The sequence below is a fragment of the Sporosarcina sp. Y838 genome (assembly GCF_056786515.1).
In genome coordinates this window covers 173014-230684 of record NZ_JBXCJD010000006.1, presented here as the reverse complement: position 1 = coordinate 230684, position 57671 = coordinate 173014, and the positions used below count along the sequence as shown (strand labels likewise).

Below are 57671 nucleotides of genomic sequence, written 5' to 3'. Positions count from 1 at the left end.
GCAGGCTCCATTATGGGCATAGAAATGCTCGATCACGTCATCATCGGAGACCACCAGTTTTTAAGTTTAAAAGAGAAGGGGTATATGTGAATATATTCTGAAATTATCGGTCGAATGGCACGATATTCAAATGAGGATACATGTTACGCTGTGAATTTGTTCTTCTATCCGTTATACTATGGTGTATGATTTCATGAATGCCGTAATACACGGTTTAGCAGAAAGGAAGAACACAATTGTTTGGATTTGGATCAAGAGATGTCGGGATTGACCTCGGCACAGCAAATACATTAGTTTTCATTAAAGGAAAAGGTATTGTCCTTAGAGAGCCTTCAGTAGTAGCGAAAAATACACATACAGGTGAAATTGTCGCAGTCGGTAGCGCCGCAAGAAACATGATCGGTCGTACGCCTGGATCTATCGTGGCAACGCGTCCTATGAAAGACGGCGTCATCGCTGATTTTGAAATAACGACAGCGATGATTGAACATTATATGAAAGAAGCAACGAAGACAGCAGGCGGAGCATGGAAGAAGCCTAATGTCCTAATTTGTGTGCCTTACGGGATTACTTCCGTTGAACAACGCGCAGTTATAGATGCTTCACGTCAAGCTGGTGCAAAAGAAGCATTCACAATTGAAGAACCATTTGCAGCTGCAATCGGTGCAAATCTTCCGGTTTGGGAACCTACTGGTAGTATGGTCGTCGATATAGGTGGCGGAACAACTGAAGTCGCTGTAATTTCTCTTGGCGGCATCGTAACGAGCGAATCAATTCGTGTCGGTGGCGACACTATGGATGGCGCGATCATTAGCTATATTCGCAAAATATATAATCTTACAATCGGTGAACGTACTGCGGAAGCCATTAAAATTGAAATCGGCTCTGCAAAAGTAACAGAAGAAACACAAAAGATGGAAATACGCGGACGTGACCTACTGACGGGTCTTCCGAAAACGATTGATATCTCTTCAGATGAAATCGCAGAAGCACTGCGTGAATCAATTTCACAAATCATTGATGGTGTGAAGAAAACGCTTGAAACGACGCCTCCAGAATTATCTTCCGATGTTATGGAACGTGGAATTGTCTTAACAGGTGGTGGTGCGTTGCTTCAGAATCTTGATAAAGTCATTTCTGATGAAACACAAATGCCTGTATTCATAGCTGAAGATCCACTTGATTGTGTTGCAATCGGGACGGGTAAAGCACTCGATAATTTTGAACTGATCAAAAAAATGCAAGGAAGATAAGTGAGGGAGGACATCGGCAATGCCGCGATTTTTTTCAAATAAACGATTGATTTTATTGCTCGTGGGCATTATCGTCCTAGTTGCATTAATTTCATTCTCCCTCAAAGACCGGCAGAACGCCTCCCTTCCAGAACAAGTTGTGAAAGACGTCGTCGGTTTTGGGCAATCTTTATTCTCCAAACCGGCGCACTACATAACGAACGTAATTGGGAATATTGATGGGATTTTGAATACATATGAAGAAAACAAGCATTTAAAAGTTAGATTGAGTGAATACGCTTCTGAACAAGCAGGTCTTATGGATATTAAGACTGAAAACAAACGCCTGCTCGATATTATTGATCAAAAAGATGATTTGCATGACTTTGAATCGATACATGCAACAGTCATTTCCCGGAATCCTGATCAGTGGGAAGAAAAAATTATCATTGATAAAGGCGAAAGAAACGGCATTGAAAAGAATATGGCTGTCATTACAGCTGACGGTCTGATCGGCAAAGTTATTCTAGTAACAGATTTCACTTCAACGGTGGAACTATTGTCGACAGAAAATCGCAATTTTCGTGTTGCTGCTGTCATTTCAGGCGAAAGTATTTTTGGACTTATCGAAGGGTATGACCGGGAACGAAGTGAACTCATCATGAAACGAATTGACTCGAGTATTGAAGTTAAAATCGGACAAAAAGTCATCTCCTCAGGACTTGGCGGTATTTTTCCGAAAGGTCTTTTAATTGGGGAAGTTACGGAAGTATCGACAGATGATTATGGATTAACGAAGTTGGCATATATCCGACCTGCGGCAGACTTTTCAATGTTGGATCACGTAATCATTGCGAAGCGTTCTTCAATTACGGTTGAGGGAACGGATGGCGATGGCACTGCAGATATTGAGGGGGAGGAAGGATCATGATCCGGTCCGTCATCCCTCTAATTGCCGTGCTGTTGTTTTTTCTTGAGCCTGTATTTACGCTGTTTTCCCCAGTTGAAATTGGAGGGGAAACATACACGCTTGTCCCGCGATTTGTCATCGTTTATCTAGTCTTTATAGCAGTCTATTACGGCCGTAAGCGTGGGCTGATTTACGGATTTATACTTGGACTCTTGTATGATATGTACCATATTGATATTATTGGACTATACGCATTTTTATATCCATTAATTTGTTACATCGCAAGCTTGATTATTCGTCAAATCCACCGTCATATTGTTACGGTGATGTTCCTCTCTTTATTCCTAATTATGATTCTCGAACTATTATCATACTTTTATGCCAGTCTACTTTCACTAACAACTATTGGACTGGATGAATTCATATCAGGCAGGCTTATACCGACAATTATCGCTAATTCATTTTTCGTTGGTATGTTTGGTTGGTTATTCAAAAACCTTATTTACAAAAGGGTAGTTTAGCTACGTGGCGAAACTTTGTAAAAGAAAATGCGGGGTGACGCAATTGACGAAACAGCAATATGTAACGATAAAAGGGACAAAAGACGGTCTTGTTCTTCGGCTAGACGACAAATGTGCTTATTCGGACATGATTGCCGAGCTCCGTAGAAAAGTAGATGAAGACGGATTGGAAGGGCTTGCTGAAGTTCAGGTCCATACAGGCAGGCGCTATTGCGATGAAGAAGAATTGAAAGAAATCATGAACACCATTCATGGCTCACCGAATTTACGTGTATCGAAAATCCAAAGTGATGTTATTACGATGGATGAATGTAACAGAAAAGTGCTTGAAAACCAATCCGAAACCTATGTCGGCATTGTACGGTCAGGTCAGGTCGTTACAGCTGAAGGGGATTTAGTTGTCATTGGTGATGTGAATCCCAATGGTCGAGTTGTTGCTGCTGGCAGTATTTATATTCTAGGCAGGTTGAAAGGAATCGCTCACGCAGGTTCAACTGGCAATTCAAATGCTGTCATCGCGGCATCATGGCTCGAGGCGACGCATCTCATGATTGCGGACAAAATGGAAACGATGACTGATGAATTGACGATATTGTCGGAACAGCCCGAAATGGAATGTGCTTATTTGCATCCGAACGGCTTCATCGCCATTGATCGTCTGCAGGAACTCCGAATTCTTCGGCCTGGTCTGTCATCATTCAAAGGAGGAAGCTAGTGTGGGAGAAGCAATCGTAATAACATCTGGTAAAGGCGGCGTCGGTAAAACGACCACATCGGCAAACCTTGGAACCGCATTGGCCCTTCAAGGAAAAAAAGTATGTCTCATTGACACCGACATCGGTCTCCGAAACCTTGACGTCATTCTTGGCCTTGAAAATCGTATAATCTATGATCTTGTGGATGTCATCGAAGGCCGTTGTAAAGTACAACAGGCACTTGTGAAAGACAAACGCTTTGAAAACGGACTCTTTTTATTACCGGCTGCACAGACTGTTGATAAAAATGCGGTCAACCCCGAACAGATGAAAACACTAATCACCGAACTAAAACGAGATTATGATTATATATTAATAGATTGCCCGGCTGGGATTGAACAAGGGTTCAAAAATGCCATCGCCGGTGCTGACCGTGCTATCGTCGTAACAACACCTGAAATCTCAGCTGTACGGGACGCTGATCGTATCATCGGCCTGCTTGAGCAGGAGGACATCGAACCCCCGAAACTGATCATCAATCGTATCAAAAGACATCTTATGAACAACGGAGATGCGCTTGACGTCAATGATATTACGACACACTTGTCGATTGATTTGCTCGGTATTATCCTGGATGACGAAAGTGTTATCTCCTCTTCGAACAAAGGAGAACCTGTCGTGATGGATCCATCGAACCCGGCCTCCGTCGGCTATCGCAACATTGCACGCCGTATTCTCGGAGAATCTGTTCCGCTCATGTCAATCGACACCGGAAAACCTGGATTCTTTGGAAAACTGAAAGCTCTATTTTCAAAATAACACATGAAACCCCCAACACGCTTTGAGTGTTGGGGGTTTCATGTGTTATTAAGGTTAATTATGAGGGGGGGCTGTGGTCACATATATTTACCCGAAATCATGGAAATCTTACCACACCCAAAATATTCACAGCGCAGGCGTCATATACTAAAAAAAACGGGTGGTGTGACCTTTTGAAATGGAAAACGAAATGGATGGTAGCAATTGTCCTGACGCTAGGCATTTTGGGTGTGGCGAAGCTTGAAGATACTGGTGTTATCAAACAACCTGTAACGCAATATGTCACGTCAGGGAAAGATTTTGTGGCGATGAAGAAATGGGTGGCAACGATCATTAAAGATTCGGGGCCAGACAAAATTGCTGTTATGGGAGATCCGCAACAGCTAGACCCTTTATCTGCTTACGAATCAATGCAGCCCTATAAAGATGGAGTGATTGTGTCCTATACACAACCAATGGCGATTGACGCAATTGATAATGGACTTGTCATATTCACTGGCTTCACCCGCGAATCAGGTAAGACCGTCACAGTGCTGTATGAAGGTGGAGATGAAGTGACGTATGGGTTTGTCGGGGAATTTTTTAAACTGCCGTATACTGCCGTGAAAAAAGGGGACACGCTGGCTCGGATGGATGAGGGAGCAATTTACCTCAAGGTGAAGCAAGATGGTGTGAGAATCGAAGCTTCCCTCTTACCTGCATATCTTTCGGGCGGGAAAAAATGAAACTCAGGCTTCATCCAGTTCTCCTGCCTTTTTTCTTGTTTTTAATAATAACAGGTAATATTTCCGTATATGCAATTATCTTTATATCACTGCTTATTCATGAGGCGGGGCATCTGGTCGCGGCGTATTTTACAGGCATGCGAATTCGATCTTGTACGATCATGCCTTATGGCGGTGAGATCGTTTTCTTGAACCGTCATGAAGCTTCTAAAAATGATCGTATTATCGTCGCGCTCAGTGGTCCACTCGCAACTCTGGTAGTTTTTTTAGTGGCTATATGGATTCCGTTTCCCGGTGACGACCTGGTCATACAGGTTCAGGTAGCACTTCTTTTACTCAATCTACTTCCTGTTCTTCCTCTTGACGGTGGACAGGCAATCTGCGCACTGCTTGAGACTGAAGGATCAATTTATCGTACTAGGTCAATCTTTCTTCTACATTCCATTCTATTCATTTCCGCGGGAATCATCCTGTTAACTTCAGGATTACCTAAAACGTTGCCTTACATTCTTCTCGCGCTATTTCTTCTAATTCAGAACATCTCCGTTTTTCGTTTCCGAAAATATGAAAAAGCATTTGCAGAAATTAAATTAAATAGATTGACATAAAAAAAAATACGTGGTAATATTCAAATGTTAATGTTTGTAGCACCCGTGCTACAACCGCACTGATAAGGTACAAGTATCCGTAGGATCACCTTTGAAGGCGAGTCTGTATTTATAAGAGGAGGTGCAAGTATGTACGCAATTATTGAAACTGGTGGAAAACAAATCAAAGTTGAAAAAGGCCAGGAAATCTACATTGAAAAAGTAGCTGGTGAAGCTGACGAAGTCGTCACTTTCGACAAAGTTCTTTTCGTAGGTGGAGAAGACGTGAAAGTAGGCATTCCATTCGTGGAAGGTGCTACAGTTACAGGAACTGTTGTTAAACAGGGCCGTGCTAAAAAAATCACTGTTTTCAAATACAAGAAAAGAAAGAACTACCACAGAAAACAAGGTCATCGTCAGCCATACACGAAAATCGTCATTGACGGTATCAACCTGTAAGCCGGCATGATTAAAATCATCATAAACAAGAACCAATCTACTGGTCGTATAAACTCTTTTGAGATGACGGGCCACGCTGATTTCGCGGAACATGGAAAAGACCTTGTCTGTGCCGGAGCATCTGCAGTATCGTTTGGTGCTGTTAATGCCATCATTGCACTAACAGGCAATACCCCTGAGATTCTACAAGGATCGGACGGCGGTTATTTGAAAGTCATTTTTCCGGAAAGTGAAAAAAACGATCACGATACACAGTTGATTGTAAAGGCGATGATTGTTTCATTGCAGACGATTGAGAATGACTATGGGCAACATATAAAAATTATCCTTAAATAGTAGGAGGTGGCATACATGCTACGTTTAGATCTCCAGTTTTTCGCATCGAAAAAAGGGGTAGGTTCTACACGGAACGGTCGTGACTCTCACTCGAAACGTCTTGGCGCAAAACGCGCGGACGGACAGTTTGTTTCTGGCGGCTCAATCCTTTATCGTCAGCGCGGAACGAAAATTCATCCAGGTGAAAACGTCGGTCGCGGTGGTGACGATACTCTTTTCGCAAAAGTTGACGGCGTCGTTCGTTTCGAACGTTATGGTCGTGACAAAAAGAAAGTTAGCGTATACCCTGAAGTTCAGGAAGCATAATATACGTACGACAGAAAGGACTGCATACAAATGTGCAGTCCTTTTTCTCTTTTCAAACGCTAAAAAAGTGTTCATCTCTAATGCCTGTTGCGTATAAGCGAACGCCTAGCGCATTTCTAGGTAACAGATGCTATACTATATACATGAAAATTGTTGGCGGTGAATGAAAATGGGGAACAAAGAGCTAACCACGGCGCAAGCGCTAAAATTTGCAAGACATGATTTTTTAAATGAACTCCAATTAATCTTGCTCTATATCGACCTCGATAAACTACCCGAAGCAAGACAGAAAATTATGGATACAACAGAACAGATGCGTCAGATAGCGATGTTGGAAAGGCTTGGAATGCCTGCTGTTGAAAGGTGGCTAGCTGAATTCAATTGGCTCTACGTTTCCTATTCCACTACATTGACGTCCACCATTATTTCTGGCAGACGTGAAGCAGAGGATGAATCAGTTGTAGCCTATTTGGAAAACGTATTCAGTGTAGGAGAGAAAACACTGGACCCGACCTCCGAGTATAAGACGGAAATTGATGTCCAAGCCAATTTAACAAGCTGGTCAATTACAATCAATGTCCAGGGGAATATGGAACACAAAGTTCCAGCACCAAAAGCGACTGGAAACTTTACTGTTCACGAAACACTTTTACACAATCAATGGACGTTCACAATCAGTGGACAATAGGAGGAAAATACATGTTTGTCGATCACGTTAAGATTTATGTTAAAGGCGGTGACGGTGGTGATGGAATGGTTGCCTTTCGTCGCGAGAAATACATCGCCTATGGTGGACCCGCAGGTGGTGATGGAGGAAAAGGGGCTAACGTCGTTTTCATCGTAGATGAAGGATTGCGTACACTGATGGATTTCCGTTACCAACGTCATTTCAAGGCGCCACGCGGTGAGCATGGTGGTAGTAAAAACATGCATGGCAAAAATGCAGAAGACATAGTTGTCAAAGTTCCGCCTGGCACGATTGTGACGGATGCTGAAGACGGTACAATTATCGCTGACCTTGTTGAACACGGCCAGACAGCAGTCATTGCTAAAGGTGGTCGTGGAGGACGCGGTAACAGCCGATTTGCTACATCTTCAAATCCTGCACCAGAACTGTCTGAAAAAGGAGAACCTGGTGTCAATCGCGAAATTAATCTAGAGCTGAAAGTTCTTGCGGACGCGGGTCTTGTTGGGTTCCCGAGTGTAGGGAAATCGACGTTATTGTCTGTCGTTTCAGCGGCGAAACCTAAAATTGCGGATTATCATTTTACTACACTTGTTCCGAATTTAGGAATGGTTGAAACAGATGATCACCGTGGATTCGTATTGGCTGATCTTCCGGGCTTAATTGAGGGGGCACACCAAGGTGTTGGTCTAGGTCATCAGTTCCTTCGTCATATTGAACGGACACGAGTTATTATCCATGTTATCGATATGTCCGGGCTTGAAGGACGCGACCCATATGAGGACTTCTTAACAATCAATGAAGAACTAGAGCAGTATAACTTGCGATTAACAGAACGCCCACAAATTATTGTTGCAAATAAAATGGACATGCCTGAATCGGAAGATAATCTCAAAGCATTCAAGCAAAAATTGAACGATGAAGATGCAATGATTTTCCCGATTTCTGCACTCACTCGAAGCGGTCTGGACGAACTTCTTCATGCTGTTGTCGATTTACTTGAAGTTACTTCAGAATTCCCGATGCATGAAATTGAAGATGAAGATAAAGAAACATCTGTTCTTTATAAACATGAAGCGGAAGCACCTGAGTTTGAAATTTCACGTGATGACGATGGAGCATTCATCTTGTCTGGTTATACAATTGAACGCCTGTTTGTAATGACGGACTTTAACTTTGACCAATCGGTCCGTAAATTCTCAAGACAATTGCGTGGAATGGGTGTAGATGATGCACTTCGTGAACGCGGTGCGAAAGACGGAGATACCGTACGACTTCTTGATTTTGAATTTGAATTCATGGATTAACTACTTGGTTTATGATTCGATGCAATTACAAAATGTGTGGTGCACACGGAGGGGGACATCCTATGAAGCGGTTGGGGGAAGGTCAGTTTTACCTTGTACGGGAAGACGTACTGACAGAATCGATGCTGAAAATGCTTGAAGCGAAAAGGCTTTTGGCAAGCGGAGAGGAATCAACGATACAAGATGCTACAAAAAAGGTAGGCCTGTCCCGAAGTGCATTTTACAAATACCGTGATACTGTGTACCCGTTTGAATCAATTGCACGCGAGCGTATCCTGACGATTTTCATTCAGCTCGAAGATCGGAAGGGGTCGCTTTCGACATTATTGCAAATTGTCTCGGAGGCGAAATGTAACGTCTTGACAATTCACCAGACAATACCGGTCCAGGCTCGGGCTAATATTACCTTGTCGCTGGACGTGACAGAAATGACTATAAAAATGGAAGAGTTCCTGCAACGGTTGAAATCACCTGACTTTGTTGATTCAGTTATTTTAATCAGTTCAGGTGCACTCTGATGGGGGAATCATAGGATGGAAAATGGAAAATATACACCAAGTGTTGCCTATTTAGGACCAGAAGCATCATTCACACATGTTGCAGCAAACAATCTATTTGGATCGTCGGGACTGATTCCGTTTCCGACGATACCGGATTGCATTGAAGCAGTGGTGGAAGGGCGTGTTGCCTATGCGCTTGTCCCGCTTGAAAACGCATTGGAAGGGTCCGTACCGATGACGATTGACTATTTGTTTCATGGCAAAGATCTCTTCATCAATGCCGAAACATCAATTGCAGTTAAACAGCATCTCATGGTTAATAAAGCTCAAATTCCATTTATTAATGAACTGGAATCCATTAATTCTCATCCTCATGCTCTTGCTCAATGTCATAAGTACTTACAATATCATTACCGCCGTGTCCCGTTGATCCAGACAACGTCAACAGCAGCTGCCGCCAAATATATTTCCGAGAACCCGGGAGAAAAAATCGCTGCAATCGGAAACGAGTTATCAGCCGAAAAATACGGTCTACATATCGCAGAAGAAAATATACATGATTTTCATTTTAATCATACACGGTTTGTCATAGTATCATTGCGAAAAGGTTTATTGGAAATGGAAGGCCATTCCGAAAAAATTAAAACAACATTAATGGTGAAACTGCCTGAAGATGATCGTTCAGGGGTACTACATCAGGTACTATCCGTTTTTGCATGGCGCAGGCTCAATTTGAGTAAAATTGAATCAAGGCCGATGAAGACAGGGCTTGGAAACTATTTCTTTATCATTGATGTAATGGAATCTGATGAACATCCAATGATGAAGGGCGCATTGGAAGAACTTGCTGCACTAAACTGTTCTGTCAATTCGTTCGGATCTTATTATACATACGACCAACTGCCGACACGTCATTTAAAATGACAGTGCCGGTTTTTTTGTTTTCAAGCCTTATGCCTGTCGCATCTACCCAGGACGTTTCCGCTTTTCATGATGTCTAGCTTCAACGTCCAGATGCTCGGGTCATAAGTCGGTCTGACATTGCGGAAAAGACACCGCTCCGCCATTCCGCCTTATGCCTGTCGCATCTACCGGAACGTTTCAGCTTTTCATTTGAATAAACAACCCATTCCAGCATATACATGGTTAGAGAGGACATCTCGTCAAAAATGAGCGTCACACAGACGGGCGTCCGTTCATACGATGAGTTGATGGAAGGGGGAATTTTTTAAGTGGAAGTCCATATTGTGGTAAAAGGGGATACGCTGTGGAAGATAGCGCGTCAATACGGTATCCCGTTCGAAGATTTAAAGCGGGTGAATGCGCATCTCGCCAATCCGGATTATATTGTGCCTGGGATGAAAATATTCCTACCCAAAAAACACCATAATGCAGGACAGCAAGGAACTAAAGGTGATAAAAAAGAACATGTTAAGCAACCTGAAAAAGGGAAGGGGCAAGTGCCTCCGCCACCAAAAAAAGAAGTAAAGCCGGCGCCGCCAGCACCCGTACCGTTGCCGAAAGCACCAACTCCGGTACCCATACCGATAACATTACCTCCAACGCAAATGGAATCGCCGTTAATAGCGCCACCAGCGCCGCCAGCTCAAATGCCGGCACCTACTCCAGTACCGATGCCAATGCCGACGCAAACGCAGACGCAGACGCAAATGCAAATGCAGATGCCAATGCCAATGCCAATGCCAATGCCAATGCCGGAGCAAATGCCGATGCCGATGCCAGCACCAACGCAAACGCAAACGCAAATGCAAACGCAAACGCAAACGCAAATGCCGATGCCGATGCCAATGCCAATGCCAATGCCAATGCCAATGCCAATGCCTGTACAGCCGTGTCAGATGCCTACATTCGTACAGCCAATTATAGGGATTCCGTGTGGCTGGATGCCAATCCATGATGCGGATTGTTATCCGTTCATGCATTCAGGTCAAATTCAAGCGATGCAATGTCCGGAGGTACCAATGCACCATGCTACTCCGCCAATGCAAATGCCATTACCATCAACACAGTTTCCGATGCCTGAACTGGAATCACCAATCCTCCCCGTTCAGCAACCTATAATGGAGTTAGAAGAAAGTCCTCTTATTGAGGGATGGGAATTAATTGAATCACCAGAGTTTATGACCACAGAATCACCTGGTTTTGTCATGCCGCACGCTGCTATGTGCCCAGATGAGCAGCCAGTTGCACCCGCATTAATGTTTGACGAATCACCAGAATTTGACCTACAGCCACCTGTTCCGTGTCCTCCTGAGCAAAGCTATATACCGCAGTTAATTTCACCAGCGGCTGAAACACAATGGAATCCTGCACAATTCGGTTATCCCATGCAACAGCCGAGTCCACCGCCTGGATGCGGATGTGGGTGCCCAGGATGTAACGAACAGCAACAGCACCATCATCACCACCAACAACTACCATGTCACCAGCCAATGATGCTTCCGCTTTATTACGGGCAGCCATGTGGATGTCCTACATGCATGCAACAAGCACCGCATAGCGGAATGGCTCAGCCTTATAACGGACCGAACTGGTATGGAGCGTATTGAAAGGCCTGTGGGGCCGGACGGGAAATTAGAAAAAATAAAAGATAATGTGTGGAAGTTGGAAAAAGACGGTAATCGATTTTCGGTGAAACGTTACCATTCCAGCTCCACTGCCATGAAAGTACATCGTATACATCAGGCACTCCGATCTGTATCGTTTCCACATGTTGTAGATGTTATTAAGCAAGAAAATCAGCTGACGTTTGTTCAACCTTGGTTGGATGGCGCAAAAGCAGTTAATTTTAAGAAAAGAGCAGATCGTACAGATTCGCTTGCTGCTCTTCATGCTCTTCATGAAACGAATGCACAACTCGACTGGCATGCCTCACCTTATTTACATCCGTACCCCCTCATCGCGAAGTGGGAAGATCGGATAAGTCGATTCCGCGAAATTGGCGGAGCATGTGAGGCATATATTGGAAAAGGCTTTGTCGATGAAATCTTGTTTTATGCTTTAAACGCGATTAGCGCTGTAAAGAAAACCTATAAAGACAACTTGGATGGAACGTTGCTTCATGGGGATGTCGTCCATCATAATATTCTTCGTGATAGAAAAGGGAGTATTCGTTTTATCGATTTCGATTTGGCAAGCACTGGTCCAGCGGGTACTGAAATTGCCCTTTGGATACATCGTGTGCTTCCCCAAATCGGATATGATATTGATTTTTTATTTGATGAACAACCTTCACTGCAAAAGCTCGATCATGCATCAAAGACGTTGCTTCTTTTTCCAAATGAACTGCTCCGCGAATGGCTGCACTTCTTTTCCCTGACACCGTCAGCTAGGGAGAGGCAAGCGAAACAGCTAATCCCTTTTACAAAATCCGCACTCTCTCATTGGCCGAAATTATGGTATGATATAGAGCGGATTAACATATAGGGGGTAATGTCAGGTGGCAGGGCATTCGAAGTGGAAAAACATACAAAATCGTAAAGGTGCACAAGATGCAAAACGCGGTAAGGTGTTTCAAAAGATGTCGAAAGAGATTTTTGTGGCGGCAAAAACAGGTGGTCCGGATGTGGATTCGAACGCAGCTCTTCGCCTGGCTATTGAAAAAGCAAAAAGCGTCAATGTTCCGAATGATGTCATTAAACGTGCGGTGGATAAAGCAAGTGGGTCGGGTGCAGATGAAAACTATGAAGAAGTCATCTATGAGGGATACGGCCCCGGTGGAGTGGCTGTTCTCGTTTACTGTTTAACAGAAAATCGTAATCGGACTGCTCCGAATGTTCGGGTAGGTTTCAGTAAAAATGGCGGTAATCTTGGTGAAGCGGGTTCAGTAGGTTACCTGTTTGTTCGCAAGGGACGTCTTTTCATTGAACGGACGAACAGCACTGATGAAGATGCCGTCATGATGGCTGCGCTTGAAGCTGGGGCTGATGATATCGATTCAACGGAAGATGGCTTTGAGATCATCACACAACCATCAGATTTTTTAACAGTAAAAGAAACACTTGAATCGGAAGGAATCAATTTTATTTCTGCAGAAATTGAGATGATTCCTTCTATGTATACCGCTTTAAGCGGAGAAGATGAAGAACAGTTTGAAAAAATGCTAGAAGTCCTTGAAGATAACGACGACGTTCAAGACGTTTACCATAATGCAGAATTGAAAGATTAATTTTGATTCATAGTAATATCCATCCACTAAGCAAGATTGGTGGATGGATATTTTTTTTAGAGTGATTGAATTATATACACTAGCGTCGTTCCATAGTGTACAATTTCAATGAAGAATGTAAATTGATGAAAGTCAGGAAGGAAGTTTGGCTTGATAGAAACAATATTATTAAATTTCTTGTTTTTACTATTTCCGGTTTTAACGGCCTTAATTTTCTTTGAAGATAAGTTAACGAATTCCAATAAATACATACTCGTTTCGCTTTCGGCTGTTTCCCTCATATTTTGCATGGCATTCCCTATTAAATTAGATCAAGGATACATCATAGATTTGAGATATATTCCGTTTATAATTGTAGCTCTTTACGGTGGGTATAAGATGGTTTTTCCACTATACCTCGTTTTAAATGCTTACCGGTTTATCATCGGTGGAGAGGGAATTTATCAATCACTCATTTTCTCCACTCTCATTTTTCTAGTGATTCCTTTATTGCATAGTTATTTCATACGTCAGTCCTCACATAAAAGAGTTTTTTGTGCAACAGTTACCGGTGTATCAGTATTTTCTTTTTATTTTTTTACATTAAGTTTTGTTTTCCCAAAGCTAACCGTTGAGTATTGGACATTAGTGCTCTTTTATATAACCACTCACCTCGTTGTGGTATTCATTATCGTGTCTATTGTCGAAAAAATTATTACTAATATTAAAAAGCGGGAATTGTATTTGCGTTCAGAAAGACTGAATGACATAAGTGATTTATCGGCTAGCATAGCCCACGAAATTAGAAATCCTTTAACTGTTACGAATGGCTTCCTGCAGCTGTTAAACGAATCGAAAACAATTACATCCAATGAAAGAGCATATATAGATTTTTCTATAAAAGAATTGAATCGGGCAGAACAGATAGTTAGTGATTTTCTAATGTTTTCGAAACCACAAGGAGAAAGTATGGTTTTATCTGATTTTAGAAAAGAAGTTGAATACGTGGAAAACATTATGCATCCTTACGCCAAGATGAACCAAGTAGATATCCAAGTACATTTTACCAATACATTAAAAAGGAATTATGATTCAAATCAAATTCAACAATGCCTCATTAATTTATTCAAAAACGGGATTGAGTCGATGCAACAAAATGGGGGAACGCTTCAAGTCGATATATCGGAATACAAAAAGAATATACTGATCACTGTTAAAGACAGCGGAATTGGTATGTCGAAACAAGGAATTTCTCAATTGGGAATACCCTATTATTCTACAAAAGAAAAGGGGACAGGCCTAGGAATGCTAATGGTTTATAGTACAATTAGGCATTTGAATGGGGAAATCAAGGTGGAAAGCAGTGTCGGAAAAGGAACCACTTTTCTGATTACCATACCCGTATAACTTCATTGATTAAAAACGAGGTACTTGCTATGATATATGTAATCTGCTAAAAACGACTGTACAACCGGTGGCCGCCGACAAAGCGGCCATCTTTTCTTTTGCAAAACGACTCCTGTTAAAGGTAGAAGGTGCGTTCGTATGGTATAATTGGTTAATATATATAGGGGGAGAGAAGTTTGTACGACTACATAAAAGGGCAGGTCACACGTGTGACTCCTGAACATATCACACTTGAACAAGGTGGAATTGGTTGGCTTATTGCAACGCCGAATCCATACGCTTTTCATAAAACTGAAGATATTCAGCAAGTGTTCACTTATTTGCATGTTCGTGAAGACATCCAACTGCTCCTTGGCTTCAAAACACTTGAACAGCGGGAGTTATTTAAAAAGCTAATTACCGTTTCGGGTATCGGACCTAAAGGGGCCCTTGCAATACTCGCAAGCGGTATTCCATCACAAGTTATTGGTGCCATCGAACGTGAAGACGAGACTTTCCTAATTCAATTTCCCGGAGTGGGGAAAAAGACTGCTCGACAGATGATTCTAGATCTGAAAGGTAAATTGTATGATTTATTTAATGCAATGGACATGCCCGAGGATGATGTCACACTACTGACGATGGCGGAGAATGGAGCACTTGATGAAGCGTTACTCGCATTGGAAGCACTGGGTTACTCACAGCGCGAACTGACAAAAATAAAATCAAAATTAGAACAAGAAGAGCATGATACTGAGGGTTATATGAAGTTGGCACTTCGGTTACTTCTGAAACAGACTTAAATTTTTATCAATGAGAGAAAGGAGGGTGGACAATGGAGGAACGTGTTATTTCGGGAGAAGTATCGGATTTCGATGAGCGCTTTGAACAATCGCTCAGACCACAATTTCTAAGTCAGTATATCGGACAGGAAAAAGTGAAGGAAAATCTCAGTATTTTCATTGAAGCGGCAAGAGGCCGAAGCGAAAGTTTAGACCATGTCTTATTATATGGACCGCCTGGTTTAGGGAAAACGACGCTCGCAACCGTTATTGCCAATGAAATGGGCGTCAATATTCGAATGACTAGCGGACCTGCTATTGAACGCCCTGGTGATCTAGCGGCAGTCGTTTCATCCCTTGAGCCAGGGGATGTGCTATTCATCGATGAAATACATAGGTTGAATCGCGCGATTGAAGAGGTGCTATATCCCGCAATGGAAGACTTTTGTCTAGATATCGTTGTTGGGAAAGGGCCATCTGCACGGTCAATTAGGCTTGATTTGCCGCCATTCACTCTGATTGGTGCAACAACACGTGCCGGAGCATTGTCTGCGCCTTTGCGCGACAGATTTGGTGTTCCGCTCCGACTTGAGTATTATGATGTTGAACCACTTAAAGAAATCGTCATTCGTAGTGCAGGTCTATTTGAAGTTTCAATAGACGGTCTGGCAGCTGTCGAAATCGCCCGCAGGTCTCGCGGTACCCCGAGAATTGCGAATCGACTGTTGCGTCGTGTACGCGATTACGCACAAGTCAGGGGTAACGGCAGCATTACTTTAGATATGGCGAATGAAGCACTCGAAATGCTTCAGGTCGATTCCAGGGGGCTTGACCACATCGATCATAAGTTACTGGCAGGAATGATTGAGCGCTTCAGAGGGGGACCCGTAGGCATCGACACGATATCAGCAAGTATTGGTGAAGAATCCGTGACGATAGAGGATGTCTATGAACCGTATCTGCTGCAAATAGGTTTTATTCAGCGTACACCACGCGGACGTGTTGCAACTCGTCTTGCTTATGAACATTTCGGATATTCGATTCCGGAGCATCATGAATTTTAACTTACTTATAAAGGGAGAATATATGTAGATGGATGTAAATGAATTCGATTTCGAACTACCAGATAACTTGATAGCGCAAACACCGCTACTAGACCGCACAGCAAGCCGCCTGATGGTTCTCGACAGTGAAACTGGGGAAGTGGAGCATCGTCATTTCCGGGACCTTCTTGATGAACTCGAAGCTGGAGACATGCTCGTTCTGAATGACACGCGCGTACTGCCTGCAAGGTTAATGGGTGTTAAAGAAGAAACTGGAGCCATGATTGAAGTTTTACTCCTGAAACAAACAGGAGATGATGAGTGGGAAACACTTGTAAAACCCGCGAAACGTGTGAAGCTTGGAACAATTGTCACATTTGGTGACGGACGTTTAACTGCAACATGCACCGGCGTTATGGAAACGGGCGGACGGGCATTTAAATTCCGTTACGAAGGTATTTTTTATGAAATTCTAGATGCCCTTGGCGAAATGCCTTTACCTCCTTATATTACTGAAAAGCTTGATGATCAGGCACGCTATCAAACGGTGTTTGCGAAAGAACGGGGATCCGCCGCGGCACCGACGGCAGGACTTCATTTCACGGATGAAATTCTGGATAGCATTAGGAATAAAGGAGTGAACATTGCATTTATCACGCTGCATGTTGGTTTAGGCACATTCCGTCCCGTCAGTGCAGATACGATTGAGGAACATACAATGCATTCCGAATATTATCATGTGACCGAACAAGCAGCGGATGCCATTAACCAGGTAAAAGAGTCTGGAGGACGTGTCATAGCGGTCGGTACGACATCTGCTAGAACTTTGGAGACCATAGCATCAGCTAATCATGGTAAAATCGTATCTTCAAGCGGGTGGACATCTATTTTTATATTCCCGGGATATCAATTCAGTATTTTAGATGGCCTTGTAACTAATTTCCATTTACCTAAGTCTACATTAATCATGCTAATTTCAGCTTTATCAACGAAGGACCATATACTTGCAGCATACAAACGAGCGGTTGCGGAGAAATATCGCTTCTTTAGCTTTGGAGATGCAATGTTCATCAAACCGTCACAAAGGAAGGAACTATAAAATGCCAGCAGTCACATATGAACATATAAAAACATGTAAACAGACCGGGGCTCGTCTTGGAATCGTCCATACACCGCACGGATCATTTGAAACACCAGCATTCATGCCTGTGGGTACGCAGGCAACCGTTAAGACAATGTCTCCTGAAGAACTGAAGGAAGTCGGAGCGGGTATTATTTTGAGTAACACATACCATCTATGGCTACGTCCAGGGCAGGATATCGTCGAAGAAGCAGGGGGTCTCCATAAGTTCATGAATTGGGATAGACCGATTCTAACTGATTCAGGCGGCTACCAGGTGTTTTCATTGAGCGAATTCCGCAAGATTAAGGAAGAAGGCGTCCATTTTAGACACCATTTAAATGGCAGTAAACTCTTTCTAAGTCCCGAAAAAGCAATGGAAATCCAAAATTCACTAGGTGCAGATATCATGATGGCATTCGATGAATGTCCACCATTCCCGGCTACACGTGAGTATATGAAAGCAAGCGTTGAACGAACGTCCAGATGGGCTGAAAGGTGTCTAGGGGCACATGCACGTCCAAATGACCAGGCGCTGTTCGGAATTGTGCAAGGGGGCGAATTTGAGGATCTGCGCGCGCAAAGTGCAAAAGACCTAGTGTCACTTGATTTCCCGGGTTATGCAATTGGAGGACTTTCCGTTGGCGAGCCAAAGGATATCATGAACCGTATTCTGGAACACACGACACCTCTTCTGCCATCGGACAAGCCACGTTACCTGATGGGTGTAGGTTCTCCTGATTCACTCATTGACGGCGCAATCCGCGGTATTGATATGTTCGACTGTGTCCTACCAACACGCATAGCGAGAAACGGTACGCTCATGACGAGTGAAGGGCGTTTGAACATCCGTAATGCGAAATTTGAAAGGGATTTCCGTCCACTTGATGAAAATTGCAGCTGTCATGTATGTAAAACCTACAGTCGGGCTTATATTAGGCATCTGATCAGAGCAGATGAAACATTCGGTATCAGGCTGACTTCTTATCATAACCTTCATTTTCTTCTTAATTTAATGGAGCAAGTAAGGGAAGCAATTCGCCAAGATCGTCTCGGAGATTTCCGTGAAGAGTTTTTTGAAAGCTACGGATTTAATAAACCGAATGCAAAAAACTTTTAAATCTTGTATAATTAATCTTGATTGAAAGGGGGCTATTTATATGAGTGGAGGATTAGTACAATTATTACCATTCGTTGCGATGTTCGCAGTGATGTGGTTTTTGTTAATCAGACCAGCACAGAAGAAACAAAAAGCGACGAAACAAATGCAATCAGATTTGAAACGTGGAGATAAGGTCATCACAATCGGTGGAATTCACGGTACAATTGACGCTGTAGATGATTCATCGGTTTTCCTAAAAGTATCTGAAGGCACTACGTTGCAGTTCGACAGACAAGCAGTAGGTCGAGTAACGACTTCAATTTAATCACACCGAAGTTTAAGTGTTTTTTTAAAAAAACAAAGAAGCGATTATTTGACGGGCATTTTCCCGTTCAGATAATCGCTTCTTTTTACATAGTTTTCATGTATATTTGTACAAGCATAAAGGGCAAGCTGTCTTAAAAAGGGAGGATCTTTATGTCTGAATTTCTGACCATCGTTTTTCGAACGGTGTTCCTTTATATACTCATTTTGATCATCTTGCGTATCATGGGAAAAAGGGAAGTCGGCGAGTTAGGCGTTATCGACGTAGTTGTCTTCATAATTATGGCTGAAGTTGCAGCAGTTGCTCTAGAATCCCCCGATGCAAAACTGAGTCACTCCGTTCTCCCAATGATTATTCTTTTAATTATCCAACTTGTTTCTTCTTACTTTTCATTGAAAAGTAAGAGATTCAGAGACATTGTTGATGGTGAGCCGACACTTATTATTAGACATGGGCAAATATTGGAACAGGAAATGAGGAAACAACGTTACAATCTTGATGATTTGTTTCAGCAACTTCGCGAGCAGCAAATTGGTTCCGTTCACGAGGTCTCGTTTGCTTATTTAGAGCCTTCAGGGAATCTGTCTGTTTTTATACATGACGATATCCAACCAGTGCTTTCCCTTATTTCTGATGGTGTAATTCAGACTAGACATTTAGAGCTCATCGGAAAAACAGATGCATGGCTTTTAGAGGGACTTAAGCAGCTCGGTGTGAATGATGTTGATAAAATCTTTTACTGTTCATACGAAAATGAACAACTGAAGTTTCAACTAAAAGTCGAGTATCAATAACTTTTCAAAAGTCTCTTGAATAAGAATAAATCACTCTTCTTAACTTGACCCGTTAAAATTAGAATTACAAGTAAAAAGAGGGTTGTGATTGCACATTCCGTTATTAAACCAAAATCCCCAATCGGAATAAAGATTGGCCGCATAATGCAAGTCATGATGAATGAAGCATAAGGCAAGGCAAACATAGTGAAACCGGTAGCAGTTGATTTGTTTTTACGTAGCGTCGCGATATGTAGAAATGAAGTGATTAGTACACCGAATCCTATGGCAAGGACAGCTCCTGTTACCTGTAACCCTGGCTGGGATGCAAGAATGAACATGACTGCCAATTTCGCAATGCCACCGTATACGGAGTTCATCATTCCTGCTTTGGCATCCCCTGTTGCTTGTAAAATGGAGTAAAGAGGGCCTTGAATATAATAAAAGAAAAAAACTGGAGCTAGAAGAGCCATATAGGATGCCCCTTGGGTAACATGGAACAGCTTTACGGCCATCTCCTCTCCATGTATGAAAAAAACTGCGGCTGCAACAGTACCTGTCAATGCGGATAAGCGGAGTGACAGATGAATCCGTTCTTTCAACTTGCTCGTATTGCCCGATGCAACAGCTCCGCTGACAGCAGGTACCAGGACGACTGATAATGCATACGGGATGAAGGCGGGGAAAAGGAGTAACGGAACAAGAACGCCCGATACTATTCCATATAGTGAAGTTGCGGCTATGACGGTAACTCCTGAAAAAGAAAGAGCACGAAGAAAAATAATAGGCTCAAGAAACCAAGTAAACGTCCCAAATAACCGGCTGCCAGAAGAAGGCAGGGCAATGGCTAGAAGGGGTTCCATTGGATAGCGTTTTACTTTCCCAGTCTGTTTTGGACCCCGTTTTTGTTGTTGTCTGTATTTAAACAGTAAATACAAGACAGAAAGGACTTCCGCTAATAACGTAATTCCCATTGCATAGGCAGCATTCATCGCCGTATTATCAGATGAAAGCAGCTGCGGCAATAGTCCTGTAATTAGGACGATACGGCATAATTGTTCGATAATTTGCGACCAGGCTGTTTCCTCAATCCGTGCGATTCCTTGGAAATAGCCGCGGATTAAGCCGCCAATTGCCGCAATGGGAACAATGGCAATTCCAACATATAATGTCATTGAAGAAGCAGAATTACCGAGAAGTGTCTCCGATAGATAAGGTACAAATAAGATGGAAGCTGGAATGAAAACAGTCCCCGTCAAAATTGTGATGAGGGAAGCGGTTTTCATTACGGAAGCGATTTTTATGGATTGCCCTTTCGCTTCAAGCTCAGCAATTACTTTTGCTATAGCAATCGGCACACCTAACTGGACGAGCGATAGAAAGAAGATGAAAGCGGGGTAAGCTGTCATGTAAACACCCACGGCCTCTTCACCGGCAATCCGCATAAATTGGATCCGGAAAACAAATCCTAAAAGCTTAGTTAGAAATACGGCAACCATCAGAACGACAGTTCCACGGATGAATGAAGACAATGTAAGCAACTCCTTCTTAATTCCAGTCATTTCGTATACCTCAAACATATGTAGAAATCCATCCATTAAATACTGTCATATCAATGTTTTTATGCTGTAAAATAATATACATATTAGATTAAAGATTCAGCAAGCTACCATCCCTGTCGGTAACCTACTTATATGCGTAAACTGAAGGACATATTTTCATTGACTCGTTGCAATGTGAACCGATTGAAATATTAATAGAACGAAAAAAGATTTTTGACGTTGTATGAATACTTTTCTAGAAGCAGGAAATAGTAACAAAAGTAGATACAGATTGGAGGGATTAAGATGAAGCAAAAACAAAGTTTTGCACTAATGTCAGTTATTTTATCAGCAGGGCTTTTGTTCGGCTGCAACGGTGTGGATGAAGATGAGCCGGACCCATCTGAAGAACCTACAGAGCAACAGGAAGACAATAGTCAATAATTATCGTTTTCTAAAAGAGAATTCATGTAAAAACATCGTTCAAAACAGGACGGTGTTTTTATTTTATTTTTTAAATCTAACTTACTAACGAAAACGCGTGTATATATAGGTACAATGAGTTAGAATATAGAAGATAAAACCCCTAAAGAAGGCATTCAAAAAATCGTTAAAACGGTATATCATACACAAACGTATGCGGAATTATACATCCTTACGACTGCCCAGGAGAGGAATGGGGAAAGTGACTATACAATTCAGACAACTATTTGATCACATGCTACCTGCAATAGAAAGTAAAAAGACTGAGTTTCATCTGTATGGGTACACGACAGTAACTGATGCGGATATTTGGACGTTTTGTGTCAAAAAAAAATGGCGTAAGAATGATATAGAGAAAATGGGATTGCATGAAATTGCGAATGGGATCCTAAAAATCTCACCTGCTGAGTTTATGACGTATACTCAGATCGAAGAACAACGCGGTTCAAACTGGTTTTCAGGTTTGAACAGTGACGAACTACAAATACTTCTTACACCACACAAATCGAAAAAGAAGTTATAATACTACTATTCGACCATTTGACACATGATTGGCCGTGTTTCATAATAGATATATTATATATTTAATTGGTTAGTCTACAGCGCCTAGTTGTTGCATAGGCGCTGTAGCTATTCTCGGAGTATGTACATAGGTAGAATGAGTACAGCTGCACTCCATACTTAGAGGGGGAAATGGGATTATGAAAAGAAGAGGACGGATTGTAGCCTTTCTATTATTAGTCGTCTTTTTTGGCTTGACGATTGGAACGACTACTAGTCCGATAGTGAAAGATGTAAAATTGGGCCTTGATTTACAGGGTGGTTTTGAAGTTCTTTATCAAGTTGAACCATTGAAGGAAGATGGGAAGCCAATAACTGAAGAAATGGTTAAAGATACTGCGAATGCGCTTTCGAACAGGATAGACGTACTCGGAGTTAGTGAACCAAGTATTCAAATTGAATCGAATAATCGTATTCGCGTTCAGCTTGCAGGGGTTGAAGATCAGGAATCTGCACGGGAACTCCTGTCAACGCAGGCGAATCTAACTTTCAGGGATGCGGATGACAATCTTCTTCTTGACGGTAACGACTTGAAGGAAGGAAAAGCCAAAGCGAATTTTGGGGAAACCAACAATCCAGTTGTTACACTTGAAATGAAATCACCGATTAAGTTCGGTGAAGTCACGACGAAGATTGCACAGAAAAAGCCGGAAAACGTAATGGTAATTTGGCTAGATTTCGTAGAAGGCGAAGATTCTTTTAAAGAGGAAGTCACAAAAGAGAAGCCGAAATTCGTATCTGCACCTTATGTACAGAGTCCAATTAATTCTTCAGACGTTGAAATATCTGGATCATTCACCGTGGAAGAAACGAAAAACCTTGCGGGAATTTTAAACGCAGGAGCATTGCCTGTACATCTTGAAGAGGTATATTCTACTTCGGTCGGTGCACAGTTCGGTGAACAGGCACTCAACAAGACGATTTTTGCTGGAATTATTGGTATCTCACTTATCTTTATTTTCATGCTTGTTTATTACCGTTTGCCTGGTTTAGTGGCAGTTATTACATTAACGATTTATATTTTCATCATATTGCTTGTCTTCACACTTATTAATGGTGTACTGACTTTGCCGGGAATTGCGGCACTTATGCTCGGGGTCGGAATGGCCGTAGATGCAAATATCTTAATGTATGAAAGAATACGTGAGGAATTGCGTGTTGGGAAATCCATCAAGACCTCGTTCATGGCGGGTGCAAAATCATCATTCTCAGCCATTCTTGATGCAAATATTACGACCATTATTGCAGCATTAGTCCTGTTCTATCTCGGGACGAGCTCTGTAAAAGGTTTCGCGCTAATCCTTATCATCAGTATACTAACCAGCTTCTTAACAGCAGTATGGGGATCACGCATATTCTTAGGGCTATTAGTCAATAGTGGCGTATTTGATGGCAAAACAGCATTGTTCGGTATTTCGAAAAATAAGGTTCATGCACCTGAAGAACAAATTGAAACATTGGATCTTACGACGAAATTTGACCGATTCGATTTTGTCCAAACACGTAAAAAGTTTTATGCTATTTCTGCCGTATTGTTAATTAGCGGTGCAGTTGTGCTAGGTATCTTCAAGTTGAATCTTGGAATTGATTTCTCAAGTGGGACGCGCGTTGAAGTACTTGCTGACCACCCCTTGAAGACTGAAGAAATATCTTCGTATTTGGATGAAATCGGACACCCAACAGATGATATCGTCATTTCCGGTGATACAGGAAATATGGGTGTTATGCGTTACAAAGATGAGTTTAATCAAGAAGAAGTCAACAAGCTAAAAGTGGATCTTGCCGCCGAATTTGGTTCTGAACCGAATATCTCGACGGTTTCAGACACAGTCGGTAAGGAACTCGTGAAAAATGCAATAACATCGTTGCTTATTGCTATGCTTGGTATCGTCATTTACGTTGCATTTCGTTTCGAATGGCGTATGGGGGTCGCGACCATAATCGGTCTTTTCCATGATGTTTTCTTCATGGTAGCTGTGATCAGTATTCTGCGCCTAGAAGTCGACATCACCTTCATCGCCGCAGTGTTGACCATTGTCGGATACTCCATCAATGACACGATTGTGACATTTGACAGAATCCGAGAAAATATCAACCACCGCGGACGCATCGATGATGTAGCAGAACTTGCGGATATCGTAAACAGATCATTGCGCCAGACGCTTGGACGTTCTGTTAATACGGTACTCACAGTCGTCTTTGTTGTAGTAGCACTTATGCTATTCGGTGCAGAATCGATTCGGACTTTCTCAATCGCACTTCTGATTGGATTGTTTGCAGGAACTTATTCGTCGATTTTCATCTCCGCTCAAATCTGGTTTGACCTGAAAAAGCGTGAAATGAGAAAAAAAGGCGCCATTAAAGTTGAGGATACAAAGAAAAAATGGGGCTCAGACGAACCTGTCGTATAAATAATACAATGTAAAGTTTCAGATAATCATGGAACAGGGTATACACTCAACTGTATACCCTGTTTTTATCTTTATTCAGCAGAAGATTCTCACCTCCAGAGGTAGGAGATGAACGCGGTTTTATTTTCCTGTTCAGCGGGTGTCCAAACGCCTGCTGAAAAAAGATAAAGCCTCCGGCGGATGTCACAGATTTTGAAAGGAGTCAATCGAGCAAGCTCGATTCAAAATCTGGACGCAATTACGCCGAGGCGTAATTGATATTTTTTCATGAAAGGAGAACTGTCCTATGAAGTTTCAATGGAACTTGCTTCTAGGTCTTTTATTTGCCATTATTATTGCTGTTTTTGCTGTTTTCAACGTAGATGCAGTTCCGGTTAATTATGTTTTTGGAGTCGCACAATGGCCACTCGTCCTTGTCATTCTCTGCTCAGCTCTCCTAGGTGCTGCGGTCAGCGGACTATTCGCGATGTTTCTCTCGTTTCAATCAACTCGACGCATTAAAGTCCTTCAGAAAGAAATGACTTTGAAAGAATTAACGATTGCAACACAACAGAACGAAATAGCAGAACTGCAAAAGTATACTGCACTGCCATCCAGCAAGGAAATGTAGAATGGACTAAAAAATCTGGAATTGGAGCATCATCCTGGTATCCTTACCTCGATAGATGCTCTTCTTTCTGTTTAAAATAGTCTTTTCTTTTAGAGTAGAAGCGCATCCGCTATAATGAAACTGAGGATGTGAGAGATTTTGATTGAATCAATGAAAAGGTGGAAAGTGGAACGGCCGGACGAACAACAGGTAACTTCGTTGATGAATGATCTTGGTTTATCTTCTGTCCAGGCAAAAATATTAGCTTCACGAGGATTAGGAAATTCAGAAGAAGCGAAAGCCTTTTTACATATGGATGCATCCAGTATGCACGATCCTTTCTTATTTCACGATATGGACAAAGCAGTCTCGCTGATAAAAACAGCTATTGCTGCAAACAAAAAAATAGCAGTGTACGGGGATTATGACGCCGATGGTGTGACAAGTGTTACTGTTTTAACAACTGCATTGGAGCGGCTGAAGGCAGATGTGTTCTTTGCAATACCTGATCGCTTTGAACATGGTTACGGGCCAAATAAAGATTTATTCCTCGAGCTTTATGAAATAGGAGCTTCTCTAATTATTACGGTTGATAACGGGATTTCTGGAGTGGAAGAGATTGCCTATGCAAAATCGCTAGGCATAGACATTATTATTACGGATCACCACGAAATAGGTGAGGTGATGCCTGCAGCAGATGTAATCATTCATCCACGGCATCCCGATGGCGCATACCCGTTTGGCGAACTTGCAGGTGTTGGAGTAGCGTTTAAATTGGCATGTGCTTTACTCGGAGAAGTACCACAGGATTTAATTGAACTAGTCGCAATTGGTACAGTTGCAGACTTGGTTCCGCTTCACGGAGAAAACAGGTATTTTGTTAAAGAGGGTATCAGACAAATGCGTGTGTCAAAGCGTCCCGCAATCCAGGCGCTCACACGAGTTGCAGGCACTGAACAAGCATCACTTTCAGAGGAGTCAATTGGATTTATGATTGGACCCCGCCTGAATGCAGCAGGGCGTCTAGGAGATGCTTCTCCAGCAGTGGACCTATTGAAAACAGAAGATGCTGCAGTCGCTTCAGCATTAGCAAATGAACTCGATTCGCTCAACAAAGAACGACAAGCGATTGTTTCAGAAATAGCTGTTGAAGCAGAGGAAATGATTGTGAAGATGTACGGCGAGACAATGCCGCACGTATTCGTCATTTGCGGAGAAGGATGGAATTCAGGTGTTGTCGGGATTGTAGCTTCACGCTTGACGGAAAAGTATTATCGCCCTTCTATCGTCTTGTCTCTTGACACGGATTCAGGAATTGCGAAAGGATCTGCGAGAAGTATCGCGGGGTTTGACATGTTTGTAGAGCTCTCGAAAAATGCCCACCTTCTTCCTCATTTTGGAGGTCATCAAATGGCGGCCGGCATGTCTTTAGCTAGCAAAGATGTTGATACGCTACGCGAAAATCTCAACAAGCAAGCTGAGCTTGTGCTAACAGGAGAAATGCTTATTCCAGGAGTGCGAATCGATGTACCGCTTTCGCTAAGTGAAATCGATGTTAGTGTTCTAGAATCCTTGGAACTGCTTCGTCCATTTGGCATGGGATTTGAAAAACCTGTCTATATGCTTGAAGATTTAACTGCCAAAACGGTAAGGAAAATCGGAGCGGCAAAAAACCATATGAAACTTGAATTGGCCGAAAGTAATCTTTCACTGGATGCCATCGGATTTGGGCTCGGTCATATTGCCGATCAGCTGACGCCAGGCGTTAAACTATCGGTTACAGGTGATTTACAGGTGAATGAATGGAATGGGAATAAAAAGCCACAACTATTAATCGGGGATATCAAATCTGATGAATGGCAATTATTCGACTTGCGCGGCGTGCGCGAAGCGGCTAGGTGGCTTCCTACTATTCCTCTCAAGGATACATTTTTTGCTGCATTCCATAAACAAACAGTGATTCATTTTCAGTCGTCCATGAAAGGGATACCAATTACTCTCCTCGGGCATGAAACGATTGAAAAGGCAGAGAATCTGGTATTACTTGATATTCCAGACGAAGCAATTCAGCTAGAAAACCTTATTGTTTCGGTCAATCCGGATCGAATCTATGCACATTTTCACGCGCCTGAATCTAGGTATTTTGATGGTTTACCAAGCCGTGAGCAATTTGGGTGGTATTACAGTTTTTTGAAAAAACGCGAGAAATTCGATATCGTAAATAATGGTGAACAGCTTACAAAACACAAAGCGTGGAAAAAAGATTCGGTTTATTTTATGTCAAAGGTGTTTTCTGAGCTAGGATTTGTTAAGATTGAGGATGGTCTTGCTTCCGTCATGGAGACGGTTGGCAAACGGGATTTGACCGATGCGCCATCTTACAAAGAGCGTGAGCGTCAGATTGAGCTAGAAAAAAGACTGCTGTTCGCGCCTTATTCGGAATTGAAAAAATGGTTCGATACTGTGCGAAATGGAACTGTCGACAGGGAGGAACAATAATGGATTTGAAAGAATATGTAACGATTGTACCGGACTATCCTAAAAAGGGAATTAGCTTTAAGGATATTTCAACAATCATGGATAATGGTCAGGCTTATAAATTCGCAACGGATGAAATCGTCAAATTTGCGAAAGAAGTCGAAACAGACATTATTGTCGGTCCTGAAGCACGGGGATTCATCATCGGTTGTCCAGTGGCTTATGCATTAGAAGTAGGCTTTGCGCCAGTTCGTAAACCTGGAAAGTTGCCTAGGGAAACGATTGAAGTCGAATATGATCTCGAATATGGAAAAGACACCTTAACGATACATAAAGACGCCATAAAACCTGGCCAACGTGTATTGATAGTTGACGATCTTCTTGCAACAGGCGGCACAGTTGGTGCAACTGTTGAACTTGTTGAAAAGCTTGGAGGAGTCGTTGCAGGTTGTGCCTTTATCATAGAGTTATCTTATCTAGACGGCCGTGAAAGGTTACAAGGTTACAGTATGCGTTCTTTGATCACCTATTAAAAACATTCCTCCGCACGACTGGCGGGGGATTTTTTTATATCTTTATATCACAACCCTTTACATATGCATAGGTTTATACATACAATAGGAATACTATCATTTTTGCGGATAAGGTCGGAAGGGGTAATAATATGGCGAAAAATCGTGACATGACGGCGGAAGAAATATTCTCCCTCGTCGCCTCCTATATGAATGAAGAACACGTTTCGTTCGTCAAAAAGGCATATGAGGCAGCAAAGACTTCGCACGAGGGCCAGCATAGGAGTTCAGGTGAAGCGTATATTATTCATCCTGTTCAAGTTGCGGGTATTCTTGCCGAATTGCAAATGGACCCTTCGACAGTTGCAGCCGGATTTCTTCATGATGTTGTAGAAGATACAAATGTAAGCAGGGAAGATATTATTCGTGATTTTGGCGAAGAAGTAGCAATGCTTGTCGACGGTGTAACGAAACTTGAAAAATTACAATATAAATCTAAAGAAGAAAAACAAGCGGAAAACCACCGGAAGATGTTTGTAGCGATGGCACAAGATATTCGTGTCATTCTCATTAAGTTGGCGGACCGTCTTCATAATATGAGAACACTGAAACATGTACCTGAAGAAAAGCAGCGTCGGGTTGCGGCTGAAACTTTGGAAATATTTGCACCACTTGCGCATCGCCTTGGAATCTCAGCCATTAAGTGGGAATTGGAAGATACAGCATTGCGCTACTTAAATCCACAACAATATTATCGAATCGTCAATATGATGAAACGCAAACGCGTAGAACGAGAAAACTATTTAGCAAACGTAATGGAACAGGTTAAGTTGGAAATCGGAGAAATGGAAATTGATGCAGATTTATCGGGCCGTCCCAAGCATCTCTATTCCATCTACCGGAAGATGGTCGTTCAGAAGAAAGAATTTAACGAAATTTATGATCTGTTGGCAGTGAGAATTCTAGTTTCAAGTATTAAAGATTGTTACGCTGTGCTTGGTATTATCCATACGCTATGGAAACCCATGCCTGGGAGGTTCAAAGACTACATTGCGATGCCTAAGCAAAATTTATATCAGTCACTGCATACGACTGTTGTAGGTCCTGCAGGTGACCCGCTCGAAGTACAAATCCGGACCGAAGAGATGCATAAAATTGCCGAATTCGGTGTCGCTGCTCACTGGGCATATAAAGAAGGAAAATCGCTGACTGATCATCCAAGTGATATTGATTCGAAATTGACTTGGTTTAGAGAAATACTTGAATTTCAAAACGAATCTTCTAACGCCGAGGAATTCATGGAGTCGTTAAAATTCGATTTGTTCTCGGATATGGTTTATGTATTTACGCCTGATGGGGATGTAATAGAACTACCTGCAGGGTCAGTCCCGATTGATTTTGCTTATCGCGTCCATTCTGAAATTGGGAATCGGACAATTGGTGCGAAAGTTAACGGCAAAATGGTGCCTCTGGATGCTGAATTGTTTACGGGTGATATCATCGAGATTTTAACTTCGAAACAATCATTTGGACCAAGTCGTGATTGGTTAAAAATCGCAAATACCTCTCAAGCGAAAAATAAAATACGACAGTTTTTCAAAAAACAACTTCGGGAAGAAAATATCCTAAAAGGTCGGGAAATGATTGAAAAGGAAATTAAATCGCAAGAGTACGATTTAAAAGAAGTGCTTTCGATAGAAAATATAAAACGTACAATTGAGAAATTTAGTTTTACTTCTGAAGAGGACATGTATGGGGCCGTGGGATTCAACGGTATTACTGCTCAGCAAGTTGTCAATCGGCTAGCAGAAAAATTACGAAAAGTACGAGAACAACAAGACACAATAGATAAAATCGTTTCAGATATGAAAACACCACAACCTGAAAAAATGACTGAGTCAGGTGTTATTGTTAAAGGCATAGATAATTTGCTGATCAGGCTTTCAAAGTGTTGTAACCCAGTACCGGGCGATGGAATTGTAGGCTTTATCACAAAAGGCCGAGGCGTTTCTGTTCACCGTGGTGACTGCCCAAATATCATTGTTGATGATAATGATAATGACCGAATTATCGATGTTGAATGGGCAGTTGGACCTTCTAACACAAGGAAAGAGTTTTTGGTTGATATCGAAGTGTCGGCATTTGATCGGCAAGGTCTGTTAAATGAGGTCATGATGGTTGTTGCTGATACGAAAACACCCATGGTAGCTGTGAGTGGCAAAGCAGACCGTGACAAGATCGCTCGAATTCATATGACGATTAAAATTACTGATATCACACATTTGCAAAGAATCGTAGATCGGATCAAACAAATTCGTGATATCTATTCCGTGCAACGTGTCATTAATTGATTGGAAGGTGTAATACATGAGAATCACGCTGCAGAGATCGGGTCCAGCCACTGTCCGTGTCAACGGTGAGACGACGGGTTCAATCGAAAAGGGTTATGTCCTCCTAGTAGGCGTAACCCATTCGGACACTGAACAGGACGCCGATTATCTGGCGAAGAAAATCGCAGAACTGCGTTTATGGGAAGACGGCGAAGGTAAGATGAATCATTCTATACTTGAAGTGGGCGGAGATATTCTATCGATATCCCAATTTACTTTGTTTGCGAATGTGAAAAAAGGACGCCGTCCAAGTTTTACTGATGCAGCAAGACCGGACCAGGCAAAACCGCTATGGGAATACTTTAATCGCAAAATAGCAGAAGAGGGTCTAGTCGTTCAGACAGGTGTATTTGGAGAAATGATGGATGTCGAACTTGTTAACAATGGTCCAGTAACGCTTATTATTGATTCGAAATAACATAGAAAAAGGACTTTCCTGGTTGAGGAAAGTCCTTTTTCTATGTTTAGTATTCTAATACATTTATAACATGTTGCATTTTACCATGCAGGTTTTTCATCAGTGTACCGGCTATTACCGTTTTTTACTTAATTTCCATTAAAGTAGTCCAGTAGTCCTTTGTAGATTCCGTGCGTTGCCTGTTCACGGAACATATCACTCGTAACTGTCCGTTCCTCTGCTGAATTTGATAGAAAACCAAGTTCTATCAAAATAGCATTTTGCCTATTTTCACGGAGAACTAGGAAATCTCCTGGTTGTGATCCCCGGTCTCGCAGGTTTACTGAAGAGGCAAGTCCTTCATTGACCGCGTGAGCAAGTGCTTGCTGATGTGAATGTGTGTAGTACGTTGTGAAACCTGCAATACTGGGGTCGGGATTCGCGTCATAATGCAGACTAATAAAAGCGTCTGCATTATACTGACTGCTCACGGCGACACGTTTTCGTAATGATACATATGTGTCCGTCTCACGTGTGGTTACAACTTTCGCGCCAGCCGCTTTTAACTTGGCTGCAAGGAGATCGGACGTGAGTATTGTAATATCCTTTTCGTCTGTCCCACGTGTACCTGTAGTCCCCCGGTCGTTACCGCCATGGCCTGGATCAATGACAATCGTTACACCCTTTAACGTACCTGGAACACGTGCCTTCGTTTCTTTCATTACGGGTTCTATTGAGGATGATTCAACGTCTGTTGAAACAACCCATTTTGCTACAAAAGCAGATTCTCCAGTCGGTAGAGAAATCTCATACCAGTCTCCCTCTACTTTTCGAATTGAAAACTTTTCTCCTGCATCTGCTCGTGTGGCAATTTGTGATGATGTCGTCGCATCTTGACGGATATTGGTCCCATTAGAAAGAATGGTCACTTTTCCTAAGTCATTCTCATCGGATATTTGTTTGGCATTAGAAGATAATGTACCGTGGAATGAATACACCCAGCCTTGTTGATCATCTTTAAGTAAAATTCGTACCCAATTTCCATTGACCTCTTTAATTGCAAATGACTCACCTTCATGAATAAGGCCAACACGTTTAGAAGATAGATCCGCATTCTTTCTTACATTGAGCGCACCAACCGAAACGGTAAACAATTCAGGTGATGAAGTCTGTTCTACAGGTGCAGCTGTTGTCGTTTGGTCAATCACTTCTGTAATGTAGTCCGTATGTACCCAACCGCTAATTCCGTTAAATGTAATAGAAGCCCACTCGCCATCGCTACCAGTCATAATCGCTTCATCTCCTGCAGCAAGACGTTCTAGTACTGCAGACCCAATGGATGGACTAGACCTCATATTTAACTGGTCGACACGTGAAACGACTACAGTACTTGTCCCGCTAGATTGATTTGCTGAGACTGTCAGCCAAGAAGCTATCCACCCTGTACTTGTGCCATGTTGAATTTCATACCAATCTCCCGATGTGGATAAAACATAAACTGGCTCACCCTTGTTCAATGAACCCGTCACAGAATATGTAAGTCCGGGCCCTGAGCGGATGTGAAGCGATTTTGCATCGACTACTACAGATTCAGTTTCGGCATAAGTCGTTGGAATGTCTTGAAATACGCTGAATAAAAGTATGAATGCTATCAAACATTTGCTTGCTTTAGACAAATTATCATCCTCCCTATATTCTATTGTAGAAGTTTACACTCGAAAAAACTACAATTAAACGAAAAAGGTTGACTATATGGTGCAGAAACTTTAAGATGATGTTTAATTCACAATTTAAATCACATGATACTACTAAGAATAATTTTACCGAAGACATGGAAAGTATTTGTATAATTGACTGACTAGAGAGGGGCGGACGTGGCTGAAATCCACCCTACAGGAATTTACAATGAATAACACCATCGAGGCTCTGTGCTGAACGAACTCGTTTTCAGTAGGTACAGACGGAACCGGCCGTTATCCGGATTTAAAGTGGGCGCAACTTTGCGTCAATTTGGGTGGAACCGCGGAAGCTATAAAGGCTCTCGTCCCTTGCGTATGCAAGGGATGGGGGTCTTTTTTTTGTTTCTCAAATCCATATCCAATCTTCGGTGCCAGAAGCTCGGGGTAGTCCGACGCATCTGAAAGGCACCCTACGTTTTTCATTAGAAGGGGGAAATTGTATGAATTTCAAAGTGCCAAGAGGAACCCAAGATATTTTACCGTCTGAAACATGGAAATGGCAGCAAGCGGAAAAAATCATCAACGAAGTTTGTGATGTCTATCGTTACAAAGAAATCCGGACACCGATATTTGAACAAACGGAACTTTTTCAACGTCTTGTAGGTGAAACGACAGATGTAGTTCAAAAAGAGATGTACACATTTATGGATAAAGGCAATCGCTCAATGACGTTACGGCCGGAAGGGACAGCAGCAGTCGTCCGCTCCTTTGTTGAGCATAAAATGTTCGGTAACCCTGACCAACCTGTGAAACTTTTCTATACGGGTCCGATGTTCCGTTACGAACGTCAGCAAGCGGGACGTTATCGTCAGTTCGTCCAGTTTGGTGCGGAAGCCATAGGCAGTGCAGATCCAGCAATTGATGCGGAGGTAATTGGTTTAGCTATGGACGTTTATAGACGTGTTGGGCTGACTAAATTGAAACTCGTCATTAACTCGCTCGGTGATACAGAATGCAGAACTTCACACCGTGAAGCCCTCATAGCGCATTTTAATCCGCATATCGGTGAGTTCTGCTCTGATTGCCAATCGCGATTAGAAAAGAATCCATTACGCATTTTAGATTGTAAAGTCGATAGCAATCATCCATTAATTGCTACGGCACCTTCTTTAGCCGACTATTTAAATGAAACATCAAAACATTACTTCGATGAAGTGAAAACGTATCTGGACAATGCAGGAATTGCTTATGAAGTCGATGCAAATCTTGTACGTGGTCTTGATTATTATAACCATACGGCTTTTGAAATAATGAGCACATCTGAAGGTTTTGGAGCAATTACGACGCTCTGCGGTGGCGGACGCTACAATGGACTTGCAGAAGAAATTGGTGGCCCATCTGCTCCCGGTATTGGGTTTGCAATGAGTATCGAACGATTGCTTCTTGCGATGGCTGCGGAAGGCAAAGTGTTTAATGAGGAACCGGTGCTTGACGTTTACATCGTTACACTCGGTGAAACAGCTCGTCATCCCGCCTTTAAATTGTTAGGTGAACTAAGAGCGGCAGGCATACGGTCTGATATGGACTATATGGATCGTAAAATGAAAGCGCAAATGAAATCAGCCGATCGGCTTAGTGCAAGAATGGTTGTGCTCATAGGTGAAGATGAAGTGACAGAAGGTGTTGCTATATTGAAGAAGATGGAAGACGGTGCACAAGTAAAAGTACCAGTTGCAGAATTGGTTCAAAAAATTAAAGAAACATTGAATGTATAAAGAGAGGCGGATGAATGCAATGCAACGGTCACATTATTGCAATGATTTAACAGAAGAGGTAATTGGAAAAGAGGTAACATTACAAGGATGGGTTCAAAAGAGAAGAGACCTTGGAGGGTTGATTTTTGTTGATGTACGAGATCGCTCAGGAATCGTTCAGGCGGTTTTTAACCCTGAATTTTCAAGTGAAGCAATCATAATGGCAGACAAACTGCGTAATGAATTTGTAATTGAACTTACTGGGTTAGTAATTGAGCGCCAAGAAGGTCAAAAAAATCCTAACATAATAACAGGGTCTATTGAAATTCAAGTTACTGAATTAAAAATTGTGAATGAAGCAAAAAACCCACCATTCATGATTGAAGATGATACGGATGTTAGCGAAGAACTTAGATTAAAGTACAGGTACCTTGATTTACGTCGTCCGAAACTTGCGAAGACATTCAAAATGCGCTCAGATATTACTAAAACGGTTCGAAACTTCCTAGACGATGAAGGGTTTTTGGAAGTGGAGACACCAATTTTGACGAAGTCCACTCCAGAAGGTGCACGGGATTATCTTGTGCCAAGCCGGGTGCATGAAGGGGAATTTTACGCACTTCCTCAATCACCACAGCTGTTCAAACAGATGCTGATGGTATCAGGGTTCGACCGCTATTACCAGATTGCCCGTTGTTTCCGTGATGAAGACCTCCGTGCCGACCGCCAGCCGGAATTTACTCAAATTGATATGGAAATGAGTTTCATGTCAATAGAAGAAATTATTGAATTGAATGAGCGGTTAATGCAAAAAATTATGAAAAAAGTTAAAGGCATTGATGTCCAGATTCCATTCAAGCGTCTCCCTTATGACGAAGCGATGGCACGTTTTGGTTCAGATAAACCGGATACGAGATTTGCTTTGGAATTGACAGATGTAACAGACGTAGTGAAAGATACATCTTTCAAGGTCTTTGCTAGCGCAATCGAGTCGGGCGGACAAGTCAAACTCATTAACGTAAAAGGGGCAGCTGAAGATTACTCACGAAAAGACATCGATGCACTTGGAGAATATGCAGCGGTTTACGGTGCAAAAGGTCTTGCTTGGTTAAAAGTTGATGAAGAAGGATTTAAAGGCCCTATTGCGAAGTTTTTTGAAGGAGATGCGATTGATTCACTTAAATTTGCAGCAGACGCTGAAGCAGGCGATTTATTGTTATTCGTTGCAGATAGAAAAAAAGTTGTTGCTGAGGCGCTTGGTGCTTTAAGATCCAAACTTGGCAAAGACCGCGGCTTAATCGACGAATCAAAGTTTAATTTCCTTTGGGTAACAGAATGGCCTTTGTTTGAATATAATGAGGAAGATGGCCGCTATTATGCAGCTCACCATCCGTTCACGATGCCAGCAGATGTGGAAGAATTGGTATCCAGTCCTGAAACGGTTAAAGCACAAGCCTATGATCTCGTTTTGAATGGCTACGAACTTGGCGGCGGATCGCTAAGAATTTACAAAAGAGATGTACAGGAAAAAATGTTTAAAGCACTTGGATTCACTGAAGAGCGGGCAAATGAACAGTTTGGATTCTTATTGGATGCATTTGATTATGGAACACCTCCACATGGCGGTATTGCATTCGGCCTCGACCGAATTGTTATGTTACTATCAGGTTCTACAAACTTACGGGATACAATTGCATTTCCGAAAACAGCGAGTGCAAGTTGCTTGTTAACCTCTGCACCTGATAGCGTTGACGATGCGCAGCTCACAGAACTCGGTATTCAGATATTAACGAAAAAGAAGTAATAATCAGAAATGTTGAAAAATGATTAAATCTAGTATTAAAAAAGATTGAAATGATATAAAATCTATGATATTATACATGTAATACGAATCCTGAAGTGTTCGTTATTTGCCAATCAGTTTTGACCGAACATTTTTTCGTCGGGAGTCCGTATTTCGATTAGAATGACATGCCCTTCAACGGGACGTCAAAGGAATCGGATAGGACACCCACCTGCTGAGTGCGGGTTCAAAGCGATACTACAAAGACGGCACAATCGGGATTCGTTCCTTACATGATCATAAACCCCTCTGACGTATGTGCTGAGGGGTTTTTTATTGGGAAAATTGTAAATTTAGTAGATAGAAGGGCGGAATTTTTCTTGTTGCATCAATTTTCACGAAACGAATTGGCAATTGGTACTGAGGGTGTAGATCGAATGCGTAATATGACAGTCGCTGTGCTTGGGATTGGGGGAGTCGGTTCTTTTGCCGCGGAAGCATGTGCCAGGAGCGGAATTGGGCGAATTATTCTAGTCGACAAGGACGATATTGACGTAACGAATATTAATAGGCAACTGGTTGCTTATTTATCAACAGTCGGTCGTTCAAAATCAGAAGTGATGAAAGAACGTATTGCTGATATTAACAAAGATTGTGAAGTTATTTCATTACATATGTTTTATACGGAGGAAACAGCTGAAGAATTTTTCAGCTACAAACCCGATTATGTAATCGATGCATCTGACACAATCAGCTTTAAAATTCATTTAATAAAAGAATGTATTGCGCGTGATGTGAAAATTATTTCATGCATGGGGGTCGCGAATAAGACTGACCCGACCCGCTTGCAAATTACGGACATATCAAAAACAAATACGGATCCAGTTGCCAAGGTAATTCGTCTCAGATTAAGGAAAGAGGGCATCCATAAAGGAGTGCCGGTTGTGTTTTCTGATGAAAGTCCAATTGTCGTGAGAGAAGACGTGGTCGATACAGTTGGCAAGCCGGAAGCTTCGATTCGAAAAGCGAAAATGCCGCCCTCATCAAATGCATTTGTTCCTTCAGTTGCTGGGTTGATCAGCGCAAGTTGGGTCATTAACGATATTGTTTCAGACATTCCTATTCAAAGAGTAAAAGATAAAGTATAATAGGACAACCGCGTGAGAGTATTCATTTTCATGCGGTTCCTTTTTGGTTGTAACGAAAATAGTACAAGGGTTATAATGTGTTATGGTAAAATTACTTAAGTAAACAATGAACTAGGTTTTGCAGAAAGGATGTTACTGTGTGGATAAAGTATTAAGGTTACTAGTTTTTGGATTAGTTGCACTCATATTGACTGGATGCAGCGGTGTAGAAGCGAAAATTCCGACCGCAGTTCAGGATGCTGTAGCACAATAATGTTCAATTATTCAAAACCCTCCTAAAGAGACAGCTAGGAGGGTTTTGAATTGTTGAATTACTTTTTCTTTTGAAACTCTTTTAACTTCTTGTAAATTGCAGCCAACTTCTTCTCTTCCCCCGCTAGAACGGGTTTGTAAAATTCAGTACTTTTTAATTTCTCTGGTAAGTATTGCTGATTTGTCCAGCCACCGAAAGAACCGAGAGGCGTGTCATGTGGATATTTATAACCTGTATGTCCGAGTTTTTCCGCGCCAGCATAATGGGTATCTCGTAAATGTAATGGAATATCCCCAGTTTTGCCTTCGTTGATGGCCTTGACAGCTGCATCAAATGCTTTATAAGCTGAATTCGATTTCGAAGACAAACACATTTCGATGACAGCATTCGCTAAAGGAATGCGAGCTTCTGGCATACCTAGCCTCATGGCTGCATCTGTTGCCGCAAGGACGTGCGGACCAACGGATGGTGAGGCGAGTCCGATATCTTCATAGGCCATAACGAGCAAACGTCTAGAGACGGCTGTCAAATCTCCGGTCTCTAGCAGATTAGCAAGATAATAGATGGCGGCATCGACATCGCTGCCTCGAACTGCCTTTTGAAGTGCCGATAAAAGATTATAAAAATGAGAACCTTTTTTATCACCGAACAAACCGATTCGACCAAGTAAATTTTCAAGTAGCCAGTCTTCAATAATTGTTTTTCCGTCTACACTATCACTAGCCGAAACAGCCGATTCGAGAACGGTTAACGCTTTTCGCGCATCACCGTTAACACCTTCAGATATTAAAATCAGTTGGTCTTCCGATATATCGATTGCCATTTTTCCAAGTCCGCGCTCTTCATCTGTTAGCGCTCTACGAAGAACTACTAATAAATCAGTCGGTTCCAACCGCGCCAATTGACGAATTTCACCACACCTGGATCGAATTGCTGGATTGACGTCATGATATGGATTTTCAGTCGTTGCTCCTATTAAAACAATTGCCCCGTTTTCAACATGAGGCAGTAATGTATCTTGTTGTAATTTGTTAAAACGATGTATTTCATCAAGGAATAACAACACTTTCCCGGTGATGCGCGATTCTGCAACAACTTCTTCTACATCTTTCTTACCTGAAACGGTCGCATTCATGGCGATGAAAGGAAGGTTGCTTGTACCTGCAATTGCATGGGCGAGTGATGTCTTACCGATTCCGGGTTCACCGTACAATAGCATCGAAGGAACGTGACCGTTTTTAATCATACGGTATAATGCTGTTTTTTCACCTATAATTTCTTTCTGTCCTGCAATCTCATCTATATTGTTCGGTCGCATGCGAAACGCCAATGGCTCGTTGTTCAAAATAACCACTCCTCAGTACATCTGTTCCTCTATTATACACGTTAGACAAACGTAAATCATTTTAAGGAAGCCGACAGGCCACATATGCTATAATATTTTGAAGCAATCGTAAAAAAGGACGGGATATATATGAAAATTTCTACAAAAGGGCGATATGGACTGACAATCGTTGTTGAATTGGGGGCTAAGTACGGGGAAGGTCCTGTACCGCTTCGGAAAATTGCCGAAGAACAGAAGTTGTCTGAAGCCTATCTTGAACAGCTGATTCCACCGCTACGCAATAGTGGAATAGTTAAAAGTGTACGCGGTGCATATGGCGGCTATATGCTTGCTAGATCACCTGCTGAAATTACGGCTGGAGATGTTATCCGTATTTTGGAAGGGCCCATTCAGCTAGTAGAAGGTTTAGAGGGTTCGGACATCCCTCAGCAAGAACTGTGGAAAAGAATCGGTGAAGCAGTGCGCAGTGTACTTGACACAACGACTATTGAAGATTTAATGAAATCCGGTGAAGCAAATGAACAAGACAGTTATATGTTTTACATTTAAAGGGGTCTTATAATGACAACAATATATCTCGACCATGCAGCGACGACACCGGTTCATCCGGAAGTAAGCGCGACTCATATAAAAATGCTTGAATCTGTATTTGGAAACCCTTCGAGTATCCACAGTTACGGCAGAGAATCTCGAAAATGGCTTGATGATGCAAGAAAATTACTTGCACAGTCCATCAATGCAGAACCGTCGGAAATCATTTTCACATCAGGCGGAACTGAAGCGGATAACTTTGCGGTTTTCGGAACTGTAATGGCTATGAAGGAAAAAGGAAATCATATCATCACGACGAATATTGAACACCATGCCGTTTTAAATCCATGTAAACAACTTGAGTTGCTGGGTTTCGAGGTGACATATTTGGAAGTTGATGAAAATGGGAGAATTAGTACGGAACAAGTTATAAATGCAATTACTGATAGAACGATTCTAGTCACGGTTATGTATGGAAATAATGAGGTAGGTACAATTCAGCCGATTCGTGAAATTGGTGAGATTTTGAAAGGTCATCAAGCTGTATTCCATACGGATGCTGTACAGGCGTTCGGCCTCATTCCACTTAATGTTGACGAACTTGGCGTTGATTTATTATCAGTTACTGCTCATAAATTAAATGGACCAAAAGGGATAGGTTTTCTCTATCAACGTAAAGGACTTGAAACTTCTCCGCTCATATTTGGGGGAGAGCAAGAACGGAAACGCCGTGCTGGTACTGAAAATATTCCTGCAATTGTTGCCTTTTCGAAAGCGGTGTCGATCGCACAACGTGAGATGGTACAAAATAATTTAAATTACACTAACTATACAACTATAATGACGGACATATTTGACGAACAAGCTATCGTATATGAAGTATCTGGAAAAAATATAGACAAACTTCCACATATTTTGAATATAAGCTTCCCAGGAACGGATATTGAATCACTTCTCGTCAATTTAGACATGGCGGGGATTGCTGTGTCAAGCGGATCTGCATGTACTGCAGGCTCAATTGATCCATCGCACGTTCTTACTGCAATGCATGGTGAAAATTCCGCTAAACTACGAAATTCAGTTCGGTTCAGTTTCGGTCTTGGTCTTAACGAGGAATCCATTAAGGAAGCCGCGCACAAAACCGCTGGTATTGTGAAAAAGTCTGTGAAATGAAAAGCAAAGGATGTTTATAGAATGATAACAACTAAATCAGCAGCAGAAACACGTGTCGTTGTCGGTATGTCTGGCGGTGTCGATTCATCTGTTGCGGCACTACTATTAAAAGAACAGGGTTATGAAGTAATCGGGATCTTTATGAAAAACTGGGATGACACGGACGAATTTGGTGTCTGTACCGCAACCGAGGACTACGAAGACGTCATCAGTGTTTGCAATCAAATTGGAATCCCTTATTACGCTGTAAATTTCGAAAAACAATATTGGGATAAAGTCTTTACGTATTTCCTTGAAGAATATAAAGCGGGACGAACACCAAATCCCGACGTAATGTGTAACAAAGAAATTAAATTCAAGGCTTTTCTCGAACATGCAATGAGTCTTGGAGCAGATTATTTAGCAACAGGGCACTATGCACAAGTCGTTGAAGTAGATGGCGGCGTTTCGATGCTACGAGGAAAAGATGAAAATAAAGACCAAACCTATTTCTTGAATCAACTTACTCAGGACCAATTGCAAAAAGTCATGTTTCCTATTGGCGCTATGGACAAAAGTTTGGTGCGTGAAAAAGCTGTAGAAGCAGGCCTATCAACGGCAACGAAAAAAGATTCAACTGGTATTTGTTTTATCGGTGAACGGAATTTCAAAGAATTCCTAGGACAATATCTACCTGCGCAACCAGGTGATATGAAAACTATGGATGGTGTATCTATGGGGCGTCATGATGGGCTAATGTATTATACAATCGGACAGCGACATGGTCTTGGTATTGGCGGGGCAGGGGAACCTTGGTTTGTTATCGGGAAAGACTTGAAAACGAACGTTCTTCTGGTCGGTCAAAACTTTCACAATGATGCTCTTTATTCCGATAGTTTGACAGCAATCGACATTAGTTTTTCCACAGTGCGAAAAATGTCGAAAACGTTCAGTTGTACAGCAAAATTTCGTTATCGTCAGCCGGATACAAAAGTAACCGTTGAATTGACTGAAGACGGTAACGCAATCGTCCGATTTGCAGAACCGGTTCGTGCAATAACTCCAGGACAGGCTGTTGTTTTTTATGACGGCGAAGAGTGTCTTGGCGGGGGAACAATAGATACTGTTTTCAAAAATGGAAAACAACTTGACTACGTTGGATAAGGAGAATTTAATTATGGAATACAATGAGATTGGAATTGCTGCACTACAAAAAGGTGAATATGAAAAAGCGGTCGAATCATTTATGCAAGGGGTTGAAAAGGACCCTGAAAATGCGGTCGGTTATATTAATCTTGGGAATGTATTCGCCTCACTAGGGGATGCCGAAAGAGCAGAACCTTTTTTTCAGAAGGCGATTACACTAGATGCGGAGGCTGGCACAGCATATTACGGTCTGGCCAATCTTTATTATAATAAAGAGCGTTTTGAAGAAGCGGCTAAACTATATGAAAAAGCAATTCGTCAAGGTATCGAAGAGGCAGATGTTTATTTCATGCTCGGAAAAAGTCTCGAACGATCGAGTAAAGAAAAATTGGCATTGCCATACCTTCAACGAGCGGCCGAACTGGCACCGAATGATCTTGAAATCAGACTATCCTACGGTATTGTCCTTGCAAATTTGGAGTTGTTTAAAGAATCGGAAAGCGAATTTCTATTTATTCTCGGACAGGATGAGGATAATGCCGATGCCCATTATAATCTAGGATTTTTGTACGCAGTTTCAACAGAAAACAAAGATGATGCCCTTAAGCATCTTGAGAAAGCTTTTACAATCGAACCAGAACATCTACAGGCACGATATATATTTGACATGATTCAACTGGGTGGAAATAGCCAATAAGAAGGGGTGGCGGTTATGGAAGGGAACAACGCAATGGAATACATGGAAGAAATCTTTCTAATCGGGCGACCGGTCGTAACGATCTTCCATAACCCTGATAGCCTTTTTACGATTGCGAAGTTAAAAGTTCGTGAAACGAATAGTGGGTATGAAGATAAAGAAATTATCGTTAAAGGTAGTTTTCCGCAGTTGAATGCTGAAGATGATTACAAATTCACTGGGAAACTTGTTAATCACCCGACTTACGGTGCTCAATTTGAAGTGCATACTTTTACGAAAGAGATGCCCGCAACAGAAACAGGACTTGTCCATTATTTATCGGGCGACTTATTTCCGGGCATTGGGATGAAAACGGCCCAAACAATTGTGAAACAGCTGGGAACAGATGCGATAAAAAAGATTCTTGATAATCCGTCTGTTCTCTCTACTGTTCCAAGGCTATCCGATGAAAAAAAAGAGACACTTGTTTCCGTACTTGAACAAAATATGGGACTCGAACGGACGATTATCCAGTTAAACGAATGGGGATTCGGTCCGCAAATAGCAATGCGGATTTATCAGAAGTATCGGGAAGAAGCGATTTCACAACTTACTGAAAACCCTTATCGACTTATTGAAGAGATTGAAGGCGTAGGTTTCCAACGCGCCGATGAACTTGGGAAAAATCTTGGAATTACGGGAAATCATCCATCGAGGATCAAAGCAGCTATTCTTCACACGATGAATCAGGCAGTGCAATCAGCAGGTCATGTGTTTGTAGAAGCAGAGACAATCTTGCCTGAAGCGAAACGACTATTAGAAATGAGTCAAAGAATGGATATTCAATATTCAGATATTTCCCAGGCAATTATTCAACTTGTTGAAGAAGGTAAGCTGTCTGCAGAGGGAAAAAGACTATACATACCATCCCTTTACTTCTCTGAAATTGGAATTGCAGCTAAACTAGAACGAATTATGGAAAATGATACCGCCGATCAATTCCCTGTGTCTGAAATTAGGAAAGCTGTAGGGGAAGTAGAGGAAAGACTCTCTGTCAATTATGCGGAAACACAAGTGTCTGCGATTGAAACTGCACTCCATTCACCATTAATGATATTGACGGGTGGTCCTGGAACAGGGAAGACGACAGTGATACGCGGTTTTGTGGAAGTGTATGCTGAATTACATGGGTTGTCACTAGATCCAACAGAATATGCGAAGAAGAAAGAAACATTTCCCATTGTTCTAGCAGCGCCAACCGGACGTGCTGCTAAACGTATGTCCGAATCGACAGGTTTACCCGCTATGACTATTCACCGACTACTTGGGTTTAATGGGTTGGAAAAGGAAGAAGAGACTGAGCGAGAAATTGAAGGACGTCTTATTATCATCGATGAAATGTCGATGGTAGACACATGGCTTGCACATCAGCTATTAAAGGCGCTTGCGAATGATGTTCAACTGTTGTTCGTCGGAGACCAAGATCAGCTACCGCCCGTCGGACCCGGACAAGTGCTGCGTGATATGCTGGATTCTGGGAAAGTTCCCGTCGTTGAACTGACTGAAATATTTCGACAAAGTGAAGGTTCATCAATAATTGAAATGGCACATATGATTAAGCGGTCAGAATGGACAGATGATATTACTAAGAAGACGTCGGATCGTTCTTTTATTAAAGCAAGTAGTGACCGAATTCTAGAAGTTGTAGAACAGGTTGTAAAAAGTGCAATCGTCAAAGGTCATCCTATCAAGGATATTCAAGTACTTGCACCCATGTATCGCGGACCTGCGGGTATTGATGGGTTGAACAAGATGATCCAGGAAATGGTTAATCCGCCTGGGCCAAAACGAAAAGAAGTTGTTTTTGGGGAAGCGGTTTACCGGATTGGAGATAAGGTACTACAGCTTGTCAACCAACCTGAGAGTAATGTTTTTAACGGTGATATGGGTGAGGTCATTTCGATTATAAAAGCGAAAGAAACAATTGATAAAAAAGAACTGCTCATCGTATCGTACGATGGAATTGAAGTTACCTATGAACGGAACGACCTTAACCAACTTACACTTGCTTACTGCTGTTCAATCCATAAATCTCAAGGTAGTGAATTTCCAATTGTTATCATGCCAATCGTTCGTGGACATCGTAAAATGTTGCGTCGCAATTTGTTATACACTGGCATCACCCGTGCAAAAAACTTCCTTATTCTCTGTGGAGAACCTGAAGAGTTCAGGACAGGTATAGCACGGACTGATGAAATGGAGCGTCAGACTACACTGAAAGAGCGTCTTAATGGAAGCATGATCGAGTCGGAAGTTGAAGAGGATAAGGCTACAGGAATTTCCGATGAGTCAATCGTCAGTCCGACCGATTCTCTGCCGATAACCTACGAACTAACGATGGAAACTTTCATGGCAATTGACCCGCTGATAGGTATGAGGGGTGTAACTCCTTATGAGTTTCTTGAAGCTTCCGATTGACAATTAGACAGAACTTTTCTATAATCCAATTAGAAATGCAGAAGCAGTCGATTCGATTTAATGGAAATAAGACGAACCGGATAAGTGGTGTTTTCCAAGCACACTTGGACAGTCTTATGACTAAGCTTTAAATGGTAATAATATTTGATATGAAACACGTTGACGGAGAAAGTAAACATGTCTGCTTGATCAGAAAAGTGCCCCTTGGCTGAAAGGGTGCTCAAGTAAGAATGTCGAAAAGCTACTCTTGAGTGCAGCTCATCCCTGCCGTCCGCCGCGTTAAGGCAACCAGAGATGCCGGATATATTTGTTTCGGTAATTAGGGTGGTACCGCGAGACTAACATCTTCGTCCCTTTGTTTAGGGACGGGGATTTTTTTGTGCTCAAAGAATGTCGATGAGCAGCGGAGAGAGATTGAACTTTGTCCCGCCTCTTTGCAGCAGGATGTCGCGCAATATGGCTACTTTTCCTTTAGCATTTTGCAGTAAGGTTCTCAAAGTTACAGCAAGAGGCTTACACTACATAACTACACATATTTAATTAACTAGGAGGAAACAATTATGAAAAAGATGTCTTCATCCGAAATACGCAACTTGTTTTTAGAGTATTTTAAGGAGAATGGCCACAGTGTAGAACCGTCCGCTCCACTTGTCCCAATCGATGATGCTTCGTTGCTGTGGATAAACAGCGGTGTGGCAACATTAAAAAAATACTTTGATGGGCGAGTTGTTCCGATAAATCCGCGCATCGTCAATGCACAGAAATCAATTCGAACAAACGATATTGAAAACGTAGGAAAAACAGCACGCCATCATACATTTTTCGAAATGCTTGGGAACTTCTCGATAGGCGATTACTTTAAAGAAGAGGCGATTGTACGCGCTTGGGAGTTTTTGACGGATGATAAATGGATTGGTTTTGATCCTGAGTTACTGTCTATTACAATTCACCCGGAAGATGAAGAAGCTTATGCGATTTGGCGTGATAAAATTGGTCTTCCTGAAGATCGTATTATTCGTCTTGAAGGGAACTTCTGGGATATCGGAGAAGGCCCAAGTGGACCGAACTCGGAAATATTCTACGATCGTGGGGCTTCTTACGGAGATGACTTCTCAGATCCTGAATTGTATCCAGGAGGGGAAAATGAACGCTACTTAGAAATCTGGAACCTGGTTTTCTCAGAATTTAATCATAATCCGGATAATTCGTATACGCCGCTTCCGAAAAAAAATATTGATACAGGAATGGGACTCGAGCGTCTGGTATCCGTTATCCAGGAAGTTCCGACAAACTTTGACACGGATCTCTTTATGCCGATAATGAATGCGATTGAAAAGGTTTCCGGAGAGACATACCGTGAAGATGAACAAAAAGATATCGCATTCAAAGTAATTGCGGACCATATACGTACAGTCGCTTTCGCAATCGGCGATGGAGCACTCCCGTCCAATGAAGGACGTGGTTACGTACTTAGAAGGCTGCTGCGTAGGGCGGTTCGTTTTGGGAAACAGCTAGGTGTAAACAAGTCATTCATGTTTGAATTAGTTCCAGTCGTAGGTGAAATCATGGAAGACTTCTATCCTGAAGTTACCTTTAAGAAAGAGTTCATTATGAAAGTTATTAAAAACGAAGAAGAACGTTTCCATGAAACTTTATCGGATGGAATGGCTATTCTTTCTGGCGTAATTGAAAACGTGAAATTAGCAGGTTCGACGATCGTTGCAGGTACAGATGCATTCCGTCTTTATGACACATATGGCTTCCCGTTCGAATTGACAGAAGAACTTGCTGAAGAGGCGGGTGTCACGGTTGATCGAGCTGGATTCGATTTGGAGATGGATAGTCAGCGTAAGCGTGCTCGAGCAGCGCGTCAAGACGTTGACTCGATGAGTGTCCAGTCGAGTGTGCTTGGTGAAATTAATGTGCCTAGTGAATTTGTTGGGTACGATCAACTGCAAAGTGAATCGACAGTTGTCACTCTTTTACAAGAGGGTGTACAAGTAGACAGCGCATCCGAAGGTGACGAAGTTCAGTTCATCTTAGATTCTACGCCGTTCTATGCGGAAAGCGGAGGACAAATTGCGGACAAAGGAATTATTAGTAGCGAATCCTTCATTGCAGATATTAAAAATGTACAAAAAGCACCGAACGGTCAAAACTTGCATACTGCTATTATTCGTTCCGGTGAATTGAGTAATAATACAAAGGTCGTAGCTGAAGTAAATCAAGCAGCAAGAAAACTTACTGTCAAAAATCATACAGCAACACATCTTCTCCACAAAGCATTGAAAGAAGTACTAGGTATGCACGTTAATCAGGCAGGTTCATACGTAGGACCTGATCGTCTGCGTTTCGATTTTTCACATTTTGGCCAAGTGTCGAAAGAAGAACTTGAGAAGATTGAACTAATTGTCAATGAGAAAATATGGGAAGACATTGCTGTTGAAATTGCCGAAAGACCAATTGACGAGGCGAAAAAACTTGGTGCAATGGCACTTTTCGGAGAGAAATACGGAAATGTTGTTCGCGTCGTTTCTGTGGGTGATTACTCATTAGAACTCTGCGGTGGTTGTCATGTTGCCTCAACTTCTGTCATTGGGTTGTTTAAAATTGTTTCCGAGAGCGGTATCGGAGCGGGTACCCGTCGAATTGAAGCAGTTACTGGTCAAGAGGCTTATCGGTCATTCAAAGAAGAAGAGGAATTGCTCGTCAATGCAGCAAGCCTTTTAAAATCAAATACGAGAGATATTGTGACAAAGGTAGGTTCGTTACAATCCGACATGAAAGAACTTCAGCGTGAAAATGACTCGTTATCTGCAAAACTTGGCAATAGTCAATTGGCGGATGTCATGACATCGGCACAGCAAATTGATGATGTTACGGTAATCTCTGCACGTGTGGATGTGAAAGACAACAACGGTCTTCGTCAGATGATGGATGAATTGAAACAGAAGCTATCAAAAGGGGTAATTGTTCTTGGTGCCGCAGTAGACGGAAAAGTGATGCTTGTGTCAGGTGTGACTGAAGATTTAAAATCCGGGAACTATCATGCGGGTAAAATCGTCAATCACGTAGCGACACAATGTGGCGGAAAAGGCGGCGGTCGCCCAGATATGGCTATGGCGGGGGCAAAAGATGTGTCAAAACTTGATGATGCCCTTCAATCCGTGTATGATTATGTCAAATCTGTTTAACTGGAGCGGTAATTCGGTTATAATAAGAAACGGAATGATATCCGATTCGTAAAACGGATGATCTGAAAGCGGGGTGTCTATTATGGAATCATACGACAAGACGATGAAATTCAACTTCCCTGAAGAGTCGATGGAGCAGGAAGTGAAACAGGTCATGCTTCATGTGCACAAGGCACTTGACGAAAAAGGGTACAATCCCATAAACCAGATTGTCGGTTATCTTCTATCGGGCGATCCTGCCTATATACCTCGTCATGAAGATGCTCGTAATCTGATTCGAAAGTTGGAACGCGACGAAATACTGGAAGAACTTGTGAAGTTTTACGTTCGTGAAAACGGGGGCAAAGCGGAGTGAGAACAATGGGATTGGATGTTGGATCCAAAACGGTTGGCATCGCGATCAGTGATGCACTTGGGTGGACAGCCCAAGGCATTGAAACAGTAAAGGTCGATGAAGGTGCTGGCCAGTTTGGCATGGATAGAATCCAACAACTAGTAAATGAGTACGAAGTCAGCGGGTTTGTAGTAGGTTTTCCAAAAAACATGAACAATACAGTTGGACCGAGAGGGAAAGCATCTCAAGACTACGCGGAACTACTGAAAGAAACATTCGGCTTTCCTGTAACACTATGGGATGAAAGGCTTACAACGATGGCCGCGGAAAGAGTGCTGATTGTTGCGGATGTCAGTCGTAAAAAAAGAAAGTCTGTTATTGATAAGATGGCAGCGATCATGATACTTCAAGGGTATCTTGATTTAAAAAATAGATGAGGTGATCGTAATGGAACACGGACAAGAAACAATGACGATTGTAGATGAAAATGGCGTAGAACACGTATGTGAGGTTATTTTCACATTTGATTCAGAGGAATTTGGTAAATCATATGTACTTTATCATGTACTTGGTGAAGAGCCAGAAGATGAAGACGAAGAAATCGAAATTCATGCATCCGCATTTGTACCTTCAGAGGATAACGAAGATGGCGAATTAATGCCAATTGAAGACGATGCTGAGTGGGAAATGATCGAAGAAATGTTGAACACATTCCTTGCAGAAGAGGAAGAAAACGAAGAAGAAGAGTAAATCAGATAGGCACGGACGGGACGGTGCGGTGCAGGCCGTGCCGTTTTTTCATTGAAGACATTAGAGGTTTTCGAACGAAAGAGGTGGATTCTGCATGGATAATGGATCTAAAAAAGATGTCATGTTCGAGCGAATGCGTGAAAAGAAAAAAGAAGTGAAAATAGTTAGAAGGATTGTACTGATAATTGTACTGGTTTTATTGCTAATCGGCCTTATAGGTGGCCGCTTTGCATATAAATACATAACAGAAGGTCTTCAACCTGTCGACCCGGACTCTGAAAAAGTGATTGAAGTTGAAATTCCAATCGGGTCTGGTGTCGATTTCATTGCAACTAAGCTCGAAACTTCAGGAATTGTTAAGGATGCGCGTCTGTTTAAATATTACGTTAAGTTTAATAACAACACTCAGTTTCAGGCGGGTACTTATGGCTTAACTAAAGCTATGACACTAGACGAAATAATTGAAAGTCTCAAAACAGGAAAAGTATATCGAGAACCTATTTTTACAATGACGGTTCCGGAAGGTTTGACTTTGAAACAAATTGCGAAAATTGTCGATAAGCAAACTGGTATTTCTGAAAAAGAATTTATGGATTATGTAAGCGATGAAGCAACGATTGATATGTTGATAGGGAAGTATTCGAACATTCTAACAGAAGAGATTCTAGCGGAAAATATTAAATATCCGCTAGAAGGTTATTTGTTCCCAGCGACTTATCCTTTTTATGAAGAAAACCCATCTGTTGCAAAAATTGTTGATACGATGGTACAGGCGACTGCTTTGAATGTAACACCCTATCTGGATTACCTTCAAACTGAAGATAAGTCTGTACACTGGCTTTTAACATTTGCTTCCTTACTGGAAAGAGAAGCAACTGCGAAATCAGACAGGGAGATTATTGCAAGTGTGTTTTACAATCGCTTGGATGATGATATGCTCTTGCAAACGGATCCTACTGTACTTTACGCGCTTGGAGAACACAAGGATCGAGTTCTATACGTCGACTTGGAAAAAGACGATCCTTATAATACCTATGTGTACAAAGGATTGCCGCCAGGTCCGATAGCAGGAGCGGGTACATCCTCAATCGTAGCGGTCATTGAACCAGCGGAAACAGATTACATCTATTTCTTGGCTGATAAAAAAGGTGATAACCACTTTACGGATTCTTACGACGAGCACTTGAAAAACCGAGATAAATATTTATCAGATAAATGATGGTCTTGAACAGGAGATGAGTGGAATGGATATTTATAAATCTTACATCGCGAGTTTCGCGAAGGGAAAAGAGTCTTTCATCTCTGAAATTGAACAATTCGCTGACAAAAATTATGTGCCAATTATGGATAGTGACGGTATTGACATGTTCATCAGTCTGTTGAGAATTCAAAAACCGGATCGAATCCTTGAAATCGGAAGTGCTATCGGTTATTCTGCAATTCGTATTGCAGCTGCATTACCTAAAGTGTCCATTGTTACCATCGAACGAGACAACGTACGCTTTATGCAAGCAGTTGATTATATTTCCAGGAGCGGTTATTCGGAGCGGATTGCTATTATTGAAGCAGACGCTCTCCTGACAGAAAGTACGGATATCTTCCATCAAGAATACGATGCACTTTTCATCGATGCAGCTAAAGGTCAATATAAACGATTCTTTGAAAAATATGCACCCGTAGTAGCACCAGGTGGAGTTATTTATTGCGATAATATGTTCATGCATGGTATGGTGCTGCACGACGATAAAGATATACCTAAGCGAAATCGAACGATGATACGCAACTTAAAAGAATTTACAAAATGGATTATGGGTAATCCGGAATTCGAAACGTCTTTGCTTCCTGTTGGAGACGGACTTTTGATTGCGGTAAAAAAGTAATAGAAAATTAGTCTAGGTCTATCCATATTTTCAGGATATTCTAATGTGCAAAGGGAGTTTGAAATGAAATCAAGAAAACCTGTCGTCATTGGCATTGCAGGTGGCTCGGGATCGGGAAAAACGAGCGTCACCAATTCAATTTACGAAGTCTTTAAGGAGAACTCTGTCGTCGTCATAGAGCAGGACTATTATTATAAAGATCAGTCCCATCTGCAATTTGAAGAACGGCTAGAAACAAATTATGATCATCCGTTGGCATTTGACACGGATCTATTGATCGACCATGTGAAAACACTATTGGACCGAAAATTCGTTGAAAAACCTGTGTATGATTATTCACTACATACTAGGTCAAAAGAAACCATCCTAATCGAACCAAAAGACGTTATCATTCTTGAAGGGATTTTGGTCCTTGAGGACGAGAGGGTTCGTGACTTGATGGATATAAAGCTATTTGTCGACACAGATGCAGATTTGCGTATTATAAGGCGAATTATGCGAGACATCAATGACCGAGGACGAACGATTGAATCCGTAATTGAACAGTATTTGTCCGTGGTGCGTCCAATGCATAACCAATTCATTGAACCAACGAAGAGATATGCGGATATAATTATCCCAGAAGGCGGTCATAATGAGGTCGCAATTGATTTAATGGTTACAAAAATAAAAACAATTCTTGAATCTGGCAAGGAATTGTAATATGATGATGACAGAATTCTATATAGATTAGGACTATGTCACATATAACTCGATGGAGTGGCATAGTATTTTTATGAACAGGAATATAGGGAGTGGTGTGTTTATGGTTACAGAAAAGAAATTTCCAATGACAGTATCAGGTAAACAAAAGCTTGAAGAAGAACTTGACTTTTTAAAATCGGTTAAACGAAAAGAAGTTGTCGAGCGTATAAAAATCGCGCGCAGTCACGGCGATCTCTCAGAGAACTCTGAGTATGATTCGGCAAAAGAGGATCAGGGCTTCCTAGAAGGGAAAATTTCATCTTTGGAGTCGATGATTCGCAATGCTGTAATCATCACAGCAGACGAATTGAATACTGATGAAGTACGCCTTGGCACAACAGTTTCTTTTAAAGAACTGCCAGACGGAGACGAAGAGACTTATACGATTGTCGGTTCTGCTGAAGCAAATCCGATTGAAGGTCTTATTTCAAACGATTCGCCGATTGCAAAAGGACTTATTGGACGTTCTAAAGGCGATGAAGTTAGAATTAATACACCAGGTGGAGAAATGACAGTTACAATATTAGACATAAAATGATTTGCCGATAGCCGCCTTCTACATGAGGGCGGTTTTCGTGCTTAAGGAACATGTTTTCCGGAAAATCGTCTAATACATAATTGGAATAACTAAAAATTTAATGGGAGTTGATTTGCGTATGACTGAACGGGAGCCTGAATTTTCCAGGATTGAACGTAAAAAAGGACGCAAACGTACAAATAGGACGTTAAATATTTTGATTGCGGTTGTTGTTTTGTTAATTGGTATTACTGCCTCCACCATTTTCCTTGGCAATAATAACGAGAAGCAAGCTGATGAAAAAGACGTCACTAATACAGAAACCACTGACAATCTCTCTGAAGGAGATAATAAAGCTGAAGACAAGGACAAAACGGATGAAACAAATAAAACTGATTCATCAACTGACACAGAGTCTGAGGACTCGGAAGAATCTACTGTGAGTGATGATGTAGAAAATAGTGAAGAAAGCAGCGAAGAGTCGGGGACGGTTACTTATGGTCCGTCTGACGATAAAATCATTGCTGAGACCGTTGTTAATACTGCTTGGGAACCAATCGGTACAACACAAACTGGTGTTCATAAATCAATGTATGATGGGAAATCAGTAGATTGGAATGAAAAAAAACAAGCCCTTGCATATGCAACTGGTTTATCTGAAAAAGAATTGATTTTCAAAAAGATTAAGAACGGTGGAGGTCCTCAGAAATCTATAGGGATCGTTTCTTCTAGAGATGGTTCAGAGAAATACCGTGTCTATCTCGAATGGGTAGATGAACAAGGATGGAAACCAGTGCAAATGGATAAATTAACGACATTGGAATTTGATTATTAATTTAAATTATCGTTTTTAGTGGAGGGATTATATGAAAATAGCAGTGATTGGTGCAATGGAAGAAGAAGTGCAACTATTACGTGGAGAAATTATCTCGGTGATCGAAACAACGATTGCAGGATGTGAATTCAGCGAGGGTGAAATCGGTAATCATCAGGTTGTTCTAGTGAAAAGTGGGATTGGAAAAGTAAATGCCGCAATTGCAACAACTATTTTACTAAATAAATTTAAACCGGATGTCGTACTTAACACGGGCTCAGCTGGCGGATTCCACGAGTCACTTGAAGTAGGAACCGTAGTGATTTCAAATGAAGTCCGTCACCACGATGTCGATGTGACCGCATTCGGCTATGAACTTGGACAAGTTCCGGGTCAGCCTGCTGCATACAGTGCAGACTTGAAACTAGTTGAAGTTGCTAGGGCTGCCGTTGAGGAGTTAGGGCAGCATGCACACGCAACCGGACTTATCGCGTCTGGAGACACGTTTATGAGTGATGCAGAGCATGTTAGAAAAGTGAAGGAACAGTTTCCTCTAATGATTGCCGCTGAAATGGAGGCTTCTGCTGTGGCACAAGTTTGCCATCAGTTCGGTACTCCTTTTGTGGTCATTCGTGCGCTATCAGATATTGCAGGAAAAGAATCATCAGTCACTTTCGATGAGTTCCTCCCTGTTGCAGCACGTCATTCAACGGATATTGTTTTAAAAGTCCTATCGAAACTTTAGGCATTACGTGGTAAGATAGGTACATGAAAAGATTTTGTATATGTTTCTTTCAAGGAGGGATTCAACAATGTTGATTTTAATGGCAGGCGTTTTTATCGTATCAACAATCATTGCAGTCATCATCTCCCGTGAGGTTAGCGCGGATTGATCTGTAATCGAAGAGGCGTTTCCAATGCTGGGATCACTCCCGCATGGAAACGCCTCTTCTTTATTGATGAGGAAATTCTTGTGCTATTCGGGTCGGGCTCCAGGCGCAAGCCCCTCGAGTCGCTTTAGTCTTGCTGAGAAGGCAAAGGGCGCCTTATCATCAAGCCCTCAGCGCTTTTCGGGGCTGTGCTGCGCCTTCCGCTTTTCATGTTGTCTAGCTCTAGGCGCCAGCTCCTCGGAGGCTCACAGGATGTGAGTCACGCAGCCTTTGCCGCAGGAAGCGGCGTACTTAGGCTGTGATCCTTGAAAGTCGGTTCGGCTATGCGGCAAAGAACGCCGCTTCGCCGACCCGTCTTATGCCTGTCGGAGGTCTACAGGATGTAGGTCATGCAGTGGGGAAGGATTGAACTGCATCCTTCCTTATTGCCACAGGACGCGGCAATCTTTGACTGCCTTCTTTTTTTCAGGCGCCTTCCGCTTTTCATTCGTTGTATTCGTGTTTGAATAACTGGTACAATTTTACGATTGCGCGTTTTTCTATTCGGGAGACGTAACTCCTTGAAATGTCGAGTTGTTCTGCGATCTCTTTTTGCGTCATTGGCTTATCATCGAGAAGACCGTACCGTCTTTGAATGATTTCAAGTTCACGGCCATCCAGTTTACCAAGGTGTCTATACAGCCTTTCTTTTCGTTCTTTCTGCTCGACTGCGTCAATCGGGGATTCATCATCCGTTTGCAGCAAATCAGCAATTTGTAATGATTGACCATCTTTATCCATGCCGATCGGATCGAAAAGTGAAACGTCTTTTTGCACTTTTTTCTGCGTTCGTAAATACATGAGTATTTCATTTTCAATACAGCGTGCGGCGTAGGTTGCCAGTTTCGTTTTTCGGTCCGGTGTGAAACTGTTCACCGCTTTCATTAGTCCAATTGTTCCGATTGAGATATAATCATCCAGCAATTCGTGTTTCGGATGAAACTTTTTTACTATGTGGGCAACGAGCCGCATGTTGCGTTCAATTAATTCGTCGCGTGCATCCTCGTCGCCTTCTGCAAGACGTTGCAGACAAGCTGCTTCTTCCTCTTTCGATAAGGGCCGCTGGAATGCCTGCCCTCGAATATAACCGATCACCGCAGGAACTTCGAGCCACAGCTGGACAATCGCCATGACAAACCCGCTCATCGGGCCACCTCCTGTGTCGTTGTATGACAGCATATGCGGTCGGGTCTTGCCGTATCACCGTTTTTTTAGTCGGACAGGCGATAATGTATGTCCTGATTTAACTTCCGATCTCGTGTCCAGATTCTATCGGAGATTCACGCAGATTTTAAGTAGACCGTTTTCGTTTTTCTTATCAATGTATGCCTTACGCGTTGTTATGTTATAATCGTTTCAGATAAAGTACCAAATCGGAGTGGATATCGTGTACAAGTATTTTTTGCCAGATGAATTTGTTAAAGACATTTTTCAGATTCTGCCCGAAGCACTGAAGGCTAGAGGAATCAAAGGGATCATAACGGATCTGGATAATACGCTTGTTGCGTGGGACAGACCGGATGCGACTCCCGAAATTATTTTGTGGATGAAAACGATGCAAGAAACCGGAATAAATGTGACAATTGTCTCGAATAATAATGAAATGCGTGTAAAAGCTTTTTGTGAACCCTTAGGCATTGCATTCATAAATGATGCACGAAAACCGATTCGAAAACCATTTCAGAAAGCTCTTTCCACTATGAAACTCAGGAAAGAAGAAGTGGTCGTCATTGGTGACCAGTTGTTGACAGATATACTTGGTGGCAATAGAAGTGGTTTGCATACGATACTTGTAGTCCCGGTTGCATCATCAGACGCAGCTATCACGAAGTTCAACAGGAAGATTGAAAGAAAGATCATGGCCGGGCTGAAACGCCGTGGCTTGATTAAGTGGGAGGAATAAGCTTGGAAGAAATTAAATGTATCGGTTGTGGAATTACAATCCAAACGGAAGACCCGAAATTGGAAGGCTTTACACCACCAGCTTCTTTAGAAAAAGAAGACGTTATCTGTAAGCGTTGTTTCAGGCTGCGCAATTATAATGAATTGCAACCTGTATCTTTATCAGGGGATGATTTCCTAGCCATTTTAAATGGCATTGGACAAAAAAATGGATTAGTCGTAAAAATCGTTGACATATTCGATTTCAATGGCAGTTGGATTAATGGATTGCACCGCTTCGTAGGTGACAAAGATATTTTATTAATCGGTAATAAAGCTGACATCTTACCGAAATCAATAAATCCGAACCGACTTATCAATTGGATGAAAGCTGAAGCGTCAAAGCTTGGGCTAAAACCTGTTGACGTATTGCTTGTCTCGGCTCATAAAGGACAAGGGATGGAAGAAGCACTCGAGGCAATTGATAAATATCGTCGTGGTAAGGATGTCTACGTAGTCGGCTGTACAAATGTTGGGAAATCAACGTTTATCAATCGAATCATCAAAGGTGCTACTGGTATTGGGGAAGTTATTACGACATCCCATTTCCCAGGAACTACTTTAGACCTTGTAGAAATCCCGTTTGAAGATGGTAAAGCAATCTACGATACACCTGGTATCATAAATAACCATCAGATTGCGCATCACTTGGATGCAAATGATTTGAAAGCAATTACACCTAAAAAAGAACTAAAACCGAAAGTATTTCAGCTTAACGCCGAACAGACATTGTACATAGGTGGTCTGTCTCGATTCGACTTTATTTCCGGTGCTCGCTCTTCGTTCACAATTCATGTTTCAAATGAATTAACAATTCACCGAACGAAGCTATCAAATGCAGATGCTTTGTACAAAGAGCATCTCGGTGGAATGCTATCTCCGCCATCCGGGGAATCACTTGAGACACTGCCGCCATTTGTCCGTCATGAATTTTCGATTAAAAAAGCGAAAACGGATATTGTCATTTCTGGACTTGGCTGGATTACAATTCAACATCCGGATGTCGTGGTCGCTGTACATGCACCGCGTGGGGTAGATGTCGTGCTACGCCCTTCATTAATCTAAGGGGGAGCTCGCTATGAAAAAGTGGTATGCGGTTATTGGAGATCCAATCGCACAATCGATGTCACCGAGTATGCATGAAACGTGGTTTAATGATAATGGTATAAATGCGACCTATATTCCTAACCACGTGACTACAGAAAGACTTCGTGAAGCGGTGGAGGGTTTGAAAAACTTAGGGTGCTCGGGTTGGAACGTTACAGTTCCCCATAAAAGCGCTATTATTCCATTCCTAAATCAGTTGGATTCATCCGCCGAGCAGATGAATGCAGTGAATACAGTTCACGTTCTTGAGGATGGCACTCTAGTAGGCTCCAATACGGACGGTAAGGGATTTGTCCGTTCGTTGGAAGAAGCTTATGGCATGCAGTGCAAGGACAAAAAAGTTCTCGTAATTGGAGCGGGTGGCGCTGCACGT

The 57671-nt window shown here is 42.1% G+C and carries 58 protein-coding genes, 1 other RNA gene and 2 other annotated features (2 of these 61 only partly in view); of the genes, 55 read left to right on the top strand and 4 right to left on the bottom strand.

Features of this window, described 5'->3' with window-relative positions; all coding sequences use genetic code 11:
* The 25 genes from radC to AC1TO4_RS10840 form a co-directional block, all read left to right on the top strand.
* A protein-coding gene (gene radC, locus AC1TO4_RS10960; protein WP_482101010.1) for a RadC family protein crosses the window boundary here: on the top strand, positions 1-90 show its 3' portion. The gene continues 582 nt to the left of window position 1, outside the view; the window shows 90 of its 672 coding nt (coding positions 583-672); its start codon lies off the left edge, out of view; its stop codon occupies positions 88-90.
* A 146-nt stretch (positions 91-236) separates the two neighbouring features.
* Entirely contained in the window at positions 237-1253 is a 1017-nt protein-coding gene (locus AC1TO4_RS10955) for a rod shape-determining protein (protein WP_482105329.1), read from the top strand.
* Between the two features lie 19 nt (positions 1254-1272).
* A complete protein-coding gene (gene mreC, locus AC1TO4_RS10950; RefSeq protein ID WP_482100855.1) occupies positions 1273-2163 on the top strand; it encodes a rod shape-determining protein MreC in 891 nt (296 codons plus the stop codon).
* Positions 2160-2663, top strand: a complete 504-nt coding sequence (gene mreD / locus AC1TO4_RS10945; RefSeq protein WP_482105328.1) for a rod shape-determining protein MreD — start codon at positions 2160-2162, stop codon at positions 2661-2663. Before mreC ends, mreD begins: the two co-directional genes overlap by 4 nt.
* A gap of 43 nt (positions 2664-2706) precedes the next feature.
* Positions 2707-3378: a septum site-determining protein MinC gene (gene minC / locus AC1TO4_RS10940; protein WP_482100853.1), complete on the top strand. Its 672-nt coding sequence runs from the start codon at positions 2707-2709 to the stop codon at positions 3376-3378.
* 1 nt (position 3379) lies between these two features.
* Positions 3380-4177 (top strand): septum site-determining protein MinD, encoded by a 798-nt coding sequence (gene minD, locus AC1TO4_RS10935; protein ID WP_482100852.1) that lies wholly within the window; start codon positions 3380-3382, stop codon positions 4175-4177.
* A 173-nt stretch (positions 4178-4350) separates the two neighbouring features.
* A complete protein-coding gene (locus AC1TO4_RS10930) occupies positions 4351-4902 on the top strand; it encodes a hypothetical protein (protein ID WP_482105327.1) in 552 nt (183 codons plus the stop codon).
* On the top strand, positions 4899-5510 hold the full coding sequence (locus AC1TO4_RS10925; protein ID WP_482100850.1) for a site-2 protease family protein: 612 nt from the start codon (positions 4899-4901) through the stop codon (positions 5508-5510). The genes AC1TO4_RS10930 and AC1TO4_RS10925 overlap by 4 nt, the downstream gene beginning before the upstream one ends.
* A gap of 42 nt (positions 5511-5552) precedes the next feature.
* Positions 5553-5625: a sequence feature (ribosomal protein L21 leader region), on the top strand.
* 14 nt (positions 5626-5639) lie between these two features.
* On the top strand, positions 5640-5948 hold the full coding sequence (rplU, locus tag AC1TO4_RS10920) for a 50S ribosomal protein L21 (protein ID WP_482100849.1): 309 nt from the start codon (positions 5640-5642) through the stop codon (positions 5946-5948).
* 6 nt (positions 5949-5954) lie between these two features.
* Positions 5955-6284 (top strand): ribosomal-processing cysteine protease Prp, encoded by a 330-nt coding sequence (locus AC1TO4_RS10915; RefSeq protein ID WP_482100848.1) that lies wholly within the window; start codon positions 5955-5957, stop codon positions 6282-6284.
* Between the two features lie 15 nt (positions 6285-6299).
* Complete coding sequence (gene rpmA / locus AC1TO4_RS10910; RefSeq protein WP_482100847.1) at positions 6300-6590, top strand: 50S ribosomal protein L27; 291 nt, start codon at positions 6300-6302, stop codon at positions 6588-6590.
* Between the two features lie 169 nt (positions 6591-6759).
* Positions 6760-7278, top strand: a complete 519-nt coding sequence (locus tag AC1TO4_RS10905) for a Spo0B domain-containing protein (protein ID WP_482105326.1) — start codon at positions 6760-6762, stop codon at positions 7276-7278.
* A gap of 11 nt (positions 7279-7289) precedes the next feature.
* A complete protein-coding gene (obgE, locus tag AC1TO4_RS10900; RefSeq protein ID WP_482100845.1) occupies positions 7290-8582 on the top strand; it encodes a GTPase ObgE in 1293 nt (430 codons plus the stop codon).
* Positions 8583-8644: 62 nt separating this feature from the next.
* A complete protein-coding gene (locus tag AC1TO4_RS10895) occupies positions 8645-9100 on the top strand; it encodes an ACT domain-containing protein (RefSeq protein ID WP_482100844.1) in 456 nt (151 codons plus the stop codon).
* A 15-nt stretch (positions 9101-9115) separates the two neighbouring features.
* Entirely contained in the window at positions 9116-10006 is an 891-nt protein-coding gene (gene pheA, locus AC1TO4_RS10890) for a prephenate dehydratase (protein WP_482100843.1), read from the top strand.
* Between the two features lie 308 nt (positions 10007-10314).
* The gene (locus tag AC1TO4_RS10885; protein ID WP_482105325.1) at positions 10315-11652 is read left to right on the top strand and encodes a LysM peptidoglycan-binding domain-containing protein; all 1338 of its coding nucleotides are present in this window, start codon (positions 10315-10317) and stop codon (positions 11650-11652) included.
* Positions 11639-12529 carry a phosphotransferase gene (locus tag AC1TO4_RS10880; RefSeq protein WP_482105324.1) on the top strand — a complete coding sequence of 297 codons (891 nt, stop codon included), beginning with the start codon at positions 11639-11641 and terminating at the stop codon, positions 12527-12529. The genes AC1TO4_RS10885 and AC1TO4_RS10880 overlap by 14 nt, the downstream gene beginning before the upstream one ends.
* Positions 12530-12542: 13 nt before the next feature.
* Positions 12543-13271 (top strand): YebC/PmpR family DNA-binding transcriptional regulator, encoded by a 729-nt coding sequence (locus AC1TO4_RS10875; RefSeq protein WP_482100840.1) that lies wholly within the window; start codon positions 12543-12545, stop codon positions 13269-13271.
* Between the two features lie 150 nt (positions 13272-13421).
* On the top strand, positions 13422-14657 hold the full coding sequence (locus AC1TO4_RS10870) for an ATP-binding protein (RefSeq protein WP_482105323.1): 1236 nt from the start codon (positions 13422-13424) through the stop codon (positions 14655-14657).
* Between the two features lie 176 nt (positions 14658-14833).
* The gene (gene ruvA, locus AC1TO4_RS10865) at positions 14834-15439 is read left to right on the top strand and encodes a Holliday junction branch migration protein RuvA (RefSeq protein ID WP_482105322.1); all 606 of its coding nucleotides are present in this window, start codon (positions 14834-14836) and stop codon (positions 15437-15439) included.
* 32 nt (positions 15440-15471) lie between these two features.
* Entirely contained in the window at positions 15472-16482 is a 1011-nt protein-coding gene (ruvB, locus tag AC1TO4_RS10860) for a Holliday junction branch migration DNA helicase RuvB (RefSeq protein ID WP_482100837.1), read from the top strand.
* A gap of 28 nt (positions 16483-16510) precedes the next feature.
* Positions 16511-17560: a tRNA preQ1(34) S-adenosylmethionine ribosyltransferase-isomerase QueA gene (gene queA / locus AC1TO4_RS10855; RefSeq protein ID WP_482100836.1), complete on the top strand. Its 1050-nt coding sequence runs from the start codon at positions 16511-16513 to the stop codon at positions 17558-17560.
* 1 nt (position 17561) lies between these two features.
* Positions 17562-18701, top strand: coding sequence for a tRNA guanosine(34) transglycosylase Tgt (tgt, locus tag AC1TO4_RS10850; RefSeq protein ID WP_482100835.1), 1140 nt, complete (start codon positions 17562-17564; stop codon positions 18699-18701).
* A 40-nt stretch (positions 18702-18741) separates the two neighbouring features.
* Positions 18742-19008, top strand: coding sequence for a preprotein translocase subunit YajC (yajC, locus tag AC1TO4_RS10845; protein ID WP_482100834.1), 267 nt, complete (start codon positions 18742-18744; stop codon positions 19006-19008).
* A gap of 152 nt (positions 19009-19160) precedes the next feature.
* On the top strand, positions 19161-19802 hold the full coding sequence (locus tag AC1TO4_RS10840; protein WP_482105321.1) for a DUF421 domain-containing protein: 642 nt from the start codon (positions 19161-19163) through the stop codon (positions 19800-19802).
* On the opposite strand, the gene AC1TO4_RS10835 is transcribed toward AC1TO4_RS10840, so the two are convergent.
* Positions 19796-21343 carry a putative polysaccharide biosynthesis protein gene (locus AC1TO4_RS10835; protein ID WP_482105320.1) on the bottom strand — a complete coding sequence of 516 codons (1548 nt, stop codon included), beginning with the start codon at positions 21341-21343 and terminating at the stop codon, positions 19796-19798. The two genes, AC1TO4_RS10840 and AC1TO4_RS10835, sit on opposite strands and share 7 nt — an antisense overlap.
* Before the next feature lie 285 nt (positions 21344-21628).
* Here AC1TO4_RS10835 and AC1TO4_RS10830 point away from each other — a divergent pair, with 285 nt between their 5' ends.
* From AC1TO4_RS10830 to dtd, 8 genes are all read left to right on the top strand, one after another.
* Positions 21629-21766: a hypothetical protein gene (locus AC1TO4_RS10830; RefSeq protein ID WP_482105319.1), complete on the top strand. Its 138-nt coding sequence runs from the start codon at positions 21629-21631 to the stop codon at positions 21764-21766.
* Positions 21767-22007: 241 nt separating this feature from the next.
* Positions 22008-22328 (top strand): post-transcriptional regulator, encoded by a 321-nt coding sequence (locus AC1TO4_RS10825; protein ID WP_482105318.1) that lies wholly within the window; start codon positions 22008-22010, stop codon positions 22326-22328.
* 178 nt (positions 22329-22506) lie between these two features.
* On the top strand, positions 22507-24777 hold the full coding sequence (gene secDF / locus AC1TO4_RS10820; RefSeq protein WP_482105317.1) for a protein translocase subunit SecDF: 2271 nt from the start codon (positions 22507-22509) through the stop codon (positions 24775-24777).
* A gap of 286 nt (positions 24778-25063) precedes the next feature.
* The gene (locus AC1TO4_RS10815) at positions 25064-25387 is read left to right on the top strand and encodes a LapA family protein (protein WP_482105316.1); all 324 of its coding nucleotides are present in this window, start codon (positions 25064-25066) and stop codon (positions 25385-25387) included.
* 138 nt (positions 25388-25525) lie between these two features.
* A complete protein-coding gene (recJ, locus tag AC1TO4_RS10810) occupies positions 25526-27865 on the top strand; it encodes a single-stranded-DNA-specific exonuclease RecJ (protein WP_482105315.1) in 2340 nt (779 codons plus the stop codon).
* Positions 27865-28377: an adenine phosphoribosyltransferase gene (locus tag AC1TO4_RS10805; protein ID WP_482105314.1), complete on the top strand. Its 513-nt coding sequence runs from the start codon at positions 27865-27867 to the stop codon at positions 28375-28377. The genes recJ and AC1TO4_RS10805 overlap by 1 nt, the downstream gene beginning before the upstream one ends.
* A gap of 131 nt (positions 28378-28508) precedes the next feature.
* Positions 28509-30707: a RelA/SpoT family protein gene (locus AC1TO4_RS10800; protein WP_482100825.1), complete on the top strand. Its 2199-nt coding sequence runs from the start codon at positions 28509-28511 to the stop codon at positions 30705-30707.
* A gap of 16 nt (positions 30708-30723) precedes the next feature.
* Positions 30724-31164, top strand: coding sequence for a D-aminoacyl-tRNA deacylase (gene dtd, locus AC1TO4_RS10795; protein WP_482100824.1), 441 nt, complete (start codon positions 30724-30726; stop codon positions 31162-31164).
* A 128-nt stretch (positions 31165-31292) separates the two neighbouring features.
* On the opposite strand, the gene AC1TO4_RS10790 is transcribed toward dtd, so the two are convergent.
* Entirely contained in the window at positions 31293-32819 is a 1527-nt protein-coding gene (locus AC1TO4_RS10790) for an N-acetylmuramoyl-L-alanine amidase family protein (protein ID WP_482105313.1), read from the bottom strand.
* A 141-nt stretch (positions 32820-32960) separates the two neighbouring features.
* Positions 32961-33195 (top strand) — a binding site (T-box leader).
* Between the two features lie 127 nt (positions 33196-33322).
* Here AC1TO4_RS10790 and hisS point away from each other — a divergent pair.
* The 4 genes from hisS (at position 33323) to AC1TO4_RS10770 (ending at position 37507) form a co-directional block, all read left to right on the top strand.
* The gene (gene hisS / locus AC1TO4_RS10785; RefSeq protein WP_482105312.1) at positions 33323-34597 is read left to right on the top strand and encodes a histidine--tRNA ligase; all 1275 of its coding nucleotides are present in this window, start codon (positions 33323-33325) and stop codon (positions 34595-34597) included.
* Positions 34598-34616: 19 nt separating this feature from the next.
* Entirely contained in the window at positions 34617-36380 is a 1764-nt protein-coding gene (gene aspS, locus AC1TO4_RS10780) for an aspartate--tRNA ligase (RefSeq protein WP_482105311.1), read from the top strand.
* An 84-nt stretch (positions 36381-36464) separates the two neighbouring features.
* Positions 36465-36645, top strand: a non-coding RNA gene (gene ssrS / locus AC1TO4_RS10775) — 6S RNA.
* Positions 36646-36739: 94 nt separating this feature from the next.
* The gene (locus AC1TO4_RS10770; RefSeq protein WP_482100820.1) at positions 36740-37507 is read left to right on the top strand and encodes a tRNA threonylcarbamoyladenosine dehydratase; all 768 of its coding nucleotides are present in this window, start codon (positions 36740-36742) and stop codon (positions 37505-37507) included.
* Positions 37508-37818: 311 nt separating this feature from the next.
* Here the strand turns inward: AC1TO4_RS10770 and AC1TO4_RS10765 are convergent, their stop codons facing one another.
* Complete coding sequence (locus AC1TO4_RS10765; RefSeq protein WP_482100817.1) at positions 37819-39105, bottom strand: replication-associated recombination protein A; 1287 nt, start codon at positions 39103-39105, stop codon at positions 37819-37821.
* 129 nt (positions 39106-39234) lie between these two features.
* Between AC1TO4_RS10765 and cymR the strand changes: the two genes are divergently transcribed.
* The 15 genes from cymR to mtnN all read left to right on the top strand — a co-directional run bounded on the left by cymR (position 39235) and on the right by mtnN (position 54066).
* Positions 39235-39654 carry a cysteine metabolism transcriptional regulator CymR gene (cymR, locus tag AC1TO4_RS10760; RefSeq protein WP_482105310.1) on the top strand — a complete coding sequence of 140 codons (420 nt, stop codon included), beginning with the start codon at positions 39235-39237 and terminating at the stop codon, positions 39652-39654.
* 12 nt (positions 39655-39666) lie between these two features.
* Entirely contained in the window at positions 39667-40809 is a 1143-nt protein-coding gene (locus AC1TO4_RS10755; protein WP_482105309.1) for a cysteine desulfurase family protein, read from the top strand.
* A gap of 21 nt (positions 40810-40830) precedes the next feature.
* Positions 40831-41952 carry a tRNA 2-thiouridine(34) synthase MnmA gene (gene mnmA, locus AC1TO4_RS10750; protein WP_482105308.1) on the top strand — a complete coding sequence of 374 codons (1122 nt, stop codon included), beginning with the start codon at positions 40831-40833 and terminating at the stop codon, positions 41950-41952.
* A 13-nt stretch (positions 41953-41965) separates the two neighbouring features.
* Positions 41966-42631, top strand: coding sequence for a tetratricopeptide repeat protein (locus AC1TO4_RS10745; protein ID WP_482105307.1), 666 nt, complete (start codon positions 41966-41968; stop codon positions 42629-42631).
* 15 nt (positions 42632-42646) lie between these two features.
* On the top strand, positions 42647-45088 hold the full coding sequence (recD2, locus tag AC1TO4_RS10740) for an SF1B family DNA helicase RecD2 (RefSeq protein WP_482105306.1): 2442 nt from the start codon (positions 42647-42649) through the stop codon (positions 45086-45088).
* Between the two features lie 560 nt (positions 45089-45648).
* Positions 45649-48282: an alanine--tRNA ligase gene (alaS, locus tag AC1TO4_RS10735; protein ID WP_482105305.1), complete on the top strand. Its 2634-nt coding sequence runs from the start codon at positions 45649-45651 to the stop codon at positions 48280-48282.
* An 82-nt stretch (positions 48283-48364) separates the two neighbouring features.
* Entirely contained in the window at positions 48365-48637 is a 273-nt protein-coding gene (locus AC1TO4_RS10730) for an IreB family regulatory phosphoprotein (RefSeq protein ID WP_482100810.1), read from the top strand.
* The gene (ruvX, locus tag AC1TO4_RS10725) at positions 48634-49053 is read left to right on the top strand and encodes a Holliday junction resolvase RuvX (RefSeq protein ID WP_482105304.1); all 420 of its coding nucleotides are present in this window, start codon (positions 48634-48636) and stop codon (positions 49051-49053) included. The genes AC1TO4_RS10730 and ruvX overlap by 4 nt, the downstream gene beginning before the upstream one ends.
* A 10-nt stretch (positions 49054-49063) precedes the next feature.
* Positions 49064-49366 (top strand): DUF1292 domain-containing protein, encoded by a 303-nt coding sequence (locus AC1TO4_RS10720; protein WP_482100808.1) that lies wholly within the window; start codon positions 49064-49066, stop codon positions 49364-49366.
* A gap of 94 nt (positions 49367-49460) precedes the next feature.
* Positions 49461-50585, top strand: coding sequence for an endolytic transglycosylase MltG (gene mltG, locus AC1TO4_RS10715; protein WP_482105303.1), 1125 nt, complete (start codon positions 49461-49463; stop codon positions 50583-50585).
* A 25-nt stretch (positions 50586-50610) separates the two neighbouring features.
* Positions 50611-51246 carry an O-methyltransferase gene (locus tag AC1TO4_RS10710; RefSeq protein ID WP_482105302.1) on the top strand — a complete coding sequence of 212 codons (636 nt, stop codon included), beginning with the start codon at positions 50611-50613 and terminating at the stop codon, positions 51244-51246.
* A 63-nt stretch (positions 51247-51309) separates the two neighbouring features.
* The gene (gene udk, locus AC1TO4_RS10705; protein ID WP_482105301.1) at positions 51310-51948 is read left to right on the top strand and encodes a uridine kinase; all 639 of its coding nucleotides are present in this window, start codon (positions 51310-51312) and stop codon (positions 51946-51948) included.
* 103 nt (positions 51949-52051) lie between these two features.
* Positions 52052-52528, top strand: coding sequence for a transcription elongation factor GreA (gene greA, locus AC1TO4_RS10700; protein WP_482100804.1), 477 nt, complete (start codon positions 52052-52054; stop codon positions 52526-52528).
* A 118-nt stretch (positions 52529-52646) separates the two neighbouring features.
* Positions 52647-53342 carry a YrrS family protein gene (locus tag AC1TO4_RS10695; RefSeq protein WP_482105300.1) on the top strand — a complete coding sequence of 232 codons (696 nt, stop codon included), beginning with the start codon at positions 52647-52649 and terminating at the stop codon, positions 53340-53342.
* A 31-nt stretch (positions 53343-53373) separates the two neighbouring features.
* A complete protein-coding gene (gene mtnN / locus AC1TO4_RS10690) occupies positions 53374-54066 on the top strand; it encodes a 5'-methylthioadenosine/S-adenosylhomocysteine nucleosidase (RefSeq protein WP_482105299.1) in 693 nt (230 codons plus the stop codon).
* A 628-nt stretch (positions 54067-54694) separates the two neighbouring features.
* Here the strand turns inward: mtnN and sigK are convergent.
* Entirely contained in the window at positions 54695-55396 is a 702-nt protein-coding gene (gene sigK, locus AC1TO4_RS10685; protein ID WP_482100801.1) for an RNA polymerase sporulation sigma factor SigK, read from the bottom strand.
* Positions 55397-55634: 238 nt separating this feature from the next.
* Between sigK and AC1TO4_RS10680 the strand changes: the two genes are divergently transcribed.
* The 3 genes in view from AC1TO4_RS10680 to aroE are tightly spaced (at most 13 nt apart) and all read left to right on the top strand, a layout consistent with a single transcriptional unit that may run on beyond the window.
* Complete coding sequence (locus AC1TO4_RS10680) at positions 55635-56153, top strand: YqeG family HAD IIIA-type phosphatase (protein ID WP_482101009.1); 519 nt, start codon at positions 55635-55637, stop codon at positions 56151-56153.
* Between the two features lie 2 nt (positions 56154-56155).
* A complete protein-coding gene (yqeH, locus tag AC1TO4_RS10675; protein WP_482100800.1) occupies positions 56156-57256 on the top strand; it encodes a ribosome biogenesis GTPase YqeH in 1101 nt (366 codons plus the stop codon).
* Positions 57257-57269: 13 nt separating this feature from the next.
* On the top strand, positions 57270-57671 hold the beginning of the coding sequence (aroE, locus tag AC1TO4_RS10670; protein ID WP_482105298.1) for a shikimate dehydrogenase. 426 nt of this gene lie beyond the right edge of the window; only the first 402 of its 828 coding nucleotides appear in the window; it begins with the start codon at positions 57270-57272; its stop codon lies beyond the right edge, outside the window.

Bases quoted from the DNA above. Each gene is read 5' to 3' on its own strand.
- mreC (WP_482100855.1), top strand. From the start codon at position 1,273: ATGCCGCGATTTTTTTCAAATAAACGATTGATTTTATTGCTCGTGGGC.
- mreD (WP_482105328.1), top strand. From the start codon at position 2,160: ATGATCCGGTCCGTCATCCCTCTAATTGCCGTGCTGTTGTTTTTTCTT.
- AC1TO4_RS10925 (WP_482100850.1), top strand. From the start codon at position 4,899: ATGAAACTCAGGCTTCATCCAGTTCTCCTGCCTTTTTTCTTGTTTTTA.
- rplU (WP_482100849.1), top strand. From the start codon at position 5,640: ATGTACGCAATTATTGAAACTGGTGGAAAACAAATCAAAGTTGAAAAA.
- AC1TO4_RS10915 (WP_482100848.1), top strand. From the start codon at position 5,955: ATGATTAAAATCATCATAAACAAGAACCAATCTACTGGTCGTATAAAC.
- rpmA (WP_482100847.1), top strand. From the start codon at position 6,300: ATGCTACGTTTAGATCTCCAGTTTTTCGCATCGAAAAAAGGGGTAGGT.
- AC1TO4_RS10905 (WP_482105326.1), top strand. From the start codon at position 6,760: ATGGGGAACAAAGAGCTAACCACGGCGCAAGCGCTAAAATTTGCAAGA.
- obgE (WP_482100845.1), top strand. From the start codon at position 7,290: ATGTTTGTCGATCACGTTAAGATTTATGTTAAAGGCGGTGACGGTGGT.
- AC1TO4_RS10895 (WP_482100844.1), top strand. From the start codon at position 8,645: ATGAAGCGGTTGGGGGAAGGTCAGTTTTACCTTGTACGGGAAGACGTA.
- pheA (WP_482100843.1), top strand. From the start codon at position 9,116: ATGGAAAATGGAAAATATACACCAAGTGTTGCCTATTTAGGACCAGAA.
- AC1TO4_RS10880 (WP_482105324.1), top strand. From the start codon at position 11,639: ATGGAGCGTATTGAAAGGCCTGTGGGGCCGGACGGGAAATTAGAAAAA.
- ruvB (WP_482100837.1), top strand. From the start codon at position 15,472: ATGGAGGAACGTGTTATTTCGGGAGAAGTATCGGATTTCGATGAGCGC.
- queA (WP_482100836.1), top strand. From the start codon at position 16,511: ATGGATGTAAATGAATTCGATTTCGAACTACCAGATAACTTGATAGCG.
- tgt (WP_482100835.1), top strand. From the start codon at position 17,562: ATGCCAGCAGTCACATATGAACATATAAAAACATGTAAACAGACCGGG.
- yajC (WP_482100834.1), top strand. From the start codon at position 18,742: ATGAGTGGAGGATTAGTACAATTATTACCATTCGTTGCGATGTTCGCA.
- AC1TO4_RS10840 (WP_482105321.1), top strand. From the start codon at position 19,161: ATGTCTGAATTTCTGACCATCGTTTTTCGAACGGTGTTCCTTTATATA.
- AC1TO4_RS10835 (WP_482105320.1), bottom strand. From the start codon at position 21,343: ATGACTGGAATTAAGAAGGAGTTGCTTACATTGTCTTCATTCATCCGT.
- AC1TO4_RS10830 (WP_482105319.1), top strand. From the start codon at position 21,629: ATGAAGCAAAAACAAAGTTTTGCACTAATGTCAGTTATTTTATCAGCA.
- secDF (WP_482105317.1), top strand. From the start codon at position 22,507: ATGAAAAGAAGAGGACGGATTGTAGCCTTTCTATTATTAGTCGTCTTT.
- AC1TO4_RS10815 (WP_482105316.1), top strand. From the start codon at position 25,064: ATGAAGTTTCAATGGAACTTGCTTCTAGGTCTTTTATTTGCCATTATT.
- AC1TO4_RS10805 (WP_482105314.1), top strand. From the start codon at position 27,865: ATGGATTTGAAAGAATATGTAACGATTGTACCGGACTATCCTAAAAAG.
- AC1TO4_RS10800 (WP_482100825.1), top strand. From the start codon at position 28,509: ATGGCGAAAAATCGTGACATGACGGCGGAAGAAATATTCTCCCTCGTC.
- dtd (WP_482100824.1), top strand. From the start codon at position 30,724: ATGAGAATCACGCTGCAGAGATCGGGTCCAGCCACTGTCCGTGTCAAC.
- hisS (WP_482105312.1), top strand. From the start codon at position 33,323: ATGAATTTCAAAGTGCCAAGAGGAACCCAAGATATTTTACCGTCTGAA.
- aspS (WP_482105311.1), top strand. From the start codon at position 34,617: ATGCAACGGTCACATTATTGCAATGATTTAACAGAAGAGGTAATTGGA.
- cymR (WP_482105310.1), top strand. From the start codon at position 39,235: ATGAAAATTTCTACAAAAGGGCGATATGGACTGACAATCGTTGTTGAA.
- AC1TO4_RS10755 (WP_482105309.1), top strand. From the start codon at position 39,667: ATGACAACAATATATCTCGACCATGCAGCGACGACACCGGTTCATCCG.
- mnmA (WP_482105308.1), top strand. From the start codon at position 40,831: ATGATAACAACTAAATCAGCAGCAGAAACACGTGTCGTTGTCGGTATG.
- AC1TO4_RS10745 (WP_482105307.1), top strand. From the start codon at position 41,966: ATGGAATACAATGAGATTGGAATTGCTGCACTACAAAAAGGTGAATAT.
- recD2 (WP_482105306.1), top strand. From the start codon at position 42,647: ATGGAAGGGAACAACGCAATGGAATACATGGAAGAAATCTTTCTAATC.
- alaS (WP_482105305.1), top strand. From the start codon at position 45,649: ATGAAAAAGATGTCTTCATCCGAAATACGCAACTTGTTTTTAGAGTAT.
- AC1TO4_RS10730 (WP_482100810.1), top strand. From the start codon at position 48,365: ATGGAATCATACGACAAGACGATGAAATTCAACTTCCCTGAAGAGTCG.
- AC1TO4_RS10720 (WP_482100808.1), top strand. From the start codon at position 49,064: ATGGAACACGGACAAGAAACAATGACGATTGTAGATGAAAATGGCGTA.
- mltG (WP_482105303.1), top strand. From the start codon at position 49,461: ATGGATAATGGATCTAAAAAAGATGTCATGTTCGAGCGAATGCGTGAA.
- AC1TO4_RS10710 (WP_482105302.1), top strand. From the start codon at position 50,611: ATGGATATTTATAAATCTTACATCGCGAGTTTCGCGAAGGGAAAAGAG.
- udk (WP_482105301.1), top strand. From the start codon at position 51,310: ATGAAATCAAGAAAACCTGTCGTCATTGGCATTGCAGGTGGCTCGGGA.
- greA (WP_482100804.1), top strand. From the start codon at position 52,052: ATGGTTACAGAAAAGAAATTTCCAATGACAGTATCAGGTAAACAAAAG.
- AC1TO4_RS10695 (WP_482105300.1), top strand. From the start codon at position 52,647: ATGACTGAACGGGAGCCTGAATTTTCCAGGATTGAACGTAAAAAAGGA.
- mtnN (WP_482105299.1), top strand. From the start codon at position 53,374: ATGAAAATAGCAGTGATTGGTGCAATGGAAGAAGAAGTGCAACTATTA.
- sigK (WP_482100801.1), bottom strand. From the start codon at position 55,396: ATGAGCGGGTTTGTCATGGCGATTGTCCAGCTGTGGCTCGAAGTTCCT.